The sequence below is a fragment of the Streptomyces spiralis genome, assembly GCF_014654675.1.
Classification (GTDB): domain Bacteria; phylum Actinomycetota; class Actinomycetes; order Streptomycetales; family Streptomycetaceae; genus Streptomyces; species Streptomyces spiralis.
The window spans coordinates 31,877-88,939 of the sequence record NZ_BNBC01000012.1 but is presented as its reverse complement, the minus strand read 5'-3'; the positions used below and the strand labels follow the sequence as shown (position 1 = coordinate 88,939).

General features: G+C 71.7%; 52 protein-coding genes, 5 tRNA genes and 1 pseudogene (1 of these 58 running past the window's edge). 24 read left to right on the top strand and 34 right to left on the bottom strand.

Annotation, left to right across the window (positions count from 1 at the left end):
* Positions 1–220, bottom strand: the 5' portion of a protein-coding gene (locus tag IE318_RS14975) for an acylphosphatase (protein WP_030168320.1). 62 nt of this gene lie to the left of the window's left edge; 220 of the gene's 282 nt are visible here — the first part of the coding sequence; it begins with the start codon at positions 218–220; its stop codon lies beyond the left edge, outside the window.
* Positions 221–389: 169 nt separating this feature from the next.
* On the opposite strand from IE318_RS14975, the gene IE318_RS14970 reads away from it, so the two are divergent.
* Positions 390–1,685 carry a CAP domain-containing protein gene (locus tag IE318_RS14970; protein WP_189900541.1) on the top strand — a complete coding sequence of 432 codons (1,296 nt, stop codon included), beginning with the start codon at positions 390–392 and terminating at the stop codon, positions 1,683–1,685.
* Between the two features lie 20 nt (positions 1,686–1,705).
* Here IE318_RS14970 and IE318_RS14965 read toward each other — a convergent pair.
* Positions 1,706–2,395 (bottom strand): annotated as a pseudogene (locus IE318_RS14965) (tyrosine-type recombinase/integrase); the annotation flags it as partial.
* 246 nt (positions 2,396–2,641) lie between these two features.
* Between IE318_RS14965 and IE318_RS44895 the strand changes: the two are divergent.
* Both IE318_RS44895 and IE318_RS44890 read left to right on the top strand, forming a co-directional pair.
* A complete protein-coding gene (locus IE318_RS44895) occupies positions 2,642–3,067 on the top strand; it encodes a hypothetical protein (protein ID WP_229903525.1) in 426 nt (141 codons plus the stop codon).
* Complete coding sequence (locus IE318_RS44890; RefSeq protein ID WP_229903524.1) at positions 3,016–3,705, top strand: tetratricopeptide repeat protein; 690 nt, start codon at positions 3,016–3,018, stop codon at positions 3,703–3,705. Before IE318_RS44895 ends, IE318_RS44890 begins: the two co-directional genes overlap by 52 nt.
* A 94-nt stretch (positions 3,706–3,799) precedes the next feature.
* Here the strand turns inward: IE318_RS44890 and IE318_RS14955 are convergent, their stop codons facing one another.
* Both IE318_RS14955 and IE318_RS14950 read right to left on the bottom strand, forming a co-directional pair.
* Complete coding sequence (locus tag IE318_RS14955; protein WP_041665641.1) at positions 3,800–4,201, bottom strand: hypothetical protein; 402 nt, start codon at positions 4,199–4,201, stop codon at positions 3,800–3,802.
* Between the two features lie 231 nt (positions 4,202–4,432).
* Positions 4,433–4,633: a hypothetical protein gene (locus IE318_RS14950; protein WP_189900537.1), complete on the bottom strand. Its 201-nt coding sequence runs from the start codon at positions 4,631–4,633 to the stop codon at positions 4,433–4,435.
* A 668-nt stretch (positions 4,634–5,301) separates the two neighbouring features.
* Between IE318_RS14950 and IE318_RS44885 the strand changes: the two genes are divergently transcribed.
* Complete coding sequence (locus tag IE318_RS44885; RefSeq protein ID WP_229903523.1) at positions 5,302–7,854, top strand: amino acid permease; 2,553 nt, start codon at positions 5,302–5,304, stop codon at positions 7,852–7,854.
* 73 nt (positions 7,855–7,927) lie between these two features.
* Positions 7,928–8,350: a winged helix-turn-helix transcriptional regulator gene (locus IE318_RS14940; RefSeq protein WP_030168339.1), complete on the top strand. Its 423-nt coding sequence runs from the start codon at positions 7,928–7,930 to the stop codon at positions 8,348–8,350.
* On the opposite strand, the gene mutM is transcribed toward IE318_RS14940, so the two are convergent.
* From mutM to recG, 8 genes are all read right to left on the bottom strand, one after another.
* Positions 8,323–9,183, bottom strand: a complete 861-nt coding sequence (gene mutM, locus IE318_RS14935) for a bifunctional DNA-formamidopyrimidine glycosylase/DNA-(apurinic or apyrimidinic site) lyase (RefSeq protein WP_189900535.1) — start codon at positions 9,181–9,183, stop codon at positions 8,323–8,325. The genes IE318_RS14940 and mutM overlap by 28 nt on opposite strands.
* Before the next feature lie 148 nt (positions 9,184–9,331).
* Complete coding sequence (rnc, locus tag IE318_RS14930) at positions 9,332–10,210, bottom strand: ribonuclease III (protein WP_189900533.1); 879 nt, start codon at positions 10,208–10,210, stop codon at positions 9,332–9,334.
* 7 nt (positions 10,211–10,217) lie between these two features.
* A complete protein-coding gene (rpmF, locus tag IE318_RS14925; RefSeq protein WP_003951102.1) occupies positions 10,218–10,391 on the bottom strand; it encodes a 50S ribosomal protein L32 in 174 nt (57 codons plus the stop codon).
* Between the two features lie 2 nt (positions 10,392–10,393).
* Positions 10,394–11,038 carry a YceD family protein gene (locus tag IE318_RS14920; RefSeq protein ID WP_189900531.1) on the bottom strand — a complete coding sequence of 215 codons (645 nt, stop codon included), beginning with the start codon at positions 11,036–11,038 and terminating at the stop codon, positions 10,394–10,396.
* A 270-nt stretch (positions 11,039–11,308) separates the two neighbouring features.
* Complete coding sequence (locus IE318_RS14915) at positions 11,309–12,427, bottom strand: F0F1 ATP synthase subunit B (RefSeq protein ID WP_189900529.1); 1,119 nt, start codon at positions 12,425–12,427, stop codon at positions 11,309–11,311.
* A 99-nt stretch (positions 12,428–12,526) separates the two neighbouring features.
* A complete protein-coding gene (gene coaD / locus IE318_RS14910; protein ID WP_030168366.1) occupies positions 12,527–13,006 on the bottom strand; it encodes a pantetheine-phosphate adenylyltransferase in 480 nt (159 codons plus the stop codon).
* 26 nt (positions 13,007–13,032) lie between these two features.
* On the bottom strand, positions 13,033–13,620 hold the full coding sequence (gene rsmD, locus IE318_RS14905) for a 16S rRNA (guanine(966)-N(2))-methyltransferase RsmD (protein ID WP_189900527.1): 588 nt from the start codon (positions 13,618–13,620) through the stop codon (positions 13,033–13,035).
* Between the two features lie 124 nt (positions 13,621–13,744).
* Complete coding sequence (gene recG, locus IE318_RS14900) at positions 13,745–15,964, bottom strand: ATP-dependent DNA helicase RecG (RefSeq protein ID WP_189900524.1); 2,220 nt, start codon at positions 15,962–15,964, stop codon at positions 13,745–13,747.
* Positions 15,965–16,132: 168 nt separating this feature from the next.
* Here recG and IE318_RS14895 point away from each other — a divergent pair, with 168 nt between their 5' ends.
* Together IE318_RS14895 and IE318_RS14890 are read left to right on the top strand one after the other, a co-directional pair.
* Positions 16,133–18,040, top strand: a complete 1,908-nt coding sequence (locus tag IE318_RS14895; protein ID WP_373311173.1) for an HSP90 family protein — start codon at positions 16,133–16,135, stop codon at positions 18,038–18,040.
* On the top strand, positions 18,037–21,021 hold the full coding sequence (locus tag IE318_RS14890; RefSeq protein WP_189900520.1) for a tetratricopeptide repeat protein: 2,985 nt from the start codon (positions 18,037–18,039) through the stop codon (positions 21,019–21,021). Before IE318_RS14895 ends, IE318_RS14890 begins: the two co-directional genes overlap by 4 nt.
* Before the next feature lie 42 nt (positions 21,022–21,063).
* Here the strand turns inward: IE318_RS14890 and fakA are convergent, their stop codons facing one another.
* Positions 21,064–22,839 carry a DAK2 domain-containing protein gene (gene fakA / locus IE318_RS14885; RefSeq protein ID WP_189900519.1) on the bottom strand — a complete coding sequence of 592 codons (1,776 nt, stop codon included), beginning with the start codon at positions 22,837–22,839 and terminating at the stop codon, positions 21,064–21,066.
* Between the two features lie 266 nt (positions 22,840–23,105).
* On the opposite strand from fakA, the gene rpmB reads away from it, so the two are divergent.
* The 3 genes from rpmB to IE318_RS14870 all read left to right on the top strand — a co-directional run bounded on the left by rpmB (position 23,106) and on the right by IE318_RS14870 (position 27,769).
* Positions 23,106–23,291 carry a 50S ribosomal protein L28 gene (gene rpmB, locus IE318_RS14880; protein ID WP_003993230.1) on the top strand — a complete coding sequence of 62 codons (186 nt, stop codon included), beginning with the start codon at positions 23,106–23,108 and terminating at the stop codon, positions 23,289–23,291.
* A gap of 207 nt (positions 23,292–23,498) precedes the next feature.
* Positions 23,499–26,519 carry an AfsR/SARP family transcriptional regulator gene (locus tag IE318_RS14875; protein WP_189900518.1) on the top strand — a complete coding sequence of 1,007 codons (3,021 nt, stop codon included), beginning with the start codon at positions 23,499–23,501 and terminating at the stop codon, positions 26,517–26,519.
* Between the two features lie 35 nt (positions 26,520–26,554).
* Positions 26,555–27,769: an FAD-dependent monooxygenase gene (locus IE318_RS14870; RefSeq protein ID WP_189900515.1), complete on the top strand. Its 1,215-nt coding sequence runs from the start codon at positions 26,555–26,557 to the stop codon at positions 27,767–27,769.
* Here IE318_RS14870 and thiD read toward each other — a convergent pair.
* A complete protein-coding gene (gene thiD / locus IE318_RS14865) occupies positions 27,754–28,563 on the bottom strand; it encodes a bifunctional hydroxymethylpyrimidine kinase/phosphomethylpyrimidine kinase (RefSeq protein ID WP_189900513.1) in 810 nt (269 codons plus the stop codon). The two genes, IE318_RS14870 and thiD, sit on opposite strands and share 16 nt — an antisense overlap.
* A complete protein-coding gene (locus tag IE318_RS14860; protein ID WP_030168387.1) occupies positions 28,560–29,525 on the bottom strand; it encodes a thiamine-phosphate kinase in 966 nt (321 codons plus the stop codon). The genes thiD and IE318_RS14860 overlap by 4 nt, the downstream gene beginning before the upstream one ends.
* Positions 29,526–29,731: 206 nt before the next feature.
* Here IE318_RS14860 and IE318_RS14855 point away from each other — a divergent pair, with 206 nt between their 5' ends.
* Positions 29,732–29,965: an Lrp/AsnC family transcriptional regulator gene (locus IE318_RS14855; protein WP_030168388.1), complete on the top strand. Its 234-nt coding sequence runs from the start codon at positions 29,732–29,734 to the stop codon at positions 29,963–29,965.
* A gap of 21 nt (positions 29,966–29,986) precedes the next feature.
* Positions 29,987–30,469 carry a DUF3515 domain-containing protein gene (locus tag IE318_RS14850; protein ID WP_189900511.1) on the top strand — a complete coding sequence of 161 codons (483 nt, stop codon included), beginning with the start codon at positions 29,987–29,989 and terminating at the stop codon, positions 30,467–30,469.
* Between the two features lie 24 nt (positions 30,470–30,493).
* On the opposite strand, the gene IE318_RS14845 is transcribed toward IE318_RS14850, so the two are convergent.
* From IE318_RS14845 to IE318_RS14835, 3 genes are read right to left on the bottom strand one after another with little or no spacing between them, the layout of a single operon-like run.
* The gene (locus tag IE318_RS14845; RefSeq protein WP_189900509.1) at positions 30,494–31,651 is read right to left on the bottom strand and encodes a D-alanine--D-alanine ligase family protein; all 1,158 of its coding nucleotides are present in this window, start codon (positions 31,649–31,651) and stop codon (positions 30,494–30,496) included.
* Between the two features lie 59 nt (positions 31,652–31,710).
* Complete coding sequence (locus tag IE318_RS14840) at positions 31,711–32,730, bottom strand: NAD(P)H-dependent glycerol-3-phosphate dehydrogenase (protein ID WP_030168391.1); 1,020 nt, start codon at positions 32,728–32,730, stop codon at positions 31,711–31,713.
* Complete coding sequence (locus tag IE318_RS14835; RefSeq protein ID WP_189900506.1) at positions 32,727–33,620, bottom strand: lysophospholipid acyltransferase family protein; 894 nt, start codon at positions 33,618–33,620, stop codon at positions 32,727–32,729. Before IE318_RS14835 ends, IE318_RS14840 begins: the two co-directional genes overlap by 4 nt.
* A gap of 201 nt (positions 33,621–33,821) precedes the next feature.
* Between IE318_RS14835 and cofC the strand changes: the two genes are divergently transcribed.
* Positions 33,822–34,460, top strand: a complete 639-nt coding sequence (gene cofC, locus IE318_RS14830) for a 2-phospho-L-lactate guanylyltransferase (protein ID WP_189900504.1) — start codon at positions 33,822–33,824, stop codon at positions 34,458–34,460.
* 145 nt (positions 34,461–34,605) lie between these two features.
* The gene (locus tag IE318_RS14825; RefSeq protein ID WP_189900502.1) at positions 34,606–34,809 is read left to right on the top strand and encodes a hypothetical protein; all 204 of its coding nucleotides are present in this window, start codon (positions 34,606–34,608) and stop codon (positions 34,807–34,809) included.
* A gap of 82 nt (positions 34,810–34,891) precedes the next feature.
* Here the strand turns inward: IE318_RS14825 and IE318_RS14820 are convergent, their stop codons facing one another.
* The 4 genes from IE318_RS14820 to leuC all read right to left on the bottom strand — a co-directional run bounded on the left by IE318_RS14820 (position 34,892) and on the right by leuC (position 38,169).
* Positions 34,892–35,518, bottom strand: a complete 627-nt coding sequence (locus IE318_RS14820; RefSeq protein WP_030168395.1) for an HU family DNA-binding protein — start codon at positions 35,516–35,518, stop codon at positions 34,892–34,894.
* Positions 35,519–35,656: 138 nt separating this feature from the next.
* The gene (locus IE318_RS14815) at positions 35,657–35,887 is read right to left on the bottom strand and encodes an SCO5555 family protein (protein WP_030168396.1); all 231 of its coding nucleotides are present in this window, start codon (positions 35,885–35,887) and stop codon (positions 35,657–35,659) included.
* Between the two features lie 251 nt (positions 35,888–36,138).
* The gene (leuD, locus tag IE318_RS14810) at positions 36,139–36,732 is read right to left on the bottom strand and encodes a 3-isopropylmalate dehydratase small subunit (RefSeq protein WP_189900500.1); all 594 of its coding nucleotides are present in this window, start codon (positions 36,730–36,732) and stop codon (positions 36,139–36,141) included.
* A 6-nt stretch (positions 36,733–36,738) separates the two neighbouring features.
* The gene (gene leuC, locus IE318_RS14805) at positions 36,739–38,169 is read right to left on the bottom strand and encodes a 3-isopropylmalate dehydratase large subunit (protein WP_189900498.1); all 1,431 of its coding nucleotides are present in this window, start codon (positions 38,167–38,169) and stop codon (positions 36,739–36,741) included.
* A 197-nt stretch (positions 38,170–38,366) separates the two neighbouring features.
* Between leuC and ndgR the strand changes: the two genes are divergently transcribed.
* A complete protein-coding gene (gene ndgR, locus IE318_RS14800; RefSeq protein WP_189900496.1) occupies positions 38,367–39,083 on the top strand; it encodes an IclR family transcriptional regulator NdgR in 717 nt (238 codons plus the stop codon).
* 331 nt (positions 39,084–39,414) lie between these two features.
* Here ndgR and IE318_RS14795 read toward each other — a convergent pair whose 3' ends face one another.
* Complete coding sequence (locus tag IE318_RS14795) at positions 39,415–39,873, bottom strand: DUF4188 domain-containing protein (protein WP_189900672.1); 459 nt, start codon at positions 39,871–39,873, stop codon at positions 39,415–39,417.
* Between the two features lie 164 nt (positions 39,874–40,037).
* Between IE318_RS14795 and IE318_RS14790 the strand changes: the two genes are divergently transcribed.
* The gene (locus IE318_RS14790) at positions 40,038–40,688 is read left to right on the top strand and encodes a MerR family transcriptional regulator (RefSeq protein WP_189900670.1); all 651 of its coding nucleotides are present in this window, start codon (positions 40,038–40,040) and stop codon (positions 40,686–40,688) included.
* A gap of 101 nt (positions 40,689–40,789) precedes the next feature.
* On the opposite strand, the gene IE318_RS14785 is transcribed toward IE318_RS14790, so the two are convergent.
* The 9 genes from IE318_RS14785 to IE318_RS14745 form a co-directional block, all read right to left on the bottom strand.
* A tRNA-Glu gene (locus IE318_RS14785) sits at positions 40,790–40,862 on the bottom strand.
* 25 nt (positions 40,863–40,887) lie between these two features.
* Positions 40,888–40,959, bottom strand: a tRNA-Gln gene (locus IE318_RS14780).
* Between the two features lie 34 nt (positions 40,960–40,993).
* Positions 40,994–41,066: transfer RNA gene (locus IE318_RS14775), tRNA-Glu, on the bottom strand.
* A 61-nt stretch (positions 41,067–41,127) separates the two neighbouring features.
* Positions 41,128–41,200: transfer RNA gene (locus tag IE318_RS14770), tRNA-Glu, on the bottom strand.
* Positions 41,201–41,238: 38 nt separating this feature from the next.
* Positions 41,239–41,310 (bottom strand) — tRNA-Gln (locus IE318_RS14765).
* Positions 41,311–41,403: 93 nt separating this feature from the next.
* Positions 41,404–42,147: an HAD family hydrolase gene (locus IE318_RS14760; RefSeq protein ID WP_189900494.1), complete on the bottom strand. Its 744-nt coding sequence runs from the start codon at positions 42,145–42,147 to the stop codon at positions 41,404–41,406.
* Positions 42,148–42,252: 105 nt separating this feature from the next.
* Entirely contained in the window at positions 42,253–43,737 is a 1,485-nt protein-coding gene (gene gltX / locus IE318_RS14755; RefSeq protein WP_189900491.1) for a glutamate--tRNA ligase, read from the bottom strand.
* The gene (locus IE318_RS14750; protein WP_030168414.1) at positions 43,730–44,515 is read right to left on the bottom strand and encodes a fumarylacetoacetate hydrolase family protein; all 786 of its coding nucleotides are present in this window, start codon (positions 44,513–44,515) and stop codon (positions 43,730–43,732) included. The genes gltX and IE318_RS14750 overlap by 8 nt, the downstream gene beginning before the upstream one ends.
* 206 nt (positions 44,516–44,721) lie before the next feature.
* Positions 44,722–44,910 (bottom strand): hypothetical protein, encoded by a 189-nt coding sequence (locus tag IE318_RS14745; RefSeq protein ID WP_189900489.1) that lies wholly within the window; start codon positions 44,908–44,910, stop codon positions 44,722–44,724.
* 600 nt (positions 44,911–45,510) lie between these two features.
* Here IE318_RS14745 and IE318_RS14740 point away from each other — a divergent pair.
* The 8 genes from IE318_RS14740 to IE318_RS14705 all read left to right on the top strand — a co-directional run bounded on the left by IE318_RS14740 (position 45,511) and on the right by IE318_RS14705 (position 56,294).
* Positions 45,511–49,452 (top strand): sensor histidine kinase, encoded by a 3,942-nt coding sequence (locus IE318_RS14740; protein WP_189900487.1) that lies wholly within the window; start codon positions 45,511–45,513, stop codon positions 49,450–49,452.
* A 9-nt stretch (positions 49,453–49,461) separates the two neighbouring features.
* Positions 49,462–49,875, top strand: coding sequence for a roadblock/LC7 domain-containing protein (locus tag IE318_RS14735; RefSeq protein WP_003973453.1), 414 nt, complete (start codon positions 49,462–49,464; stop codon positions 49,873–49,875).
* Positions 49,876–49,986: 111 nt separating this feature from the next.
* Positions 49,987–50,385 (top strand): DUF742 domain-containing protein, encoded by a 399-nt coding sequence (locus IE318_RS14730; protein ID WP_030168425.1) that lies wholly within the window; start codon positions 49,987–49,989, stop codon positions 50,383–50,385.
* Positions 50,366–50,941 carry a GTP-binding protein gene (locus tag IE318_RS14725; protein ID WP_067301226.1) on the top strand — a complete coding sequence of 192 codons (576 nt, stop codon included), beginning with the start codon at positions 50,366–50,368 and terminating at the stop codon, positions 50,939–50,941. Before IE318_RS14730 ends, IE318_RS14725 begins: the two co-directional genes overlap by 20 nt.
* Before the next feature lie 439 nt (positions 50,942–51,380).
* Positions 51,381–54,629: a sensor histidine kinase gene (locus IE318_RS14720; RefSeq protein ID WP_189900485.1), complete on the top strand. Its 3,249-nt coding sequence runs from the start codon at positions 51,381–51,383 to the stop codon at positions 54,627–54,629.
* A 10-nt stretch (positions 54,630–54,639) separates the two neighbouring features.
* Entirely contained in the window at positions 54,640–55,053 is a 414-nt protein-coding gene (locus IE318_RS14715; RefSeq protein ID WP_004983065.1) for a roadblock/LC7 domain-containing protein, read from the top strand.
* 97 nt (positions 55,054–55,150) lie between these two features.
* Entirely contained in the window at positions 55,151–55,723 is a 573-nt protein-coding gene (locus tag IE318_RS14710; RefSeq protein ID WP_030168440.1) for a DUF742 domain-containing protein, read from the top strand.
* Positions 55,704–56,294: a GTP-binding protein gene (locus tag IE318_RS14705; protein WP_189900483.1), complete on the top strand. Its 591-nt coding sequence runs from the start codon at positions 55,704–55,706 to the stop codon at positions 56,292–56,294. The genes IE318_RS14710 and IE318_RS14705 overlap by 20 nt, the downstream gene beginning before the upstream one ends.
* Positions 56,295–56,437: 143 nt before the next feature.
* On the opposite strand, the gene IE318_RS14700 is transcribed toward IE318_RS14705, so the two are convergent.
* Positions 56,438–56,632: an acyl-CoA carboxylase subunit epsilon gene (locus tag IE318_RS14700; protein WP_030168449.1), complete on the bottom strand. Its 195-nt coding sequence runs from the start codon at positions 56,630–56,632 to the stop codon at positions 56,438–56,440.
* Positions 56,633–56,706: 74 nt separating this feature from the next.
* Positions 56,707–57,063, bottom strand: a 357-nt coding sequence (locus tag IE318_RS44880) for a carboxyl transferase domain-containing protein (protein ID WP_308438572.1), incomplete at its 5' end; no start/stop codon positions are given.

The following is a 57,063-nucleotide window of genomic DNA, read 5'->3' as shown; positions in this document are numbered from 1 at the left end:
CCACGCGCCCGGGCGTGTCGCCACCCTGGAGCCAGTCGAGGAGCTTCTGACACGCCTCCCGGGTGCCCTCCGCGACGACCTGCACACGGCCGTCGTCCAAATTGAGAGCAAAGCCACTCAGGCCGCCGATCTCCAGGGCCCGTGCCCGGGTGAACCAGCGGAAACCAACACCCTGGACACGCCCGCGCACCCAGGCGACCAGCCGGACATCCTCGCTCATGGCTGCAACCTAACCGGGCAATGTCTCTCCAGGCACTTCCGCCCCGCCCGTCATGCGGTACCGTCCCGACCCAATGAATCTCATATGAAACTCACTCGATCGAGTGAGTCTGGTTGACCGCGACGGCTCAGGGCGCGCGTCGACCGCAGGGGACGAGGAAGGCCAGGACATGGGACGCCACCGACGTTCGGACGCCGGCCGCGCCGCCACGGACCGTGCCACGGGGGTCGCTGACACGCACGGCTCGTACGGGAGGGGTCAGGGCACCCGGCACTCGCACGCGGACGACCGCATGGGCATCGCGCCCTACCTGAACCCGGAGCGGTACGCGGACTCCTACGCACAGACCCCGCCGTACCGGTTCGAGACGGACGTCGAGCCGGACATCCGGACGGACTTCGGCCCGGAGTACCTCTCCGGCGGGGACTGCGGCTCCGGCGGGGACTACGGCTCCCGGACCGCGTACGGCTTCGGCAGGGAGTACGCCCCCGGGACGGCGTACGGCTTCGGCGGGGAGTACGACTTCGCCCGCGCCGCCGACACCGTGGCCTTCCCGCCCGAGGGCTTCACAGCACCGGTCGCCGAGCCCCGCGAGTCCGGCCACCGCCGGCGCAAGAAGGCCGCGACGCCGGTCCGCACCGGCCTGCTCGGGGTGTCCGCCGCGGTCGCCATCGGCACGGTCGCGGTCGCCACCGGGGCGGTCCCCGGACTGCAGAACTACAAGCTGGGCGGCGGGGGCGGCGGCGCCGACAAGGTGCAGGCCGCCGGCACGCCGACGAACAGTGCGTCGGAGCAGGGCGGCACCTCCGGCAGCGTGCTGCCGGGTGACAGATCGGGCGGCTCGGGCACGAGCCGCGGCGCGGACCGCTCGGCCTCACCGGCGCAGTCCGCGTCGGCCTCTGCCTCCGCCTCGCCGTCGGCGCGTCCTTCGGACTCGGCCACGAAGTCCCCTGCGACGAAGCCGACGACCGCGCCGTCCAGGACGGCCGAACCGAAGAACCCGAAGACTCCCCCGGGCCACCAGGGCGATCCGGGCCGCAAGACCACGCCCGCGCCGCCGAAGGGCCAGCCGCCCGCGGCCTCCGATCAGGCCGCCGCCGAGGCGGAGGTGCTGAGCCTGGTGAACCAGGAGCGGGCGAAAGTGGGCTGCAGCCCGGTCACCGCGAACAGTTCCCTGACCTCCCTGGCCGAGGACTTCAGCAAGGCCATGGCCGACCAGAACTTCTTCGACCACACCGATCCCAGCGGCGCCTCGCCGTGGGACCGGGCGGCCCGGCTCGGCATCACCACCCTCGGCGGCGAGAACATAGCCCGGGGCCAGTCCGACGCGGCGGCCGTCATGGACGCCTGGATGAACAGCCCCGGCCACCGGGCCAACATCCTGAACTGCGACTTCAAGACCCTGGGCGTGGGCGTGCACTTCGGTCCGGGCGGCCCGTGGTGGACGCAGGACTTCGGCTACTGAGATAACCGCAGGTCAGAGACCTACGCACTCTCCTGGGCCGTGTCCGGGCCGTCAGCCGTGGGTTCCTCCTCCCCGAAGACGCGATCCACGGCGGCCCGGGTCCGGGTCCCGCTCGACGGCATCAGGTGCGTGTACGTCCGCAGCGTGAAGCCGGGGTCATGGTGGCCCAGGTACTCGCTGAGAGCCTTGATGCTCTCCCCCGCGTCCAGCAGCACCGAGGCGTAGAAGTGCCGCAGTGCGTGCATGCCGTTGTCCCGCCCGGTGTCGACGCCCGCAGCTCGAAGTGCCGGCCGCCAGACGCGGTGGTTGAAGCGGTTGCGGTCCAGCGGCAGCCCCATGGTGCCGGTGAAAATCAGCGACGCCGTGACGGGCGGACCGTCGAGGGTCTTCCACGGAAGCGTGATTCTCGCGGCCGGACGGCGCTTGAGGTGACCGGCCGGCGCGAAGGCGACGGACTCAGGCAGAGGAACCTCACGCTCCTTGCCGCCCTTCGGTGGAGCGAACACCGGCCGGGACAGCCGCAGTAGCTTCACCTGGCGTACGACGTGCACCACTCCCCCGAGGAAGTCGACGTCTTCCACGGCCAGGCCGAAGGCCTCACCCTGACGCAGACCGCACCCAGCCGCGACGTTGACGAGAGCCTGATAGCGATCCGGCAGCGCCGAGCGCACGGCCATGATCCGTTCGGCAGGCCACGGCTTGACCTTGCGAGCCCCCTGTCACCCCCCGTGTCACCAGCTCTCTGAATGCCAGACTCGAAGGCAAACACGCGATGGGAGGGCAGCAGATGAGTGACGAACGGCCCGCATGGGCGCGACGGCTTGCCGCTGAGCGCGAAGCCAGGCAGTGGTCACAGGCGGAAGTGGTCGCCGCGCTCCGAGCGCACGCGCCGAAGCCTCTGCCGGAAGGCCCCAGCATGGTGCGGCAATGGAAGCGCTGGGGAGTCCGGCGAAGTCATGCCGAGCGACTTCTACAAGCCAATCATCGCGGCCACCTTCGGCACCGTCACTCACGCGATCTTCCCCGTCGCCGGACAGCGGGACGGAAACGCGGAGATCGCCGCCGTCAGCGGCATGGAGACGCTGGACATCATCAGCAGGTTGCAGGCATCCGACGTCGACAACGCCACGTTGGACGCGCTCCGCATCACGACTGATCGACTGTGCTCCGAGTACCCGTATCTACCAGGCGCGCAGCTCGCCGCCGAGGGCAGGCAGTGGCTCAAGCGGGTCGCGGGACTCCAGTCCCAGCGGCTCACGCTCGCACAGCACCGCGAGATCCTCACCCTTTCCGGCTGGCTTGCGCTCCTGATCGGCTGGTCGAGTACGACATGGGCGACCGGGCCGCAGCCGAGAGCACGCGGAAGGCGGCGCTGTCTTTAGCGCAGGAGTCTGGTAACGCAGAGATCGCCGGTTGGGCCCACGAGATGCGAGCTTGGTTCGCACTGACCACGGGCGACTACCGCGGAATCCTTGCTGCCTCGCAGGCCGGTACGGAGGCCGCTCCCACGCATGGCGTAGCCGTACAACTCGCCGGCCAGGAGGCCAAGGGATGGGCCCGGCTGGGTGACCGCCGACAGACTGAGGTAGCACTGGACCGAGGCCGGAAGCTTCTCGAAGGGATGCCGTACCCCGAGAACCTCGATCACCACTTCGTGGTGGACCCGGCAAAGTTCGACTTCTACGCCATGGACTGCTACCGGCTGCTCGGAGAAGACCGGTTCGCCGAGAACCTCGCCCACGAGGTGATCCGGGCGGGTACCGACTTCGACGGGTCTGAGCGATCGCCGATGCGGATGGCAGAGGCGAGGATCACGCTTGGTGTGGTCGCAGCACGGCAGGGCGACTTGGACCAGGCCGTCAATTACGGCGAGTGGGCCCTGAAGGGCGACCGGCAGTCTCTGCCGTCCCTGCTCATGGTCAGCCGCGAGCTTGCAGCCATCGTCAATCGCGACTTCGCTGCCGAGCAGACTGGCCGTGAGTACCTCGATCACCTGACCGCACTGAGCCGCACGAGCTAGTGCCGCATCAGGCAACATTTGCCCCTTAGTCGACGGCGCGGGGATGTTGTGATCCTGGGGCTGCTGGTCGCGCTGCGATGTGCGGACGCCGTGGTCAGATCCCAGGTCCGTAACCGGGGTCTGGCTGCCGGCGGGGGGTCCACCACTCGGTGAGCCCCCACACCGCGAGCGCGAGCGTGGCCAAGGCTACGAGTGCCGCGACCCAGGGGCGGTGCACCCATCTGGTGGCCAACGCCCAGGCGAAGAGCGGAACCAGTGCGCCGCCGAGCACGATGAGCGGCAGATCGATGAAGAGTACGCTCAGATCGCGGGCATGGCCCTCGAATCCTCCATCGATACTGACCGCGGCGCGCGGTGCCCAGACAAGCGGCGCGGCTGTCGCACCGAGGCCGGCGAGTAGGCATCCGGCGCCGCCCTCAGTCTTCGGGTTCATACCCGTGGCCCGTTCCGCGGTTCTCTCGCCCATGCCCGTGATAGACGCGGCGGCGTGGTGCACGGTTGCGACAGAGCGGCCGCGTGTTGTAACAGCGCACAGACAGCGATCTTGTAATGCGGTGGTCACCCACGAGCGCCCTCCCAGGCCGTCCTCGGGCCGTGGAAGGGCGCTCAACGATGACCAACGTCGACAACTGCCAACAGCTCAGCAGCAGGTCAGGACGTTGATCGGTTAGGCGGCCGCAGGTCACGGCCGCCGGTGATCAGTTGTGGCTGTACTGAGGGGTCGCCCTCACCAGGAGTGAGATCGCGCCCGATCATGATCGAGAAGTCTCCGGATCAGCAGGAACGCGCCCACTGCGATCACGGCCATCCCCATGAGGATCAAGGTCGCTCCAACCGCGATCAGGAACGTCCCAATCAGGATCAGAAGCGCACCAATGAGCACCAAGAGCATCCCGATGATGAGGAGAAAGATCGCAAGGACAGTCACGGTTACCTCCTGTCCTCCCTCCCGTTCTGACTCCTTCCCTGCCGCCGTGCAAACACTCTGCTTCTCGATCACCGCACGGTCGGACGTCACCGAGAGCTTTCCGAGCGGCCTCGGCCTTGCGGTTCGGGCATTGGTCATCGCACGGGCGTGGGCACGGCCACGGTGCTCGGACTAATCGCCAGACTCGGCTCGGCCCAACGGCACGGAGCCAACCGGCGAGCGCGGAGCAGTCGTCGCTTCGAAGGGCACATCACGATGCCCCCGCCCGGGCCGTCCCTGGGCCGTGCGGGGGTGCTCAACGACGACCCACGCTGACAACCATCGACAGCTAAGTCGCAGGTCGCAGCGTTGATCGATTAAACGGCCGCAGGTCAGAGACCCGGCCCTTCACTTCTTTTCGAAAACCTCTGCCGGGATCTCGGTCATGGAGCCGTCCCCTTGCCGCGGAAACCCGCACGAATCGGGACTCGACAGGCCGCGCCTACCCGCGATCGACGCGATCATTCCGCGACGGTCCGGCGTCCGGGCTACCGCTCGTCTGCCGCCTGTATTGCGGCGGGCCGGGCCCGGCGTTGGAATCGAATGTGAGGCTTTTCGGCAGCGCCGTGTCCTCCGGCCGCCCCGCTCCTGAGACAGGGGCCGGCCGGAAGGGACTCAAGAGCGACGCCTTGGGCCTGTTCTCCTCGGTCGTCATGGGCCTGGCCTCCACGGGTCCGGCGTACAGCCTCGCCGCCACACTGGGCATCCTCGTGGTCGGGGTCGGTCTGCAGGCCCCGATCGTCACCATGCTGGCGTTCGTCCCGATGCTGCTGATCGCGTACGCCTACCGGGAACTCAACGCGAGCAACGCCGACTGCGGGACCACCTTCACCTGGGCCACCCGGGCCTTCGGACCGCGTACCGGCTGGATGGGCGGCTGGGGCCTGATCGTCGCCAACGTCGTCGTCATGGTGAACCTGGGGGAGATCGCCGCCGCCTACGCCTTCCGGCTGGTGGGCCGGGACGACCTGGCGGAGAGCCGGCTGTGGGTCACCGTGGCGGCCATCGTCTGGATCGCCCTGCTGACCGCGATCTGCTACGTCGGCATCGAGTTCTCGGCGGCCGTCCAGCGCTGGCTGCTGTGCCTGGAAGTGCTGATGCTGTTCCTGTTCGCCGTGGCCGCGCTGGTCAAGGTCTACGTCAGCCCGCCCCCGACGGCTATCCACGTCTCCGCCTCCTGGTTCAATCCTTTCGAGGTGCCCTCGCTCACGGCCCTGACCTCGGGTGTTCTCGCGGGGGTCTTCATCTACTGGGGCTGGGACACCGCGTTCTCGGTCAACGAGGAGACCGTCGACAGCCGGCGCGTGCCCGGGCGCGCGGCGGTCATGTCCACGGTGCTGCTCCTGGTCATGTACGGGCTGGTGTCCACCTCGGCGCAGGCGTTCGCGGGGGTCGGCACCTCGGGCATCGGGCTCGGCAACCCGGGCAACTCCGACGACGTGCTCTCCGGACTGGGCGAGGCCGTGTTCGGGAGCAGTGACACGGGGCTGCTGCTGTCGAGACTGCTGATCCTGATGGTGATGATCTCCGCGCTGGCCTCGGCGGAGACCACCATCCTGCCCCTGGCCAGGACCGTGCTCTCCATGGCGGTCCACAAGGCCGTCCCCGCCCGGTTCGCCCGGATCCACCGGAGGTTCCTCACCCCCACCTGGGGCACCGTCGGCATGGGCGCCGCCTCGATCGCCCTGCTGGTGCTGATGACGTCGTTCAGCCGGAACGTCCTGGCCGACTCCATCGACTCCGTCGGTCTGGCGATCGCGTTCCAGTACGGACTGACCGGCTTCGCCTGCGTCTGGTACCACCGCAGGGTCCTCACCCGCAGCGTCAAGGACCTGGTCTTCAAGGGTGTACTGCCGGGACTCGGCGGGCTGATCATGCTGTCGCTGTTCCTCTACGCCACCTTCGTCGTCTACGCCAACCCCGGATACGGCACGACCGCCGTCGACCTTCCGCTGATCGGACCGACGGGCGGGGTCACCGTCGTCGGCCTGGGCGCCCTGCTGATCGGCGTCGTGCTGCTGCCCGTGGTCACCCGCGGGCACGCCACGGCCCTCAAGCTCCAGCGGAGCCTGCTGCCGAGGAACCTCCCGCCGCAGTCCGCGTGCGAGGTGACGAGCCGCTACCTGCCCGCCGACAACGGGTCCGGGGTGGGCGGCGACTGGTTCGACGTCATCCCGCTCTCGGGCACCCGGGTCGGTCTGGTCGTCGGGGACGTGCTCGGGCACGGCTTGCGCGCCGCGGCGACCATGGGGCGCCTGCGCACGGGCCTGCGGGTCCTGGCCCGGCTGGACCTGGCCCCGGACGAGGTCCTCACCCGCCTGGACGACCTGGCCGAACAGACCGCGCACGAGCGCGAGGCCGCCCACGGCCGGGGTCCCGTGCGACCGCGCGCCGAGCGGGCCATGGAGGTGACCTGCCTGTACGCGGTGTACGACCCCGTCTCCGGACACTGCAGCCTGGCGCGGGCCGGCGACATCCTGCCGGTCGTGGTGGATCCGGCCACGGGGGCCGCCGACTGTCCCCAGCTGCCGCCCGGCCCGCCCCTGGGAGTCGGCGGCCTGCCTTACCAGAGCGCCGATCTGCGGCTCACGCCGGGCAGTCTCATCGCCCTCTTCACCGACGGCCTCCTCCAGGCGGCCGCGAGCCACGACGCCGGGACGGCCCTGCTCGGCCGGCTCCTCGCCGATCGGCGGCGGCCCCTGAAGGAACTGTGCGACCAGGCGGTGGCCGCACTGCTGCCCGGGCCGGTCGACGAGGACGCGACGCTGCTCCTGGCCCGCACCCGGATGCTCGACCGCGCCCAGTTCGCCCAGTGGGAACTGCCCGCGGACCCCGCGGCGGTCGCCTCCGTCCGCACCGGCACCGGCAAGCAACTGGACGACTGGGGCCTGGACGACCTGGCGTTCACCACCGAACTCATCGTCAGCGAACTCGTCACCAACGCCATCCGCTATGTCGGCGGACCGATCGAGGTGCGGCTGATCCGCGACCGGACCCTGATCTGCGAGGTCTGCGACAGGGGCCACACCAGTCCCAACCTGCGCCACGCGGCCAGCGACGACGAGGGAGGCCGGGGCCTGTTCATCATCGCCCAGATGACCCACCGCTGGGGCACGCGCTACACCCCCACCGGCAAGATCATCTGGACCGAGCAGACCCTGCCGCCGTCGCACGGCCCATGACTTCCGGAGCAGGAAGCTAACCACCGGTCAGCGCAACCGCGCGGTGAGCGCTGTGGTCGCGTACGCTTCGGCCATGAGCAGCACGCAGGAGCGCACCGAGGACACGCAGGAGCGCACCGCAGAGCAGGACCTCCCGTACGACGTGTTCGCCAAGGCCTGCCCCTCGCGCGGCACGCTGGAGCATGTCACGGGGCGCTGGGGCGCGCTCACCGTCGGCGCCCTGCACCAGGGCTCCCTCCGCTTCAACGAGCTGCGCCGCCGTGTGGACGGTGTGAGCGAGAAGATGCTGTCCCAGACCCTCCAGGCACTGGAGCGGGACGGCTTGGTGCACCGCGAGGCCCAGCCGACGAACCCGCCCCGCGTGGACTACGAGCTGACGCCCCTCGGCCATGAGGTCGCCGAGCGCCTCCTGGCCCTCATCCACTGCGTGGAGGGCCGGATGGACGAGGTGCTGGCCGCACGCGAGCGCTACGACGCGACACGCGGCGCCCGCTGACACTTCGGGCAGAAGTAGCTGGAACGGTTCATCCAGGGGCGGCGGCGCATCGGGGTGGCGCAGCGGCGGCAGGGCAGGCCCTCGCGGCCGTAGGCGTCGAGGGAGCGGTCGAAGTATCCGGACTCGCCGTTGACGTTGACGTAGAGGCTGTCGAAGCTGGTGCCGCCGACGGCGAGGGCCGCGTTCATCACGTCCCTGATGTGGGTGAGGAGTTCGGCCGTGCGCGGGCGGGTGAGGCCGGCGGTGGGGCGTTCGTAGTGCAGGCGCGCCCGCCACAGCGCCTCGTCGGCGTAGATGTTGCCGACGCCGCTGATCAGCGACTGGTCGAGCAGGGCGCGCTTGACGGTGGTGCGCTTGCGGCGCAGCGCCTGGTGGAAGGCCTCGTCGTCGAACAGGGGGTCGAGGGGGTCGCGGGCGATGTGCGCGATGACGTCGGGCAGCCCGTCGGGGGTGAGGTCGTGCAGCGACAGCCCGCCGAAGGTGCGCTGGTCGACGAAGCGGAGTTCGCTGCCCAGGCCGTCGGCGAAGCGGACCCGGATGCGCAGGTGCTTCTCGTCGGGCGCCTCCTGCGGCTGGACCAGGAGCTGGCCGCTCATGCCGAGGTGGGCCAGGATCGCCCGTGGGGTGTCCTCCAGGGGCAGCCACAGGTACTTGCCGCGGCGGCTGGGGGTGCCGAGGTGGTGGCCCTTCAGGCCGTGGGCGAAGTCGTCCGCGCCGGCCACGTGGCGCCGTACGGCACGCGGGTGCAGCACCTCGACGTCGGCGACGGCGCGATGCGCGACCCACCGTTCCAGGCCGCGCCGTACGACCTCGACCTCGGGCAACTCGGGCATGACTCCCCCGTACTCCGTTGTCGCGTGCGCGGCGAGCGCCCGTCCCGGGCGGGGACGGGCGCTCGGGTCGCGCTGTGGGCGGTGCCGGCGGCCGGGTGGCCGCCGGCACGGCGGGTCGGGCAGGCGGTCGGCGGATCGGGCGGATGGATCAGGCGGGGCTCGACGCCTCGTTGCTGTTCTCCGCGCTCCGGGCGGGCTGCCCGTTCTCCGCGTTCTGTGCGCTCTCGGCGGCCCGGGCCGCCTTGGCGCGCTCGTCCGCCGCGGCCCGGATGGACCGCCACGCGGACTCGGCGGCCTGCTGCTCCGCCTCCTTCTTGCTGCGGCCGGTGCCGGTGCCGTACGAGACGCCTCCGACGCGGGCGGCAGCAGTGAAGGTCTTCTCGTGGTCGGGGCCGGTCTCCGTGACCAGGTACTCGGGGACGCCGAGCCCTTCGGTCGCGGTGAGCTCCTGGAGGGACGTCTTCCAGTCCAGGCCGGCTCCGAGGTTGGAGGACTTCTCGATCAGCGGGTCGAAGAGCCGGTGCACCAGCTCGGACGCCGCGTCGAGGCCCTGGTCGAGATAGACCGCGCCGATCACCGCTTCCAGGGTGTCGGCGAGGATGGACGCCTTGTCCCGGCCGCCCGTGCCCTCTTCACCGCGGCCGAGCCGGATGAAGGCACCCAGGTCGAGTCCGCGGCCCACTTCCGCCAGCGCACGCGAGTTGACCACCGCGGCCCGCAGCTTGGCCAGCTGGCCCTCGGGCAGGTCGGGGTGGGTGCGGTACAGCGTGTCCGTGACGACGAGACCGAGGACGGAGTCACCGAGGAACTCCAGCCGCTCGTTCGTCGGCAGGCCGCCGTTCTCGTACGCGTAGGAACGGTGGGTGAGCGCGCGCACCAGAAGGGCGGACTCGAGCTTGTACCCGAGCCGCCCTTCCAGAAGCGTGTGGGACGAGGCCGTGTTGTCCGACGGAGCACTCCCGCGTCGGCGGGCAGTGTTGGCTTCGGCGCCTTCCGCCTTCTTGGCAGTGGACACGGTGCCTCTCACCAGCCGCTCAGACCTCGAGGACCTGGCGCTTGTTGTAGGTGCCGCAAGACGGGCACGCGATGTGCTGCTGCTTGGGCTCGTGGCAGCGCTCGCACGCAACCAGGGTGGGGACCGCAGCCTTCCACTGCGACCGGCGGTGGCGCGTGTTGCTGCGCGACATCTTCCGCTTCGGAACAGCCACGGCTACTTCTCCTGCTTCTCGTCGACGCCAGGTTCGGCGCCGCTCATCTCGTCCTTCTCGCCGTCCGACATGGTGCCGGCGAGTCCCTGCAATGCCGCCCAACGGATGTCGACGGCGTCGTGGTGGTGGTCCGGGTCGTCCGCGAGCCGCGCTCCGCACTCGGAGCACAGACCCGCGCAGTCCTCCCGGCACACCGGCTGCATCGGCAGTGCGAGCACCACCGCATCGCGCAGCAGAGGTTCGAGGTCGAAGAGTCCGTCCTCGAGGAAGAGCCTGTCCTCGTCGTCCTCGGCGTCGTCGCCCGGTTCCGCGATCACGCGGCCCCGGTCGTCGGCGTCAGGGTACGAGAACATCTCCTGGAAGTCCGCTTCGAGCTCCAGCTCGACCGGCTCCAGACACCTTACGCACTCCCCCTCGGCCTGTGCACGGGCGGTGCCTGTGACGAGCACACCTTCCATGACCGACTCGAGCCGGAGTTCGAGCTCGACCGGGGCGCCTTCCGGCACGCCGATCACTCCCTTGAGACCGAGGTCCGTGGGAGCAGGGACCGTACGGGTCAGGCGCTGCAGCGCACCCGGACGCCGGCCCAGCTCATGCGTGTCGAACACGAGAGGGTTGCGGTGGTCGAGGTGGGCGTTGTGAGCCATTCCTGCTTTCGGTTTCCGAACTCGGAGGGACGCCGCCTGGAGGGTGTTCCCGGGCAGCGCTGATCGCGGACGTCTACGTGGGCAGCGCAAGCGCACGCGCGACCGAAGAGCCAGGATACTGGACCTTTCGCTCTCGGCCCAATCCGGTGCCCTGTGCCCACGCCGTCCGGCGGCCGGGCGGGCGTCCTGGGGGGTGTCTCGTCGTCGATCAGGCCGGATCGGGGAGCGGTGCCAGGCGCCGCGAGTCCGGCATGATCGGCGAGACACCCCCTAGAGGCCCCGCCCCTGCTCGTAGGCCCTCAGCTGCTCGGCGCTGATCATGCTGGTGTCGAAGAGGCTGGTCTCGTCCAGGGCGTAGCCCTGCTGGGGCTGCTGCGGCTGCTGCTGGGACTGGTGCATCTGCTGGTGCTGGGCCTGGTTCGGGTCGTAGGCGCCCGTCTGGGCGTCGTAGCCCTGGTAGGCATAGGGGTCGGCCTGCTGGTAGCCGTACGGGTCCTGCTGACCGCCGTAGCCCTGCTGGTAGCCGCCGTACGGATCGCCCTCGCCGTACGGGTCGGTCTGCGCGGGCTGCTGGTAGCCGTAGGCCGGCTGCGGCTCGTACGCCGGCTGCGGTGGCTGCTGGGGCTGGGCGGGCCGTTCGGCGGGCGCGGCGGCCGGGGTCGCCGGGGTGTCGGCGAGGGCCGCGAGGTCGGCGAGGTAGTCGGCGTCGCTGGAGTGCTGGACGGTGGTGGTGTCGTCGGCGAGGGCGCCGAGGTCGTCGGTGGCGATCCGGCCGTGCAGCTTCTGCCGGCCGCGGCCGACGGCCTCCAGCGTCTTGGCCAGGACCGCCTCGAAGGCGCCCAGCTTGGCGTCGACGTAGGCGTCGGCGTCGCGGCGCAGGGTCTCCGGGTCGTGGCTGCGCTCGGGGGCGTCCTCGTCCTCGTAGCCCTCCTCGTCGAGACCGGGGCCGGTGCCCAGCAGCTTCTCGCGGCCGCGGCCGACCGAGCCGAGGGTCTTGGTGAGGACCACCTCGAAGTTGGCGAGCTTGGAGTCGACGTAGTCGTCGGCCTCGGCGCGGACCTCCTCGGCCTCCTTGCGGGCCTCGGAGAGGATCCGGTCGGCCTCGGCCTGGGAGCGGCGGGCCACCTCGGTGTCGGAGATGAGCGAGCCGCGCTCGGCGTGCGCGGACTCGATGATCCGCTCGGCCTCGCGCCGGGCCTCGTCGACCATCTGCTCCCGGTCGCCGATCAGCTCCTGCGCCTGCGCGAGCGAGCCGGGCAGAGCCTGGCGCACCTCTTCGAGCATCGCGAGCAGTTCGGCCCGGTTGACCACGCAGGACGCCGACATGGGCATGGACCGGGCGCCGGAGACCGTGGCCACGATCTCGTCGAGCTTCTTCTGCACGTCCACGGTGTGCTCGCCACTCTCTGCCGATGTGTTGGAGACGGACGGGACGACTGTACGACCACGGGACGGCCGCCGGACACCGGGTGACGGCCAGTCAGGAGGTCAGTCCTTCCGCAGCCGCCGGGTGAGGGCGTCGAGGACCTGCGGCGGCACCAGGTGGGAGACGTCTCCGCCCCAGGCCGCGACCTCCTTGACCAGGGAGGACGACAGGAAGCTGTAGGTGGGATTGGTGGGCACGAAGAGCGTTTCCACGCCGGTGAGGCCGTTGTTCATCTGGGCCATCTGCAGCTCGTAGTCGAAGTCGCTGACCGCGCGCAGGCCCTTGACGATGGCGGGGATGTCGCGCTGCTTGCAGAAGTCGACCAGGAGGCCGTGGAAGGACTCGACCCGGACGTTGCCGTACTCGGCGGTGACCTGCCGGATGAGGTCGATGCGCTCCTCGATCTCGAACAGGCCCTTCTTGGACTGGTTGATCATCACCGCCACGTAGACCTCGTCGTACAGCCGGGAGGCCCGGGCAATGATGTCGAGGTGTCCGTTGGTGATCGGGTCGAACGACCCGGGACAGACGGCGCGGCGCACTTGAGATCCCTCGCTCTCCGGTCCGGTCATCGTGCGTCTTCGCACGTAGAGGCGGCGCGACCGTACCAAAACGTTCCCTCGCCGTAGCGGCGGGCCCGGATCGCGTCGAACCCCGGCGGCCACCGGAATTCGCCGCCTCTGGTGCTGCGCTCCACGGTGACGAGGGCTTCCGCCGCCAGCCACCCCTCCGAGCGGAGTGTGAGCAGAATCTCCCGGAGATCGTCGTCGGAGACGGCGTACGGCGGATCGAGGAAGACGATGTCGTACGGCTCGGCCGGCGGCGGCGCCTGGACGATCTGCCGTGCCTTGCCCGCCCGTACCTCCGCGCCGGGCAGGCCGAGGGACCTCACGTTCTCCCGGAGGGTGCGCACCGCGCGGGCGTCGGCATCGACGAGCAGGGTGTGCCCGGCGCCGCGGGAGAGCGCCTCCAGGCCCACGGCGCCCGAGCCGGCGTACAGGTCGAGGACGCGTTCGCCGTCGAGCGGGCCGCCGAGGAGGGACTGCCAGGTGGAGAACAGGCCCTCGCGGGCCCGGTCGGAGGTGGGGCGGGTCCCGTGGCCGGGGGGTACGGCGAGACGGCGTCCGCCGGCCCGGCCGGCGATCACGCGGGTCATGTCCTTGGGTCCTTGTCGCTCTGTACGCAGGGCACTGCACGCAGGGTGCACTGCAGGCAGGCGTCCCTACACGCGGGCGTGCCCTGCACGCGGGGTGTGACTGCTTCCAGTCTGTCAGCCCTTCTCAGCCCTTCTCCAAGTACTGCTCCCTTTCCTCGTCCAGCAGGGCCTCCAGGGCCGTGCGCAGGCCGGGCAGGTGCTCCAGCTCCGGATCGGCGGCCACGACCGCCGACGCCTCCTGTCTGGCCTCGGCGATGATCTCCTCGTCCTCGATGACCGCGAGGACCCGCAGGGAGGAGCGGGCGCCGGACTGGGCCTGGCCGAGCACGTCGCCCTCGCGGCGCTGTTCGAGGTCGATGCGGGAGAGTTCGAAGCCGTCCAGGGTGGCGGCCACCGCGTTCAGCCGCTGGCGGGCGGCGCTCGCCTCGGGCATCTCGGTGACCAGCAGGCAGAGGCCGGGCGCCGAGCCCCGGCCGACCCGGCCGCGCAGCTGGTGGAGCTGGGAGACGCCGAAGCGGTCGGCGTCCATGATCACCATCACGGTGGCGTTCGGGACGTTGACGCCGACCTCGATGACCGTGGTGGCGACCAGGACGTCGGTCTCGCCGGCGGCGAAGCGGCGCATGACCGCTTCCTTGTCGTCGGGCTGCATCCTGCCGTGCAGCACCTCGACCCGGAGCCCGTCGAGGGGTCCCTTGGCAAGTTGCTCGGCCACGTCGAGCACGGCGAGGGGCGGGCGCTTCTCCGCCTCGTCCTCCGCGGACTGCTTCCTGGCGGCCTTCTTCGGGTCGTCCTCCTCGTCCCCGATGCGCGGGCAGACGACGTACGCCTGGTGGCCCTTCGCGGCCTCCTCGCGCACCCGCTCCCAGGCCCGGGCCAGGAAGTGGGGCTTGTCGGCGGCCGGGACGACATGGCTGGCGATGGGCGAGCGCCCGGCGGGGAGCTGGTCGAGGACGGAGGTCTCCAGGTCGCCGAAGACCGTCATCGCCACCGTGCGCGGAATCGGGGTGGCGGTCATCACCAGCAGGTGCGGGGGTTGCTTGCCCTTGCCGCGCAGCGCGTCGCGCTGCTCGACGCCGAAGCGGTGCTGCTCGTCGACCACGACCAGCCCGAGGTCGTGGAACTGGACCTTGTCCTCGATCAGGGCGTGGGTGCCGATCACGATGCCGGCCTCGCCGGTGGCCAGGTCGAGCAGCGCCTGGCGGCGGGCCGCCGCGCCCATGGACCCGGTGAGCAGCACCACCTTGGTGGCGTGCTCGGTCCCGCCCAGCATCCCGCCCTCGGCCAGCTCGCCCAGCATCTCCGTCACCGAACGGTGGTGCTGCTGGGCCAGCACCTCGGTGGGCGCGAGCATCGCGGCCTGCCCGCCCGCGTCGACCACGGCGAGCATGGCACGCAGGGCCACCAGCGTCTTTCCGCTGCCCACCTCGCCCTGGAGCAGCCGGTGCATGGGGTGTTCGGTCGCCAGTTCGTCGAAGATCTCGCGGGAGACCTTCTGCTGGCCCTCGGTGAGGGTGAAGGGGAGGCGGTCGTCGAAGGCGGCGAGCAGCCCGTCGGGCCGCGGCTTCCTCGGGACGGCGGGGAGTTGGGCGTCGGCATGGCGGCGGCGGGCGAGGGCGACCTGGAGGACGAAGGCCTCGTCCCACTTCAGGCGGGCGCGGGCGTCGGCGATGTCCGCCTTGGTGTGCGGGCGGTGGATCTTGAGCAGCGCCTCGGGCAGCGTGACCAGGCCGCGGCCCTCGCGGAGCGATCCGGGCAGCGGGTCGACGGCCTCCTGGGCGCTGGGCAGGACGGTCTGGACCGCCTTGGCGATCTTCCAGGACTCCAGTTTGGCGGTGGCGGGGTAGAGCGGGATGAGGGCGCCGGCCCAGGACTCGACGGTCTCCTCGGCGTCCCCCTTCAGCAGTTCGTAGGCCGGGTGGGCCAGTTGGAGCCGCCGGTTGAAGACGGAGACCTTGCCGGCGAACATCGCGCGGGTGCCCGGCAGGAGCTCCTTGTGGGGCTTGTGCACGCCGTTGCCGAAGAAGACCAGCTGGAGTCGGCCGCTGCCGTCGGTGATCGTCACCTCCAGGCGCTGGCCCTTGCCGCGGGGCGCACGGGGGGAGGCGAAGGTGTGCAGGCGGGCGTCGGCGACCTGGGCGACCACGGTGACGTGCTCGTCCATGGGGAGGTCGGCGAGGTGGGTGAGCTGGCCCCGCTCCTCGTATCTGCGCGGGTAGTGGTGGAGGAGGTCGCCGACGGTGAGCAGGCCGAGGTGCTCGGCCATCACCTTCGCGGTGGCGGGGCCGAGCACCGACTTCAGCGGTTGTCGCAGTGGTTCTTGCAGTGCGGGCACGAGATCCATTGCACACCACGGCACTGACATTGCCGTAGACGTGCCGGAAACCCCTGGTCGGGCGGGTCGCACCGGCCCTAGGATGACGCGCTCCGGCCTCCCTACGCGGTCACCGCCCCACGCCGGGACCGCCCGACCCCGCGCCGCCCCGAAGCTCCCCCCACCGGCGCAGTGACGATGGACTCCCAGACCTCCCAGAGCTCCCAGGCATCCGCACAGGAATCACAGAAGACTCAAGGCTCACAGGAGCCACAGGAAGAAGCACAGGCTTCACAGGCATCCCGGCCCGCGCCTTCCGCGCACACCTTCCAGGTCGACCTGCGCGGTCTGGTGGACCTGCTCTCGCACCATCTGTACTCCAGTCCGAGGGTCTACCTCCGCGAGCTGCTGCAGAACGCGGTGGACGCGATCACCGCCCGGCGTGCCGAGGAGCAGGACGCCCCCGCCCGGGTGCGGCTGCACGCCGACGGCGGCACGCTCCGGGTGGAGGACACCGGCGTCGGGCTCACCGAGTCCGACGTGCACGAGCTGCTGGCGACCATCGGCCGCAGCTCCAAGCGGGCCGAGGGGCTCCAGGAGGCCCGCTCGGACTTCCTCGGCCAGTTCGGCATCGGCCTGCTGGCCTGTTTCGTCGTGGCCGAGCGGATCCGGGTGGTCAGCCGCAGCGCCCGCACGCCTGACGCGCCGCCCGTGGAGTGGACGGCGCGTGACGACGGCTCGTACACCGTGCGGACCCTGCCGGACTCCGCCCGCCCGGAGCCCGGCACGACCGTGCACCTCCAGGCGCGGGCCGGTGCCGGCGAGTGGCTGACCGAGGAGCGGGTGCTCGCGCTGGCGCGGGACTTCGGGTCGTTGCTGCCGTACGACGTCCGGGTGGGCGAGGAGGCGGTCACCGACCTGCCCGCGCCCTGGGACCGGGCGTACCCCTCCCCCGCCGCGCGCCGGGTCGCCCTGGCCCGCCACTGCCACGACCTGTTCGGCTTCTCCCCGCTGGACTCCATCGACCTGGACGTGCCGGTGGCCGGGATCCGCGGGGTGGCGTACGTGCTGCCGTCGGCCGTCAGCCCGGCGCAGCGCGCGGGTCACCGCGTGCACCTGAAGGGCATGCTGCTGACCGAGCGGGCCGAACAGCTGCTGCCCGACTGGGCGTTCTTCGTGCGCTGCGTGCTCGACACGGACAGCCTGCGGCCCACCGCCTCGCGCGAGTCGCTGTACGAGGACGAGACGCTGGCCGCGGTACGCGAGGCGCTCGGGGAACGGATCCGGTCCTGGCTGACCGGGCTGGCCGCCGGTGACCCGGAGCGGCTGGCCGCCTTCCTGTCGGTGCACCATCTGGGCGTGAAGTCGCTGGCCCGGCACGACACCGAGATGCTGCGCACGATGCTGCCGTGGCTGCCGTTCGAGACGACCGACGGGCGGCTGTCCCTGGAGGAGTTCGCGCAGCGGCACCCGGTGGTGCACTTCACGCGGTCGGTGGAGGAGTACCGGCAGGTGGCGCCGATCGCCTCCGCGCAGGGCATCGGCGTCGTCAACGGCGGCTACACCTACGACAGCGAGCTGGTCGAGGCGCTGCCGTCGGTACGGCCGGGGACGGCGGTCGCCGAGCTGGACGCGGACACCGTGACCGCGCACCTGGACGCCGTCGACCCGGCCGAGGAACTGGCCCTGGCGGGGTTCCTGGCGACCGCGCGGGCGAAACTGGACCCGCTGGGCTGTGATGTGGTGCTGCGCGCCTTCCACCCGCTGTCCGTGCCGGCGCTGCACCTGGACGACCGGGCGGCCCGGCACGAGCGGGCCCGCGCGGAGGCCGAGACGCAGGCCGACGACCTGTGGGCGGGCATCCTCGGCTCGCTGCGCGGCAGCGCCCCCCGCGCGCGTCTGGTGCTCAACCACCTCAACCCGCTGATCCGCAGGATCAGTTCCCTGGGCGAAGCGGAGCTGGTCGGCACGGCGACGGAGTCGCTGTACGGGCAGGCGCTGCTGATGGCGCAGCGCCCGCTGCGCCCGGCGGACTCGGCGCTGCTCAACCGCGCCTTCATCGGACTGCTGGAGTGGGCGACCCACGGGGAGGACGGTCACCGATGAGCTCGATCACCGATTTCGCCTCGCTGCGCCGGGCGATGAGGGAGAACGGCGAGCAGCCGGAGGGGCCGGCCCGCAACGCGCGCGCGGAGCAGCTGCTGGCGGAGGCGGAGAAGCTGGGCATCCCGCTCGCCGTCATCGAGGCGCTCGGGCACCAGCTGAAGGTCTACAACTACAGCTCCGAGAAGGACAAGATGTTCGTCCCCTTCGCGCGGCTGCTGCGCATGTGGGACGAGAGCCCCGAGGACTTCGACGAGTACGAGACCCATTCGCTGCACTGGGTCTTCAAATGGATGTCGGCCGGGATGCTGGGCCAGCCGCACATCCCGCTGGCGTCCATCGAGAAGTGGCTCGGTGAGATGGAGCACCGCTACCGGCTCGCCGGGCACTCGGAACGGGCGGTGCGCAGCGCCGAGTTCAGTGTCGCCGCGCACGTCGGGGACGTGGGGCGGGCCGAACGGGCGTACGCGGCGTGGCTGGCGGCCGACCGCGACCGGATGGCCGACTGCCACGCGTGCGAGCTGCACGAGCAGGGCTGGTGGCAGGCTGAGCGCGGCCGGGACGCGGAGGCGGTCGAGCTGTGGCGGCCGGTGCTGGAGGGCGAGTTCACCTGCGCCCACGAGCCGCACGCCGCGCTGGCCTCCTCGCTGCTGCCGCTGCTGCGGCTGGGCCGGCTGGACGAGGCGCGCGCCCACCATCTGCGGGGTTTCCGGCTGGTGCGGCCGATGGAGAGCATGCGCACCGCCTACGCCAAGCATGTGGAGTTCTGCGCGCTGACCGGCAACGAGGCGCGCGCCCTGGAGCTGCTGGCCGAGCGGCCGGCGTACTTCACCGACTCCGGGAATCCGCGCAGCAAGCTGGACTTCCTGGCCGTGGTGGCGCTGCTGACGGACCGCCTGGTGGAGCTGGGGCTGGGCGGGCAGACGGTGCCGGGACCGGCGGGGCGTTCCTGGACGGCCGCCGAACTTGCCGTCCACGCGCGCGCGGAGGCCGAGGCGCTCGCGGCCCGCTTCGACGAGCGCAACGGCACGTCCCATGTCGGCTCGTGGGCACGCGCGCGGATGGCGCGGCGTCCGCTGGTGGAGCGGCTGCCGCTGGGAGTGCGGACGCAGCGGCCGGTCTCCGCCCGGTCCGCCGCCGGGGTGCGGCCCGCGGCCGTGGCGGAGCCGCAGGACCGCGACCTGCCGGCGCTGATCGCCGAGGCGCGGCGGCTGTCGGACACCCTCCAGCCGGACGCCATGGAGGCGTGGGCGGCGGTCGCACGGGCCGCGGAGGACCTGGAGGGCGTGGAACTCGATGCCCGGGACCGCGCCGAGATCGCCGACCACGAGGCGATGGGCCGGGGTCCGGAGGGCGTCGGGCTGTTCGAACGGGCTGCCGAACTGTACGCGGAGGCGGGCGATCCCGGGGAGGCGCTGGCGGCACGCGCGCGTGCGGCGTACGTACGGGCGCTGACGGGCGACATGGAGGGGGCGCTCGCCGCGGTCGCCGAGCCGTACGAGCGTGTTCTCGCGCTGTACGCCGAAGGCGGCACCGGCGTACGGCAGACGGCCTCCGTGGTGATCGGACGGGCCCGGATCCTGATGCGGCCGGTGCACGAGGCCGACGGGCCGGTGCCTTCGGAGGCGCTGTCCGCCGCGCGGGAGGCCGCGCGGGAGGTGCTGGCGCTCGTCGAGGCACCCGCGCGGGAGGACGGTACGGCCGGGGACGGTGGGCAGGACGGGGCGGACGTACGACTCGCCTCCCGGGCGGCCGAGGCGCGGGCGATGCTCGCGGAGACCGCCGCACGCACCGGGGATCTCCGGGCGGCCGCCGAGCTGTTCGAGGAGGCCGTGGCGCGGTACGTCGGCGCCGGGCTGCCCTGGTTCGCGGTGGAGTACGAGGCCCGGCTGGCCTCCCTCGTCCACCACCTGGGCGATGCGGCCCGGGCCGAACGGGCGCTGCGCGCGGCCCTGGAGCACGGCGGGGCACACCTGGAGGCCGCGGGACGGGCGCAGCTGCACCTCCGGCTCGCCGAGGTGCTCGACGGCCTCGGCCGGGTCGCGGAGGCGGCGGAGCACGCCCTGGAGGCGGCGCACTGGGCCGACGAGGCCGGTGAGGGACCGACGCTCGGTGCCTGGGCGCGGCAGCAGCTCGGCGGCCTGCTGCTGCGGCAGGGCCGGTGGGCCGAGGCCGCCGAGGTGCTGGAGTCGGCGCTGGCGGACCTGTCCGCCGAGACGCACGGCGACGGGGCGGTGGTGCAGACCCAGTGGTGGCTGGGCGACTGCCTGAGCGAGCTCGGGGAGCACCGCGCGGCGGCCGAACGGCGGCTCCAGGCCGCCGAGATCGCCCGGCACTGGCCCGAGCAGCAGGACCACGCCACGCTCGCCCATCTCGCCGCCGAGTCGCTGAGCCACGCGGGGCTGCCCGCCGAGGCGGACCGCGCCTACGCGCGCGCGGGCGACCTGTGGCGCTCGCTGGGCAACGCGCACGGCCTCGTCCGCTCGCTGCGCGCCCGTGCGTGGCTGGCGTTGCGCACGGAGGCCGGCCTTGAGACGGCGCGCGAGCTGATGGCGCGCGCGGTCGAGGAGTGCGAGGCCGCGCTGGCCGGGGCGGACGACGGGGAGGCGCGGCTGCGGCTCACCGACGAACTCGGCGGTACCCACCGGCAGTTCGGCGACCTGCTCGCCCGTTCGGTCGCCGACGTGGAGGACGAGCCGGACGACATCACCAGGTCGGTGTGGGAGGAGGCGCTGTCCCGGACCGAACAGGCGATCTCCGTGTTCGCCGGGCTCGGAGCGGACGCCCTGCACGACCGGACCGGCGCGGAACTCGCCGCCGGTCGGCTGGAGGCCGACCTCGGCCGGCCCGCCGAGGCGGCGGCACGCGCGCGTGCCGTCCTGGCGGCCTACGAGGCCGCCGGCGACGATCCCGCCGCGGCACCACCCCGCCGCGCGGAGGCCGAACGCCTGCTGCACCTCGTGGAGAAGCGCTCGGAGGACTGAGAAGGACGGAGGAGGAGCCCCGGAGGCTCCCGCGCCCCGCCGCTACTCCACGCCGATGAGCAGCAGGGCGCGCTGTCGGCCGCCCCGGTAGACCACCGTGTCCACGGCGAGGTAGGAGTCGCGGACGTGGGTCTGAAGGTGGTCGGAGACGGTGTCCGGGGCGTCGTCGCCGAGGACGAGGGTGACCAGTTCGCCGCCAGCCGAGAGCATGCGGTCCAGGACGGTCTTGGCCGTGGCGGTGACGTCCGCGCCGATCACGGCCACGTCGCCCTCGATGAGGCCGAGGACGTCACCGGCCTGGCAGATGCCCGCCGTGGTCCACGACTGGCGTTCGGCGACGGTGACCTCGGCGTGGCGGGTGGCGCCCGCCGCCGACGTCATCGCGACCACGTCCTCGTCGAAGCGGCGCCCCGGCTCGTGCACCGCGAGGGCGGCGATGCCCTGGACCGCCGAGCGGGTCGGGATCAGGGCCACGCGGACGCCCTCCCCGCGTGCCTGTTCGGCCGCCGCCGCGGCGGGGTCGTGCAGTTCGGCGTCGTTGGGCAGCAGCACCACCTCGCGCGCGTGGGCCCGCCGTACCGCCTCCAGGAGTTCGCCGCTCGCCGGCAACTCCCCGGGGCGGGCCGGCACCGTGGTCGCCCCGGCCTCGCCGTACAGCCCGGCCAGGCCGTCGCCGGGGACGACGGCCACGACGGCGCGCTGGGCGCGCTCCCGGGGCGGCCGCTCGGCGCGGGTGGTGTGCGCGTCGCCCGCGCCGAAGTGGGTGATCCGGATGCGGTACGGGCGCCCGGCCTCCACACCCGCCTCCACGGCGGCGCCGGCGTCGTCGACGTGGACGTGCACGTTCCACAGCCCGTCGCCGCCGACGACGACCAGGGAGTCCCCGAGCCCGTCGAGCCGCTGCCGCAGCCGGTCGACGGCCGCGTCCTCGGCCTCCAGGAGGTAGATCACCTCGAAGGCGGGGCCGCCCGTGGACGGTCCGGGAGCGGACGGCGAGGCGCAGGCCCTCGGCTCGTCCGGCTCGGCGCAATGCACGCGCGCGTGCGGCACGGTCGGCTGGTCCTCGCCCGGCCGGCCGGTCCCTGTGGCGTCCGCCGTCCTGCCCGGTGGTGTGCTCTCCGTCGCCGGTGTCTCGCCGGTGAACGTCTCGACCAGGGCGGCGAGCACGGCGACCAGCCCCCGGCCGCCGGCGTCGACCACTCCGGCCCGCTCCAGGGCGGCCAGCTGGCCGGGGGTGGCGGCCAGGGCACGGCGCGCGCCCTCGTAGGCGGCGCGCGCGACCGTGCCGCAGTCGCCCTCCGCACCGGTGGCCGCGTCGGCGGCCGCGGAGGCGACCGACAGGACCGTGCCCTCGACCGGGTGCGCCACCGCCTGCCGGGCGGAGTCGGCGGCGTGCCGCAGGGCGAGCCGCAGACCACGGCCGTCGGTGTGGGCGCTCTCGTCGTCGGCGGCCAGCACCTGGGCCATGCCGCGCAGCAGCTGGGCGAGGATCGTGCCGGAGTTGCCGCGCGCGCCGATCAGCGCCCCGTGCGCCATCGCCCGCGCGGCCTCCGCCAGGGACGGGCCGCCGAGAGAAGGGCCGGGGGGCGGAAGGGCCTCGCCGCCGGGGCCGTCGGCCTCGTGGGCCGCGAACACGGCCTCGACCGTCGCCACGGCGGACTCCACGGTCAGGTACAGGTTCGTGCCGGTGTCCCCGTCGGCCACGGGAAAGACGTTGATCGCGTCGATCTCCTCGCGCGCCCGTCCCAGCGCCCGCAGGGCCAGTCCGCACCAGGTGCGCACCGCCGGCGCGTCGAACGTCTGCGGCACCTGCGCCACCTGCGCCTCCCTGAGCTGCTGGTCTGGACGGCAGCGTAGACCCAGGGGCGGTGCGCGCCGGAAGAGGGCCCGGGCGGCCCCCGGGGTGGCCATGGTAGTTTCGTGCCACGGGAGCAGACGTTGTATGCTGCTCCGGTTGCCCGATCCTGATCGGGCTCTTCCCCTGGCAACGCCACTCGGATTTCGGAGTGCTCCCTGAGCCTGCGATCTGCAACCCGGCATGCCGGGATCAACCGTAAGTGCATCTGAAGTCTTTGGAGTGACCCGTGGCTGCCAACTGCGACGTCTGCGGCAAGGGGCCGGGCTTCGGCAACAACATCTCGCACTCGCACCGCCGTACGTCCCGTCGCTGGAACCCGAACATCCAGCGTGTGCGTACCGTGGTCGGCGGGACGCCGAAGCGCGTGAACGCCTGCACCTCGTGCATCAAGGCCGGCAAGGTCTCGCGCTGACGCACAGCAACAGCTAAGCGCGCGGCCACTGCTGGTTCGCTGCACTAAGCCGGTCCATCTCGGTGGGCCGGCTTTTTGCCGTGCCTGCCGGAGGGCTGCCCTCCGTGTCCGTCTCGGAGGGCCGTTCTCCGCCGACCCGGTCGCGGCGGGGAGGCTTTCGCCGTATCCCAGGACCGGCCCCCATCCCCAGCTGCCAGAATCCCAGGAATGCGCTTCGGCATCCTGGGACCGCTGGACATCCGTACCGACGACGGCACCCCTGTCGACCCCGGCGGCCCGCGTCCCCGCGCCCTGCTCACCCTCCTGCTCCTCGACGTCGGCCGGACGGTCCCCACGGAGCGACTGATCGACGGCCTGTACGGCGCCGAGCCGCCCGCGGGGGCCCTGGGCGCGCTCCAGTCGCAGATCTCCCGCCTGCGCAGGCGCCTCGGCCCGCGGACGGCCATCGAGGCCGACCCGGTCGGCTACCGCCTGGCCGCCGCGCCCGACTCCGTCGACGCCCACCGATTCGAACTCATGACGGAGGAGGGCCGCGCCGCCCTCGCCGCCGGAGATCCCGCGCGGGCGGCCGCCCGGCTGCGCGAGGCGCTCGCGCTGTGGCGCGGCCCCGCGCTGCCCGACCTGCCCGACGCGGACGCGCACGCCGCCGTCGCCCGCCTGGAGGAGCTGCGGCTGGCCGCAGTCCAGGACCGCGTCGAGGCGGACCTCGCGCTCGGCGGCGGTCCCGGGCTGGTCCCCGAGCTGCGCGCGCTGCTCGCCGCGCACCCGCTCGACGAACGGCTGTACGGGCAGCTGATGCGGGCCCTGCACACGGCCGGGCGGCCCGCCGAGGCCCTGACCGTGTACGAGCAGGCCCGGCGCACGCTCGCGGACGAGCTGGGCACCGACCCGTCCGGCGAGCTGTCCGCCCTGCACCTCGAACTGCTCCAGGGCGGCGGCTTCGCCCCGGCACGGCCCCCGCTCCCGGCCCAGCTGACCCGTTTCGTCGGCCGGGACGCCGAACTCGCCCGCATCGCCGCGCTCCTCGCCGACCCCGGCTCGCGCCTGGTCACGCTCACCGGCCCCGGCGGCGCGGGCAAGACCCGGCTCGCGATCGAGGCCGCCCGGACCGGCGCCGACGCGTGCCTGGTCGAGCTGGCCCCCCTGGCCGACGGCACCAAGGTCCCGTACGCCATCCTCACGGCCCTCGGGATACGGGAGGGCTTCCGTCACGCCACGACCGACATCACCGGCCGGCTGCTGGCCGCCCTGGAGGACCGCGAGCTGCTGCTGGTGCTGGACAACTGCGAGCACCTGGTCGAGGACGCGGCCCGGCTCGCCGGGCTGCTGCTCGGCTCCTGCCCCGGCGTGCGGATCCTCGCGACCAGCCGCGAGGCCCTCGGCATCACCGGCGAGGTCCTGGTCCCGGTGCCGACGCTGCCACCGGAACCGGCGGAGCGGCTCTTCCTGGACCGGGCGCGGGCCGTGCGCCCCGGCTTCGAGGGCCACGCGCGCGTGGCCGACATCTGCCGGGCCCTGGACGGGCTGCCGCTGGCGATCGAGCTGGCGGCGGCACGGCTGCGGACCCTGGAGCCGGAGGAGCTCGCCGACCGCCTGGACGACCGGTTCCGCCTGCTCTCCCGCGGTGACCGCACCAAGGCGCCCCGCCACCGCACCCTGCGGGCCGTCGTGGAGTGGAGCTGGGACCTGCTGGACGCCGAGGAGCAGGAGCTGGCCGGGCGGCTGACCGTGTTCCCCGGGGGTGCCACGGCGGACGCCGTCCAGGCCGTGTGCGGGGTGCCGTATCCGGAGGACCTGCTGGCGTCGCTGGTGGAGAAGTCCTTCCTGGAGGTGTCCGGGGGGCGCTACCGGATGCTGGAGACCGTCCGCGTGTTCGCCGCCGAACACGCCGTGGACCCGGGCGGGCTGCGGGACGCGCACGCCGCGTACTTCCTGCGGCTGGCCGAGCATGCCGAGCCGCACCTGCGCGGGGACGGGCAGTTGCCCTGGCTGGCCCGGCTGGCCGCCGAACACGCCAACCTGGACGCGGCGCTGCGTCACCTCGCAGGCACCGACCACGCGGGCGCCCTGCGCCTGATGGCCCTGCTGTCCTGGTTCTGGCGGCTGCGCGGACTGCACGGTGAGCAGGTGCCGCTCGCCCGCTCCCTGCTGGCCGCCGTGGGCGAGGCGCCTCCGCCCGGTCTGGTGGAGGAGTACGTCCTGTGCGCCATCGACTCGCTGTCCGGGGACGACGGGGACTCCCTCGCCGGGGAGGAGCTCCGCGCGCGCGTGGACGCCGCTCTGGAGTCGTACCAGGGCCCGCTGCGGCTGCCGTACATCCTGGTGCTGTGGTCCCTGGCGGCGGGCCCCAGCCCCGCCACCAACGAGCGGGCCCTCGCCCATGCCGGCGACGACCCGTGGGCGCGGGCCCTGCTGGACATGGGGCGGGGCTTCCAGGCGCAGTTCGCCGGCCGGCCCCGGGAGTCCGAGGATTGCTTCGCCCGCGGGCTGAAGGGGTTCCGCGCCGCCGGGGACCGCTGGGGCATGGCCAACTGCCTGGAACCGCTGGCCCTTCACGCCCTCGCGCGCGGGGAGCACGGGCGGGCACTGGAACTGCTGGACGAGGGTCTCGCGTACGTGCGGGAGCTGGCGGCCCCGGAGGAGACGGCCGACCTGCTGCGCAGCCGGGCCACGGTGCTGCTGCGCCGGGGCGACGGGGACCGGGCGGCGGCGCACTTCGAGCAGTCGCTGACGCTGGCCCGCACGGCCGGGGCAGCCGACAAGGCGGCGGGCGCGCTGCGTGGCCTCGGCGACACGGCCCGGCTGTCCGGCGACACGGCACGCGCGCGTGCCTACTACGAGGAGGCCCTGAGGGAGTGCGCCGCGAACTGGTTCAGCGTGGGCGAGACCGTCCGGATCCTCATCGGCCTGGGCCGCACGGCCGTCGCCGAAGGACGCCCGGAGGACGCGTGCGACTGCTTCCGGCAGGCCGCCGCCGTGGCCGAGGAGAGCCCGGGCGTCCTGGAACTCGCGGAGGCCGCCGAGGCGCTGGCGTCCGTCGCCGAACCGCCGGAGCGGGCCGCCGCCCTGCTCGGCGCCGGCACGGGTCTGCGGGGCGCCCCGCCGCACGGGGACCCCGATGTGGCACGGACCGAGGAGGAGGTGCGCGCGCGGCTGACGCCGCGGGCCTACGCGGACGCCTTCGACCAGGGCAGACGGCGACGGTCAGCGGCGGTCAGCGAACGGTAGGAGGACGGTGGGCGCCCGGCGGGAGGCTGCCGCACATGACGAACCGGAAGAACACCCACAGCCTCGCGCACCTCCACGTCCTGGTCTCCGGCGCGAGCGTCGCCGGCCCCGCCCTCGCCCTGAACCTCGCCCGCTACGGCGCCCGCGTCACCGTCGTGGAGAAGGCGCCCGCCCTGCGCGGCGGCGGCTTCGCCGTCGACTTCCGCGGCCACGTCCACCGCAAGGTGCTGAAGGACATGGGCATCTGGGACGAGATCCACGCCCGTCAGACGCACATGGGCCGGCAGACCGTCGTCGACGCCGACGGCACCGCGCGCGTGGACCTGCCCGCCGAGATGATGAGCGGCGACGTGGAGATCTTCCGCGGGGAGCTCGCGCGGATCATGTACGAGCGCACCGCGGACCGCGTCGAGTACGTCTTCGGGGACTCCGTCGCCACGCTCACCGACACCGACGACGGTGTCGAGGTCACCTTCGAGCGGGGCGCGCCACGCCGCTTCGACCTCGTCGTCGGCGCGGACGGACTGCACTCCAACACCCGCCGTCTGGTCTTCGGCGACGAGTCACGCCACCTGCGCTTCTTCGACCACTACGTGGCCGGTTTCGCGGTCCCCAACCATCTGGGCCTCGACCGCACCGGGCGCCTCTACAGCGAGCCGGGCCGGGCCGTCGTCATCGGCAACTACGACGGCGACCCGGACCGTGCGGGCGCCCTGCTGGTCTTCCGCTCCGAGGAGCTGACGTACGACCGCCGGGACGTCGCCGCGCAGAAGCGGATCCTGGCCGGGCGGTTCGCGGGCATGGGCTGGGAGACACCGCGTGTCCTCGAGGCCCTGGAGAAGACCGACGACCTGTACTTCGACGCGATCGCACAGATCCACGTCGACCGGCTCACCAAGGGGCGGGTGGCGCTGCTCGGGGACGCCGGGTACGGCGCCACGATGGGCGGCATGGGCACGGGCGTGGCGATCGTCGGCGCGTACGTCCTGGCCGGTGAACTCGCCCTCGCGGGCGGCGACCACCGCACCGCGTTCGCCGCGTACGAGAGCCGGGTCCGGGACTTCGCCAAGGGCTGCCAGAAGATCTCCGGCAACGCGGGCCCCTTCTTCGCCCCGCCGACCGAGCGGCGCATCCGCAGCCGCGACCGGATGTACCGGCTGCTCGGCTCGCGGATGCTGTCCGGCTTCTTCAAGCGACTCACGGAGAAGGCGGCCACCGCGATCGAACTGCGCGACTACCCGGCCGCGTGAGACTCCCGGAAGGTCCAGCCGTGGTCCACGGGGCCGATGCCCGCGCCGAGGGCGAAGCCGGCGGCGATCGCCCCGGTGACGTACTCCTTGGCGGCCCTGACCGCCTCGGGCACGGGCTGTCCCTTCGCCAGTTGCGCGGCGATCGCGGAGGCGAGGGTGCAGCCCGTGCCGTGCGTGTGCCGGTTGTCGTACCTCGGGGCGCGCAGCCAGTGCTCCTCGGTGCCGTCCGTGAGCAGGTCCAGGGCGTCCCCGGCCAGGTGCCCGCCCTTGATCAGCACCCAGGCCGGCCCGTACTCCAGTACGGCGGTCGCGGCCTCGCGCAGCCCCTCCTCGGACGTGACCCGCACGCCGGTCAGTTGGGCGACCTCGTCGAGGTTGGGCGTGGCGACGGTCGCCACCGGCAGCAGCTTCGTCCGTACGGACTCCAGGGCGGAGGCGGCCAGCAGGGGGTCGCCGTGCTTGGAGACGCCGACCGGGTCGACGACCGTGGGCACGCCGGTCCCGGCGAGCAATTCGGCGACCGTCTCGACCAGTTCCGCCGAGGCCAGCATCCCGGTCTTGACGGCCTGGACGCCGATGTCGTCGACGACGCTGCGGTACTGGGCCCGGACCGCCTCCGCGGGCAGTTCCCAGGCGCCCTGGACGCCGAGGGAGTTCTGCGCGGTCACCGCGGCGATCACGCTCATGCCGTGCGTGCCGAGGGCGAGCATCGTCTTCAGGTCGGCCTGGATGCCGGCGCCACCGCCGGAGTCGGAGCCGGCGACGGTGAGGACACGAGGGGGCGCGGCGCTCATGACTCGATGTCCCCGAAGTGGTCCCAGCCGCCCTTCCGGGTCCATGGCGCGCCGTCGACCGTGACCTGGGGCAGGGCCGAGGGGTTGAGCACTTCGCCGATCACCTTCCAGCGGGCCGGCAGCTTCACGTCCGGCGGGAACGTCGCCACGATCGCGTGGTCCTCACCGCCGGTGAGCACCCACTGAAGCGGGTCGACACCGACGGCCTGCCCGATGTCGTTCATCTGAGAGGGGATGTCGATGGCGCCGGAGCGGATGTCGATGCGCACCTTGCTGGCCTCCGCGATGTGCCCGAGGTCGGCGATCAGTCCGTCGCTGACGTCGCACATCGCGGTGGCGCCGAGCCCGGCGGCGGCCGGGCCCGCGTGGTAAGGCGGTTCGGGGCGGCGGTGCGCCTCGACGAAGGCGCGCGGGGAGCGGAAGCCGCGGGAGAGCACCGCGTACCCGGCCGCCGACCAGCCCAGCCAGCCGGTGACGGCGACGAGGTCGCCGGGCTGGGCGCCCGCACGGGTCACCGGTTCGTGGTTGCGCAGATCGCCGAGGGCGGTGATCGACACCATGATCGTGTCGCCGCGGACCACGTCGCCGCCGACCACGGAGGCGCCCGCGACCTGGCACTCGTCGCGCAGCCCGTCCATGAGCTCGGTCGGCCAGGTGACCGGGAGTTCGGCGGGGACGACCAGGCCGAGCAGCAGCGCGGTCGGTACGGCGCCCATGGCGGCGATGTCCGCGAGGTTCTGGGCGGCCGCCTTGCGGCCCACGTCGTACGCCGTGGACCAGTCCCGGCGGAAGTGCCGCCCCTCCACGAGTATGTCGGTGCTCGCCACGACCCGGCGGTCCGGGGCGGCGACCACCGCGGCGTCGTCGCCGGGGCCGACCCGGACCGCCGGGGTGGTGGTGAGACGGGAGGTGAGCTCCCTGATGAGCCCGAACTCCCCGAGCTCACCAACAGTGCCCTTCATAGCCCTTTCGCCCCTTCTGTCCCTGTCCGTTCCCGGTCGCGCGTTCACGCGGTCCTCGTTACGGTCGAGATGACCGTCAACTTCTGTCCTACCTGCACCCCGGCGCGCGGGCCACGTGCTCCGTGGGTCTCCCCGTGGCGCACGGCGACGCGATACCGTGGCGTTCCTTTTCCCCACATGATCCTCGTGGCCGCCCTGGAGGTTCCGTGGTACAGGCGTACATCCTGATCCAGACGGAGGTCGGCAAGGCGTCGACCGTCGCCGAGACGATCAGCAAACTGCCTGGTGTGATCCAGGCCGAGGACGTGACCGGACCGTACGACGTCATCGTGCGCGCCCAGGCCGACACCGTGGACGACCTCGGTCGGATGGTGGTCGCCAAGGTCCAGCAGGTGGAGGGCATCACGCGCACACTGACCTGCCCGGTCGTCCATCTGTAGCCCCCGTCTACCCTTGGGCCGGTGAGCTCTTTCCGTCACCGGCTTCTCGGCCTGCCCGTCCTCGCCGTGCTGATCACCGCCGCGGGCTGCTCCTCAGCAGACGACGCCGCCACCGCGGCGGTTCCCAGCCCGGACACACCGGTCACCGAGCTGTGCCGGAACCTGGACAAGGCCCTGCCGCGGAAGGTGGACGGACTGAGCCGCGAGGACCCGCGGCCCGCCTCCGCGCTGACCGCGGGCTGGGGAAGCCCGGCGATCATACTGCGCTGCGGTGTCCCGCGGCCGCCCGAGATGATCGACCCGGAGGCCGACGGCGCCGAGGTGAACGGCGTCGGCTGGCTGCTGGAGAAGCAGGGCGACGGATCGTTCCGTTTCACGACCACGCTGCGCAGGGCGTACGTGGAGGTCACCATTCCGCACAGCCGCACCGGAAACGGAGTCGCGCCGTTGGTCGACCTGGCGCCCGCAGTCAAGAAGGCGATCCCCGAAGGGATCGCCGACTGACGCGTACGAGAGGACGTACGGCGCTCAACGAAGCCCGGTCGGGCGGCGCAGCGCCGCCTGGACCAGGCGGTCCACCAGCTCCGGGTAGGAGACACCGGTGGCCTGCCACATCTGCGGGTACATCGAGATGGGCGTGAAGCCGGGCATGGTGTTGATCTCGTTGATCACGAACTCGCCGTCCTCGGTGAGGAAGAAGTCCGCGCGGACCAGGCCCTCGCAGGAGGCCGCCTCGAACGCCTCCACCGCCAGCCGCCGCACCTCGGCGGTCTCCTCCTCGGTCAGCGGGGCGGGCACGATGCCGGGCGTGGAGTCGATGTACTTCGCCTCGAAGTCGTAGTACGCGTGTGCCTCGGGCGGCGGGATCTCGGCCGGTACGGAGGCGCGCGGGCCGTCCTCGAACTCCAACACCCCGCACTCGATCTCCCGGCCGCGCACGGCGGCCTCCACGAGCACCTTCGGGTCGTGCCGCTGGGCCTCCTCGATCGCCTCGTCCAGGCCCGCGAGGTCCTCGACCTTGGTGATGCCGATGGAGGAGCCCGCGCGCGCGGGCTTCACGAACAGCGGCCAGCCGTGCTCGCCGGCGAAGTCGACGATCTTCTTGCGGGCGGCGGAGGCGTCCCGCTCCCACTCGCGCGGCCGGATCACCACGTACGGGCCGACCTTGAGCCCGAAGGAGGTGAACACCCGCTTCATGTACTCCTTGTCCTGGCCGACGGCCGAGGCGAGCACGCCCGAGCCCACGTAGGGCACCCCGGACAGCTCCAGCAGGCCCTGGAGGGTGCCGTCCTCGCCATAGGGGCCGTGCAGCACCGGGAAGATCACGTCGACCTCGCCGAGCGCCTTGGGCACCGAACCGGGCTCGCTGTAGACGACTTCGCGGTTGGCCGGGTCGACGGGGAGCACCACGCCGCCCTCGTCGGACTCGGCGAGCTCGTCGACGCTGGGCGTACGGCGGTCGGTGATCGCCATGCGTTCCGGCTCGTCGGCGGTCAGGGCCCAGCGGCCGTCCGTCGTGATACCGATCGGCAGGACCTCGTACTTGGAGCGGTCGATGGCGCTCAGCACCGCGCCGGCGGTGACCACGGAGATCCCGTGTTCGGAGCTGCGCCCGCCGAACACGACGGCCACGCGCGGCTTGCGGGACGGCTGCTCAGGGCTCTGGGGGAGGTTCTCGGTGCTCATATCGCGATGAGAGTACCCGTTGGTAGGGCCCCAGGGCAGCGTTGGCGGCCCGGGGTCGCTCAGCGTCGCTCGGGCTTCGCACTGCGCGACATCAGCTCCTTGAGGGCCACCACCGGGGGCTTGCCCTCGTGCACGATGCCGACGACCGTCTCGGTGATGGGCATGTCGACGCCGTGCCGACGGGCCAGATCCAGCACGGACTCGCACGACTTGACGCCCTCGGCGGTCTGCTTGGTGACCGCGATGGTCTCCTGCAGGGTCATGCCCTTGCCCAGGTTGGTGCCGAAGGTGTGGTTGCGCGACAGCGGCGAGGAGCAGGTGGCCACCAGGTCGCCGAGGCCGGCGAGTCCGGAGAAGGTCAGCGGGTCGGCGCCCAGGGCCATCCCCAGCCGGGTGGTCTCGGCCAGCCCGCGGGTGATGAGCGAGCCCTTGGCGTTGTCGCCGAGACCCATGCCGTCCGCGATGCCGACGGCCAGCCCGATCACGTTCTTGACGGCCCCGCCCAGTTCGCAGCCGACGACGTCGGTGTTGGTGTACGGGCGGAAGTACGGGGTGTGGCAGGCGGCCTGGAGCCGCTGGGCGACGGCCTCGTCGGTGCAGGCCACCACGGCGGCGGCCGGCATGCGGGCGGCGATCTCGCGGGCCAGGTTGGGTCCGGTGACCACCGCGATGCGGTCGGCGTGGACCTTGGCGACGTCCTCGATCACCTCGCTCATGCGCATCGCCGAACCGAGTTCGACGCCCTTCATCAGCGAGACCAGGACCGTGTCCGGCGCGAGCAGCGGCCGCCACTGGGCCAGGTTGTCGCGCAGGGTCTGCGAGGGGACGGCCAGCACGGTGAAGTCGGCGTCGCGGGCGGCCTCGGCGGCGTCCGCGGTGGCCCGCAGGTTCTCCGGGAGTTCCATGCCGGGCAGGTAGTCCGGGTTGGTCCGGGTGGAGTTGACGGCCTCGGCGAGTTCGGCGCGGCGGGCCCACAGGGTGACGTCGCAGCCGGCGTCGGCCAGGACCATCCCGAAGGCGGTGCCCCACGATCCGGTGCCGAAGACGGCCGCCTTGACCGGCTTGACCGGCTCGCTCACGTGCCCTGCCCCTCTTCCTGGACGGCTTCCCGCGCCGCCTCCGGTGCCGTCTCCCGCGCCGCCTCCGGTGCCGCTTCCCCATCCGCGGGCCCGGGCCGGCCGGACGTCGCGGGCCTGCCCTGCGTCCTTGTCCGGGCCTGGGCCTGGGTCTGGTTCTGCTCCTGGGTCCTGCGGCGCTGCTCGATCCGCTCCCGGCGCGGGTCGTAGGCCACGGAGGGGGCCTTCTCGCCGCGGATGTGCTCCAGCTGGCGCGTGATGGCCGCCATGATGACCTCGGTGGCCTCCTTCAGCAGCTCCGGGGTCATCTCCTTGTCGTAGAAGCGCGACAGGTCCACGGGCGGGCCGGCGAGCACGTGGTGGGTCTTGCGCGGCAGGAGGTTCGGCTTCTTGGCGTAGGGCGGCAGGAGTTCGTTGGCGCCCCACTGGGCGACAGGAATCACCGGGCACTTGGTCTGCAGGGCGACCCGCGCGGCCCCCGTCTTGCCGGTCATCGGCCAGCCGTTCGGGTCGCGGGTCAGCGTGCCCTCGGGGTAGAAGGCGACGCACTCGCCGCGCTCCACGGCGTCGATGGCGGCGCGGAAGGCGCTCAGCGCGTCCGTGCTCTCGCGGTAGACGGGGATCTGGCCGGTGCCGCGCATCGCGGCGCCCACGAGTCCCTTCTTGAAAAGCCCGCTCTTCGCCAGGAATCGCGGCACCCGCCCGGTGTTGTACTGGAAGTGGGCGTAGGCGAAGGGGTCGATGTGGGAATTGTGGTTCACCACGGTGATGAATCCGCCGTCGGCCGGAATGTTCTCGATTCCGCGCCAGTCCCGCTTGATCAGAACCAGCAGCGGTGGTTTGCAGATCACCGCTGCGAAGCGGTACCAGAAGCCGATTCTGCGGCGGGGCACGCGGACACCTTCCTCTAGGACTGCCCCCGGGGCCGGGGGCCGCACAAGTGTCGCCCCATGCCGCCGGTCTGTCGAGAACACCGTACGCCCGACCGTCACCCGCACCCGCTCTTGCAGGGGGTTCGGCGCCCCCGGGCCGAGTCCGGGAGCGCCGGACGGGCCGGGGAGAATGTCTTGGACGAGAGAGGGGGGCGAACGCCCGTGCAGTGGACCTTGGTCATCCCCCTGAAGCCCCTGACGCGGGCCAAGAGCAGGCTCTCGGACACCGCTCACGACGGGGTCCGGCCGGGCCTCGCCCTCGCCTTCGCGCAGGACACCGTGGCGGCGGCCCTGGGCTGCCCGGCGGTCGCGGATGTGGCGGTCGTCACGAACGACGCCCTGGCGGGGCGGGAGCTGGCGGCACTGGGCGCGCGGATCGTCCCGGACGCGCCGGGCGCCGGCCTGAACGCCGCCCTCGCGCACGGGGCGGCGGCCGTACGGGCATCGCGTCCCGAAAGTCCCGTGGCGGCCCTGAACGCCGATCTTCCCGCACTCCGGCCCCTGGAATTGGCACGGGTTCTGAACGCGGCCGCGGAATTCCCGCGCGCATTTCTCGCGGACGCCGCGAGGGTCGGAACGACACTTCTCGGTGCGGGCCCGGAGCATGAATTGCTTCCGCGTTTCGGGAGGGATTCCCGTGCCCGTCACCGGGCCTCCGGCGCGGTGGAACTGAGGCTCGACGGGGTCGGTTCCGTACGCCAGGACGTGGACACCGGCGCGGACCTGCGGGCGGCCCTGGCCCTCGGGGTGGGCCCGCACACGGCGGCGGTGTCGGCGGGGTTGCTGATTCCCGGGTCCTAGGGGGTGCGGAAGGGGCGGGGGGTGAGTGGGTGAGCGGTGGGGCGCGGGGAACTGCGCGACCGGCCACGACGCGCCCGCAACCCGCCGGCGTCCGACGGCACCACGGCGACAACGGACGGCCGCCGGGGGCACTACGCTGGCCGTCATGCAGGCGACCGCATACACGTACGACCCCGACAGCCGCAGCGGGCAGGTACTTCTGGACGACGGCACCCCGGTGCCCTTCGACGCGGCGGCGTTCGACGCGGGCGGCCTGCGGCTGTTGCGCCCAGGGCAGCGGGTGCGGATCGAGACGGAGGGCGACGGGACCGCCCTGCGGATCACGCTGGTGACGCTGCAGACCTTCTGAGACCGGAACCTTCCGAGACCTAAAACGCCGCGGGCCGGGCTCCCTCGGGAGTCCGGCCCGGCGCGTGGGTACCTGCTTGCGCCTACTTGCTGCGGGCGGTGGTCTTCTTGGCGGTGGTCTTGCGAGCGGTCGACTTCTTGGCCGGGGCCTTCTTCGCCGTCGCCTTCTTCGCCGGGGCCTTCTTGGCCGTGGTCTTCTTCGCCGCGGCCGCGGCCGTGGTCTTCTTGGCCGCCGTGGTCTTCTTGGCCGCCGCGGTCGTCTTCTTCGCCGGGGCCTTCTTGGCCGCCGCCTTCTTCGCGGCGGCCTTCTTGACCGCACCCGTCGTCTTCTTCGCGGCGGCCTTCTTGCCGGCCGCCTTGGCGATGGTGGCGGTCGGCCCGGTCAGGCTGCCCTTGGGCGCCTTCTTCACCGCGATGTCGTGCTTCGGGAGCTTCTTCGAGCCGCTCACCAGGTCCTTGAAGCCCTGGCCGGCCCGGAAGCGGGGAACGGAGGTCTTCTTGACCCGCACCCGCTCCCCCGTCTGCGGGTTGCGGGCGTAGCGCGCCGGACGGTCCACCTTCTCGAAGGACCCGAAGCCGGTGACCGAGACCCGGTCTCCCCCGACGACCGCGCGGACGATGGCGTCCAGTACCGCGTCGACGGCGTCGGCGGCCTGCTGCCGGCCGCCCATCTTGTCGGCAATCGCTTCTACGAGCTGCGCCTTGTTCACGTCTTCCCCTTCGGAGACCTTGCCAGAACGAAAGTGTTCAAGCTTTTTCGCACGTTAGGCAGATATATACCGCAAATCAAACACGAAACGGGCTAATCACCCTTGTGCCGCAGCGGACTCGGTCGGCCTCGAAGTTGATCAGGCTTCCTCTTCGGGGATTCGACCCTCGTCGAGGTCCGCCGTGAACCGCTCCAGTCGCCTTGTCGCAGCGGCGAGATCGTGCTTGGCCGCGGCCGTAATGACCAGCAGCTTCCGGGTCAGCGCCATCCGTACGCCCTCCGGGACTTGCAGTGCGCGCACTCTTGCGTGCGCTTCCTTGAGTTGGGCCGCGACCGCCGTATAGAGCTCGAGTTGGCCGTCGTTGTCCATGCACAGATTGTGCCATCTGGGGCGAGTTGTCGCCTGCGCAGGGGACAACTGCCGCCCCGGACGGCCTTCCGGGCGCTTCCTCCGGCCGGGGCCTCGGCTCTCGCGTACCCCGGCAAAAACCGTCCTAACGTGGGAAGTTGGCCTGCCGCACGGCGGCGCGCCGGGGGCGCGGGCCCGAAAAACGGCTGTACCCCCGATCGTGGCGATCGGGGGTACAGGGGCGTTTCGTGGTGGCCGAAACCCGCCGTTGATCAGACCGGCAGCGTGCGCGGCTTGAAGGACGGGCGCTTCGCCTCGTAGGCGGCGATGTCGTCCTCGTTCTGCAGGGTGATCGAGATGTCGTCCAGGCCGTTCAGCAGCCGCCAGCGGGAGTTCTCGTCCAGCTCGAAGGGGGCGGTGACGCCCTCGGCGCGCACCTCGCGCGCGACGAGGTCGACGGTGATCTCGGCCTGCGGGTCCCGCTCCGTGAGCTCCCACAGCGCGTCCACGATCTTCTGCTCCAGGACCACCGTGAGCAGGCCGTTCTTCAGCGAGTTGCCGCGGAAGATGTCGGCGAAGCGGGAGGAGATCACGGTCTTGAAGCCGTAGTTCTGCAGCGCCCAGACGGCGTGCTCACGGGAGGAGCCGGTGCCGAAGTCGGGGCCGGCGACCAGGACCGTGGCGCCCTGCCGCTCCGGGCGGTTGAGCACGAACTCGGGGTCCTTGCGCCAGGCCTCGAACAGCCCGTCCTCGAACCCGTCGCGGGTGACCTTCTTGAGCCAGTGGGCGGGGATGATCTGGTCGGTGTCGACGTTGGAGCGGCGCAGCGGGACGGCCCGGCCGGTGTGGGTGGTGAAGGCTTCCATGATTGATCAGACTCCAGCGGGCGTACGGGTTGCGGCGTCGGACAGGTCGGCCGGGGAGGCCAGGTGGCCCAGGACGGCGGTGGCGGCCGCGACCTGCGGCGACACCAGGTGCGTACGGCCGCCCTTGCCCTGCCGGCCCTCGAAGTTGCGGTTGGAGGTGGAGGCGGAGCGCTCGCCCGGGGCCAGCTGGTCGGGGTTCATGCCCAGGCACATCGAGCAGCCCGCGTGCCGCCATTCGGCGCCGGCCTCCTTGAAGACCACGTCCAGGCCCTCGGAGACGGCCTGCAGGCCCACGCGCGCGGAGCCCGGGACGACCAGCATCCGTACGCCGTCGGCGACTTTGCGGTCCTTCAGGATCCCGGCGGCGGCGCGCAGGTCCTCGATGCGCCCGTTGGTGCAGGAGCCTACGAAGACGGTGTCCACCTTGACGGAGCGCAGCGGCTGTCCGGCCTCCAACCCCATGTACTCCAGGGCCTTTTCGGCGGCCAGGCGCTCCGAAGCGTCTTCGTACGAAGCCGGGTCGGGGACGGACGCCGAAAGCGGCGCGCCCTGGCCGGGGTTGGTGCCCCAGGTGACGAACGGGGACAGTTCGGCGGCGTCGATGACGACCTCGGCGTCGAACTCGGCGTCGTCGTCGGTCTTCAGCGTCTTCCAGTACGCGACCGCGGCGTCCCAGTCGGCGCCCTCGGGGGCGTGCGGGCGGCCCTTGAGGTACTCGAACGTGGTCTCGTCGGGGGCGATCATGCCCGCGCGGGCGCCGGCCTCGATCGACATGTTGCAGATGGTCATGCGGGCCTCCATCGAGAGCTTCTCGATGGCGGAGCCGCGGTACTCCAGGACGTAGCCCTGGCCGCCGCCCGTGCCGATCCTGGCGATGATCGCCAGGATCAGGTCCTTGGCCGTGACGCCCTCGGGCAGTTCGCCGTCGACGGTGATCGCCATGGTCTTCGGGCGGGCCATCGGCAGCGTCTGGGTGGCCAGCACGTGCTCGACCTGGGAGGTGCCGATGCCGAACGCCAGCGCGCCGAAGGCGCCGTGCGTGGAGGTGTGCGAGTCGCCGCAGACCACGGTCGTGCCGGGCTGGGTGAGACCGAGCTGCGGTCCCACCACGTGGACGACGCCCTGCTCGACGTCGCCCAGCGGGTGCAGCCGGACGCCGAAGTCGGCGCAGTTCTTGCGCAGCGTCTCCAGCTGGGCGCGGGAGACCGGGTCCGCGATCGGCTTGTCGATGTCCAGGGTGGGGGTGTTGTGGTCCTCGGTGGCGATGGTCAGGTCGAGGCGGCGCACGCCGCGCCCGCTCTTGCGGAGGCCGTCGAAGGCCTGGGGGCTGGTCACCTCGTGCAGCAGGTGCAGATCGATGAAGAGGAGGTCGGGCTCGCCCTCGGCGCGCCGGACGACGTGGTCGTCCCAGACCTTCTCCGCGAGTGTCCTACCCATCGCTGTTCCCTCCGGCCGGCAGGTGTCCGCCGACCCAACTAGAGATCTTGAGGAGGCGTCGCCCGCGCCCCTGCGTCCGGGCGACCGCCACCAGGCCCGTTGATCCGCGGGCCGCTGTGCCTTCGTGACATCCAGGGTGGCGTGTTCCACGGAAAATTGAACTTGCGTTTCACAGAGTGAGACGCAAGTATCGTTGCATGGACAACAGTAGCGGCGTCGGCGTTCTGGACAAGGCAGCCCTTGTCCTGAGCGCCCTGGAGTCCGGTCCGGCCACCCTCGCGGGTCTGGTCGCGGCGACCGGACTGGCACGACCCACGGCCCACCGGCTGGCCGTGGCCCTGGAACACCACCGCATGGTGGCGCGCGACATGCAGGGTCGATTCATTCTCGGCCCCCGCCTGGCGGAACTGGCCGCGGCCGCGGGTGAGGATCGTCTCCTCGCCACCGCGGGCCCGGTGCTCACCCACCTCCGGGACGTCACGGGCGAGAGCGCGCAGCTCTACCGCCGCCAGGGCGACATGCGCATCTGCGTCGCCGCGGCGGAGCGCCTGTCCGGCCTTCGGGACACGGTCCCGGTCGGTTCGACGCTGACGATGAAGGCGGGCTCCTCGGCACAGGTCCTGATGGCATGGGAGGAGCCGGAGCGGCTGCACCGGGGCCTCCAGGGCGCCCGCTTCACGGCGACGGCCCTGTCGGGCGTACGGCGCCGGGGCTGGGCCCAGTCCATCGGCGAGCGCGAGCCGGGCGTCGCGTCCGTCTCCGCGCCGGTGCGCGGCCCCTCGAACCGGGTGGTGGCCGCGGTGTCCGTCTCCGGCCCCATCGAGCGCCTCACGCGCCACCCGGGCCGCATGCACGCCCAGGCGGTCATCGACGCCGCCGGCCGCCTCTCCGAGGCCCTCCGCCGCTCCGGCTGACCGCACCGACCACCCCCGCCAGGACAGGGCCGGCCTCAACGCCGCGGCGGGCCCTGCCGGGCGGTACGCGGACGACCGCGGGCCTGACGCTCCATGGCCCATGCGAACGGAAGGGAGCGGTGCCCCGTCACGGGCGCCGGGCCCGGGAAGCCGACACTCCTGCCCCGCGTGACGACAGGCACCGCCACCCGGGCTCGGGCAGGCCTCCCCTACGGCCCGCTTCAGGGCGACGGCCCACGACCGGATCCGGCACCGCGCGACCGGCGTCCGTCCGCCTCCACGGGCGATCCCCCGGCCGTATCCGTTCAGTCCCAGTCCGGCCGCATGTCGTTCAAGAGGCTCGGAGGCGGTCCGCCGCCCGGTTTCCGCGGTGACCCACCGGGACGACTCCGGTGGCCCTGCCCAGGCCGTACTCGGGCATGTTCATGTAGATCGACTCATGGGAGCCCGCCGGGACGACGTACGTCTCGTGCCAGAAGCCGACCTTGCCCTTGCCCTCCCGCAGCCGCCGGTTGAAGGCGGCCCAGGCCGGGTGATGACGGTGGTCCGGGGCGACGGCGTAGGCGAGGAGCTTCTCCTTCGACTCCCAGTACTGGACCAGGTACGCCTCGCGCGGCCCGCCGAGCAGGGCCTTGTAGCCCAGCAGCCCGCTGTCCTTGTCGCGGGCCAGCTCCGCGATCATCGGTCCCATCGCCCTGGCCACCGGCCACCAACTCCGCACCGCGACAAAGCTGTTGATCCGCATTCCGATCAGGAAGACCACCACCTCGCCCTCACCCGCGGCGGTCATGCGCCCTTCGATCAGCTTCGCACCCACGACGTCCCCCATCCCTCACGCCGATTCCGTCGGCAGCTTCGGCCCCTTATTGGATAGCTTCACTATCCATGCTTGGATAGTGACACTACCCAAGCATGGACGCAAGAGGGCACGAGAGGAAAGGACACGGCACCGGGATGCGACTGGCGGAGCTGAGCACACGCAGCGGGGTCTCCACGGCGACGATCAAGTACTACCTGCGCGAGGGACTGCTGCACCCCGGCCGCCGGATCACGGCCACCCAGGCCGACTACGACGAGGGGCATCTGCGGCGGCTGCGGCTGGTGCGGGCGATGATCCAGGTGGGGCGGATCCCGGTGAACTCGGCGCGCGAGGTGCTCGCCGCCCTGCAGGACGAGGAGCTGGACCGGAACAGACGACTGGGCACGGCGGTATGGGCCCTGCCGCACGGCCCGGCGCCCGACGAGAGCGACCCGGCGACCGACTCCGCCCGGCGTACGGCCACCGAACTCATGGACCGGCTCGGCTGGTGCTACGGCGGACCGTCCGGCGAGACGCCGACCGCACCGGCGTACGGAATGCTGGTCACCGCGATCGCCGCGCTCGCCCGGCTCGGCTATCCATGCGCCACCGCCGACTTGGAGCCCTACGCCCGCGCGATGGAGCGGATCGCGGCGACGGACCTGGACCTGGTCGAGCGGTACGGGACGCCGGACGAGCAGGTGGAGGCCGCGGTGGCGCTGACCGTGCTGTACGAGCCGGTGCTGCTCAGCTTGCGCCGGCTGGCCGAGGCCGAGGAGTCGCGGCGGCGGTTCGGCGGAAAGTGAGCCGGAGGGCTTCCGCTGGAAGGGTGGCGCCGGCGGCCGCACCTGGACAGGGTGCCCCGGACACGCCGAAGGGCCCCCGAGGGAGGGCCCTTCCGATTGCGTACCCCCGACCGGATTCGAACCGGCGCTACCGCCTTGAGAGGGCGGCGTGCTAGGCCGCTACACAACGGGGGCGCGATCTTGCGTTTCCGCAGATCAGCTGGTCTACCTGGACTCGAACCAAGACTAACTGAACCAGAATCAGTCGTGCTGCCAATTACACCATAGACCAAGGTGGTTTAGACCATTGAGGCCGTCACCTTCAGTACCCCCGACCGGATTCGAACCGGCGCTACCGCCTTGAGAGGGCGGCGTGCTAGGCCGCTACACAACGGGGGCCCTGGCGATCCTGCATCGGGGACAACGGGAGCGACCCGGCTGTCCTCGCGGGAAGGATCTGTACCCCCGACCGGATTCGAACCGGCGCTACTGCCTTGAGAGGGCAGCGTGCTAGGCCGCTACACAACGGGGGCTTGCGGATGAGATCCGCGGTGCAGATGAGCTCTGCGAGCTGGCCTACCTGGACTCGAACCAAGACTAACTGAACCAGAATCAGTCGTGCTGCCAATTACACCATAGGCCACTGGAACGCAAGCCCCGGAGGGGTTCTTGTTCTAGTTCTGCGCCGGTGGGGCTTCCGGCCTTTCGGCCCGCTCCCCGCGGCGCAGGAAGAACATTACCTGAAGGTGGACGGGGCTCCAAAACGGGTATCGACGCGGAGCGCCGCCGGGAGTTCGGCGAGGGAGGCGATCCGGCGCACGGCGGCACCCCCCGTGTCCCCGGGACCACCGGTGTGCACGCCCCCTCGGTCGATCCAGACCGACAGCAGACCGGCCTCGGCCGCGCCCCGCGCGTCGATCTCCGGATGGTCGCCGACGTACGCGACCTGGTGCGGGGCGAGTGCGAGGGCCTCGCAGGCCGCGTGGAACGCCCCGGCCTCCGGCTTGGACACCCCCAGCTCCGCGGCGCACAGCACGGCCTCGAAGCGGTCGCGCACGCCGAGGACGCGCAGCTTGCGCTCCTGGACGTGCAGGCTGGAGTTGGACAGCACGGCGTGCCGGTAGCCGGCGGCGAGGACGTCCAGGGCGGGCAGCACGTCCGGGAAGAGTGCCCAGGCGGTCTCGTAGTGCCCCAGATAGCGCTCGAACCACGCGTCGGCCTCGGCGTCGGTCAGCTCCGGCCGGCCCAGGAAGACCCGCACCCGGTCCCGCCGCTGGTCCTCGAAGGACACCTCACCGGCGGAGAACCGCGCCCACTGGGCATCGGTGATCCGCCGCCAGTGCGCCAGGGCCTCCTCCACGGAGCCGTACCCGTCCAGCAGCCGCTCGGCCACCAGATGCGCCCGCATGCCGCTCCGATCGGCCGTGGTGTAGTCGAAGAGGGTGTCGTCGACGTCCCACAGGACAGCTCTGATCGCCATGCCACCGACCGTACCGCCGACCGGGTGACGGCGTCCCGCACTCGCCCGGGCAGCAAGAAGGGGCGGCGCCCGGAGACCGGGTGCCGCCCCTCGCGCATGGCTCGGTCACGCCGTCAGCTTCGCCAGGGCCGCGTCGATGCGGGCCAGGGTCCTGTCCTTGCCCAGGACCTCCAGGGACTCGAAGAGGGGCAGGCCCACCGTGCGGCCGGTGACGGCGACGCGGACCGGGGCCTGGGCCTTGCCGAGCTTGAGGCCGTGGGCCTCGCCGGCGGCCAGGACGGCCTCCTTCAGGGACTCGGGGGAGGTCCAGTCCGCCGACTCCAGCTTCTCGCGGGCCGTCCGCAGAAGAGCGTCGCTGCCCTCCTTCATCGCCTTCGTCCAGCTCGCCTCGTCCTCGACCGGCTCGGGCAGGAACAGGAAGTCGACGTTGTCCGTGATCTCCGACAGCACCTTCAGACGGGTCTGCGCGTGCGAGGCGACGGCCTGCCACTTGGCCTCGTCGAAGTCCTCCGGGGCCCACGGGGCGAACGGGCCCTGCAGCCAGGGACGGCAGCGCTCCGTGAAGTCCTTCACATCGAGCATGCGGATGTGGTCGGCGTTGATCGCCTCGCACTTCTTCAGGTCGAAGCGCGCCGGGTTGGGGTTCACGTCCGAGATCTCGAAGGCCGCGACCATCTCCTCGACGGAGAAGATGTCCTGGTCGGCCGAGAGCGACCAGCCGAGCAGGGAGAGGTAGTTGAGCAGGCCCTCGGGCAGGAAGCCGCGCTCGCGGTAGAGGTTCAGCGAGGACTGCGGGTCGCGCTTGGAGAGCTTCTTGTTGCCCTCGCCCATCACGTACGGCAGGTGGCCGAACTCGGGGATGCGCTTCGCGATGCCCAGCTCGATCAGCGCCTTGTACAGGCCGATCTGGCGCGGGGTGGAGGAGAGCAGGTCCTCGCCGCGCAGGACGTGGGTGATCTCCATCAGCGCGTCGTCGACCGGGTTGACCAGCGTGTACAGCGGGGCGCCGTTGGCGCGGACGATGCCGTAGTCCGGCACGTTCTCCGGGGTGAACGTCAGCTCGCCGCGGACCAGGTCGGTGAAGGTGATGGTCTCGTCGGGCATCCGGAAGCGGACGATGGGCGTACGGCCCTGCGCCCGGTACTCCTCGACCTGCTCGGCACTCAGGTCGCGGCAGTGGCCGTCGTAGCCGGACGGCTTGCCGGCGGCGCGGGCGGCCTCGCGGCGGCTGTCCAGCTCCTCCTGCGAGCAGTAGCAGTGGTAGGCGTGGCCGGCGTCGAGCAGCTTCTGGGCGACGTCCTTGTAGATGTCCATGCGCTGCGACTGGCGGTACGGCGCGTGCGGGCCGCCGACCTCGGGGCCCTCGTCCCAGTCGAAGCCCAGCCAGCGCATCGCGTCGAGCAGCTGGTTGTACGACTCCTCGGAGTCGCGGGCCGCGTCGGTGTCCTCGATGCGGAAGACCAGGGTGCCCTGGTGGTGCCGGGCGAACGCCCAGTTGAACAGGGCGGTGCGGACCAGGCCCACGTGGGGGTTACCGGTGGGCGAGGGGCAGAAACGGACGCGTACGGGAGTGCCGGGTGCGCTAGCCACGCTTGACAACCTTGTTGGTGAGAGTGCCGATGCCTTCGATGGTGACGGCGACCTCGTCGCCGACGTTCAGGGGGCCGACCCCTGCCGGGGTGCCCGTGAGGATCACGTCGCCGGGGAGCAGCGTCATGGCCTCGGAGATGTTGACGATCAGATCCTCGATGGGGTGGATCATCTCGCTGGTGCGGCCCAGCTGCCGCTGCTCGCCGTTGACGGTGAGCTGGATGGTCAGGTCGGACGCGGCGGCCAGGCCGATGTCCGTCTCCACCCAGGGGCCCAGCGGGCAGGAGGTGTCGAAGCCCTTGGCCCTCGCCCACTGTTTCTCGCGCCGCTGGACGTCGCGGGCGGTGACGTCGTTGGCGCAGGTGTAACCGAAGATCACGTCCTGGACCCGGTCGCGCGGGACCTCGCGGCACATGCGCCCGATCACCACGGCCAGCTCGGCCTCGTGGTGCAGTTCCTCGGAGAAGGAGGGGTACTGGATCGGGTCGCCGGGGCCGATCACCGAGGTGGACGGCTTGAAGAAGGCGAACGGCGCGTCCGGCACCTCGTTGCCGAGTTCGCGGGCGTGCTCGGCGTAGTTGCGGCCGAAGGCCACGACCTTGTTGGGGAGCACCGGCGGCAGCAGCCGTACCTTGCTCAGCGGCACCTTGGTCCCGGAGAGCTCGAAGTCCGCGAACGGGATGCCCTTGATGATGTCGAGGACGAGCTCGTCCGGCTGGTCGCCCTCGACCGCGCCGAAGGCGACGTTCCCGTCGATGGAGAACCTGGCGATGCGCACGGGTTGCTTGGCCCCTTGACTGAGCTGGGAGGAGTCTGACGCTCCAGGCTAACGCGGGAGGGCTCCCCCACACCTCGCGCATTGCCGTGGGCGCGGGCCCGGACACGAAGGAGGGGCGCCCCGCTTCGTGGGGCGCCCCTGATCTCCGTACAACTCTCCGTACGGCCTGGCCGGCCGCGGTGAGCAACCCGCGCGGGGTGCGCGTACTACTCCGTGACGGAGGCCGCGACCGGGGCCTCCATGAGGACGGTGCGCCGGGGGTTGGCGGTCTGGGTGGGGAGGGAGACGGAATGCTCCGGCACGTCCGGCGTGTGCAGGACCTCGGCGTCCTCGAGGTGCGCCAGGGTCGTGCGCCGGGGGTTGGCTATGTTGCGGAACATCATCGTCGTCTTCACGGTTGTAAGAGACCTTGTCGTCTGCGGGCGCCTGGAGGGCCGTGCGAGCCCCCCGCCAGGGCGCGTTGTCGGTTTTGCCATCTCTGTAAAGCGTCAGGCTAAACATGCAATTCCCACCGCAGACGTGAAGAGCCCGTGATCCCCATGTGAGTTTGCTCACTGCCGCATTGACAATCCGGACAATTTCCAGCCGCACCGTAACCCAGCGAAACGGACATTGGCCCCCTGAAGCCACCATTCCGCTCCCGATCATGGCGACTGGGACACCTGAGGCAGCTCGTCGGCTCGTAGAGATATGTCCGGAATACAGGAGATCAATTTCCACTTCCCGTAACGCAGCCCTCACGCGGTGTCACGGAGGTCACAGCCTGACCCACATGCCTTGTTGGAGATCCTGCACTGTGCTGGAATGCCACGGACCGCCGCAGGATCGAGCCGGCGCGCAGGGGGCGCAACGCAGCGCCGAGTGGCGGCGAGAAGGGGGAACCAGCGCCGGTCACTCACGACCACCCGGGGAACGTTTTCAGGGCGTTCCCCACGACGCCGACACCGTCCTTCCGCTCGCGCGGAGGGGCGCCTGGTCCAGAGGTTGCGACGCTAGTGCAGGGACGTTTCAAGAGGGATGGCAGCGCTTCGGCGGAGCCGGAGTCGCACGACGGGACTGGCCCCATGAAGGGCAGCTCCTCGCCCCAGCACGCCCAGAACCCGGGCCCGGCCCCGTCCGGTGACAGCGGCGAGCGCCCCGGGCGTGCCGCCGCGGCCGGCCCGGCGGCGTCGGCGAGCCCCGCGCCGACGGTGAAGCCGGCCAAGAGCCCGGGCCCCGTCAGCACCGGCTCGCGGATCGCGATGCGCAACTGGCGCATCTCCACCCGCCTGGTCTCGCTGCTGGCGCTGCCCGTGGTCGCGGCGACCTCGCTGGGTGCGCTGCGCATCAGCCAGAACATGGACGACATCCAGCAGCTGGACAACATGAAGCTGCTGACGGACATGACCAAGCAGGCCACCGAGCTGGCGATGGCGCTCCAGGACGAGCGCGACCAGTCGGCCGGCCCGCTGTCCCACCCGTCCAGCGCGACCGCCATCGCCGTCAAGGGCTTCCGGGACAAGACCGACCGGGCCAAGGCCAACTTCCTCGACTCCTCCGAGGAGATCGACACCGCCAGCAAGGACGGCAACCTCCAGGGTGTCCGCGACACCATCGTCGGTCTCGCCAGCGAGCTCAACGGCCTCGGCAAGATCCGCAAGACCGCCTACGAGAACGAGGGCAACTCGGCCCGGACGGTCGAGGCGTACCACCGGCTCATCACCGAGCTGCTCGGCCTGTCGCAGGACATGGCCGAGGCGACCAGCAACCCGGAGATGATCCAGCGCACCCGCGCGCTGTCCGCCTTCTCGTCCGCCAAGGAGTACGCCTCCGTCCAGCGCGCCGTCATCGCGGCCGCGCTGCCCGCCAACAACACCAGCGAGGGCCACCTCTCCGAGAACGACCGTCTGTACGCGCAGTCGGCACTGGAGGGCCAGACCTCGGAGCTCAACAGCTTCCGCAACATCTACGGCAGCGGTGTCGAGGACCTCCTGCGGCCCATCGAAGAGGGCAACCCGACGATCAAGGCCGCGGACGTCTACGCCAAGCGAGCCCTGGACAGCGACAACGGCCTGGAGCAGCAGGACAAGCGCTCCTACCGCGACTGGGTCGACGACAGCTCGACCAAGATCCAGCAGATGAAGAACATCGAGCACACGCTGCTCGAGAACATGGAGCAGAAGGCCCGCGAGCTGCGCAGCTCCACCGAGCAGGACGCCATCATCTCCGGTGCGCTGATCCTCCTGGTCCTCGGTGTGTCGCTGGTCGGCGCCTTCGTCGTGGCCCGCTCCATGATCCGTTCGCTGCGCCGCCTGCAGGAGACCGCCACCAAGGTCGCCCAGGACCGCCTGCCCGAGCTGGTCAAGCAGCTGTCGGAGTCCGACCCGCAGGACGTGGACACGTCCGTGGAGTCGGTCGGTGTGCACTCCCGGGACGAGATCGGCCAGGTGGCCGCGGCCTTCGACGAGGTGCACCGCGAGGCGGTCCGCCTCGCCGCCGAGCAGGCCCTGCTGCGGGGCAACGTCAACGCGATGTTCACCAACCTCTCGCGCCGCTCCCAGGGTCTGATCCAGCGCCAGCTGTCGCTGATCTCCGAACTGGAGTCCCGCGAGGCCGACCCGGACCAGCTGTCCTCGCTGTTCAAGCTGGACCACCTCGCCACGCGTATGCGCCGTAACGGTGAGAACCTCCTCGTCCTCGCGGGTGAGGAGCCCGGCCGGCGCTGGACCCGCCCGGTCCCGCTGGTCGACGTGCTCCGCGCCGCCGCGTCCGAGGTGGAGCAGTACGAGCGCATCGAGCTGGCGTCCGTGCCGACCACCGAGGTCGCCGGCCGCGTCGTCAACGACCTCGTGCACCTGCTGGCCGAGCTGCTGGAGAACGCGACCTCGTTCTCCTCGCCGCAGACGAAGGTCAAGGTCACCGGTCACGCGCTGCCCGACGGCCGGGTGCTCATCGAGATCCACGACACCGGTATCGGTCTCTCCCCCGAGGACCTGGCGGCGATCAACGAGCGGCTCGCCTCGCCGCCCACCGTGGACGTCTCCGTCTCCCGCCGCATGGGTCTGTTCGTGGTCGGTCGTCTGTCGCAGCGGCACGGCATCCGCATCCAGCTGCGTCCGTCGGACTCCGGCGGTACGACGGCCCTCGTCATGCTGCCGGTGGACGTCGCCCAGGGCGGCAAGAAGCCCGGTCCCGGCAAGCCCGGTGGTCCGGCTGCGGGTGGCCCGGCGGCCGCCGCTGCCGCCGCCGGCGCGGCCGCGGCGCGACGCCAGAACGGCCAGGCGGGCGGCGGTGCGCTGGGCGCCGGAGGTGCCGGAGGTGCCGGCCGGCTCGGTGCCGGGTCCGCTCCGCGGGGCCAGGTCGGTGCCGGTCAGGGACCCCGGGCCGCGCTGCCCGGCACGGGCGGCCGGCAGGGCGGACCCGGTGCACCGGGTGGCCCGGGCGCGCCACGCGGACCGCAGGGTCCGGCGCAGCCGCAGCAGGGCCGTCCCGCTCCGGCGGGCGCGGGCGGCGGCTTCGGCGGCCGTGCGCCGGGTGCGCCGCAGGGCCTGCAGGCCGCGGGCGCCCCGCAGGGCTTCGGCGACGGCCGGCCCGCGGACGGCCGTCCGGGCTACGCCGACGGAGGCCGCCAGGACACCTTCGGCGGGGGCGCCCGGCAGGACACCTTCGGTGGTGGCCGGCAGGACGTCTTCGGCGGGAACGCGCCCGGTGGCGCGGCCCCGCAGCGTGCGGCCGGCGGCGAGCAGGGCGGGCAGCCGCAGCTTCCCGCCCGCGGTGGTCCGCGCGCGGAGCTGCCCGGTGGCAACCCGCAGCCGCGGACGCCGAGTTGGGGCAACGACAACGCGACGGGGCCGACCGCCCTGGACGCACCGCGCGGCCACGACGAGGCGGAGCAGGCGCAGACGTCCCGCATGCCGCGCATCGAGGACCACCAGGGTCCGGGCTCGACGGCCGAGATACCCGTGGTTCCCGCGTTCGACAACCGGCAGGGGGCGGCCGGTCCGGCGGACACCTCGTCGTTCCCCCGCCCCGACTTCGACGCCCCGCGGGCGGGTGCGAACGGCGGCCAGAACACCGGCCAGTTCCCCGCTCCCGGCGTGGGCGCCGGGCAGAACACGGGCCAGTTCGTGCGCTCGGACATCTTCGGTCCGTCCGCGCCGAACACCCCGCAGAACAACCCCTCGGACACGGGCCAGTTCACGGCGCCGCAGGCGTACGACAACGGCTCCACCGGCCAGTACGCGGCCCCGCAGGCGTACGACAACGGCTCCACCGGCCAGTACGCCGCGCCGCAGGCCTACGACAACGGCTCCACCGGCCAGTACCCGCAGCCCGGCTACGACGGCGGCAACACCGGTCAGTACGCCCTGCCCGGCCGTCAGGACCCCTCGTCCACCGGCCAGTTCGAGCGGCCGCAGGGCGGGCCGGCCGACTTCGGCGTCCCGCGCCGGCCGGCCCCGCAGCAGCAGGCCCCGCAGCAACAGCGTCCGGTCCGTCACGAGCCGGAGGCCCTGCCGCCGGCCACGGGCCCGGGCGACGGCCGTACCCCGCTGTACGACACCCTGGAGACCAACTGGTTCCGCGGTGAACGGCGGCCTGCGGACCGGCCGGCTCCGGCCGCCCCGCAGCAGCAGGCCCCCACGGGCCCCCAGCGTCCCGCCGCCTCTGCCTGGCGCACCTCGCCCAACGACGAACTCGTCCGTCAGGCGGAGCGCGTACGGCAGCCGGCCGCGGGCGGCGTCACCACCTCCGGCCTGCCGCGCCGGGTGCCCCGGGCGAACCTCGTCCCGGGCACGGCTCAGCAGCAACAGCACCAGAGCGGTCCGCAGGTCTCGCGTGCACCCGACGAGGTACGCGGCCGGCTGACCAATCTCCGTCGGGGCATCGCGCAGGGACGTCAGGCCGGTACCGGTCAGACGGGCAGCTTCCCGAGCCCCACTCACCAGCAGGAGCGTTAGTTGAGCCAGATGAGCCAGGCGGCACAGAACCTCAACTGGTTGATCACCAACTTCGTGGACAACACCCCGGGGGTGTCCCACACCGTCGTGGTGTCCGCGGACGGACTCCTTCTGGCGATGTCCGAAGGCTTCCCGCGTGACCGCGCGGACCAGCTCGCGGCGGTCGCGTCCGGCCTGACCTCGCTGACCGCCGGGGCCTCCCGGATCTTCGAGGGCGGCAACGTGGCGCAGACGGTCGTGGAGATGGAGCGCGGCTTTCTGTTCCTCATGTCCGTCTCGGACGGGTCGTCCCTGGCGGTGCTGGCCCACCCGGAGTGCGACATCGGCCTCGTCGGCTACGAGATGGCGCTCCTGGTCGACCGTGCGGGCGCGGTGCTCACACCCGACCTGCGCGCCGAACTACAGGGCAGTCTGCTCCACTGACCGGCCCCGGTACCACCCGTCTCACCAAATCACCGTCCGGCCGCCACAATCCCCCCACCGGCCCCGTCAGACGGCTTGCCCGACCGACTTGCTGTCCCGCCCGGAGGATTCATGACCCCGCCCACCGCCCATCATGATCCGTACGCCGAGCCGTACGGGGACGAGGGCGACCAGCCGCTGGTCCGTCCGTACGCGATGACCGGCGGCCGGACCCGGCCGCGCTACCAGCTCGCCATCGAGGCGCTGATCAGCACCACGGCCGACCCGGCAGCGCTGATGGGACTGCTCCCGGAGCACCAGCGGATCTGCCACCTGTGCCGCGAGGTGAAGTCGGTCGCCGAGGTGTCGGCGCTGCTCACCATGCCGCTGGGTGTGGCGCGGATCCTGGTCGCGGACCTGGCCGAGGCCGGTCTGGTGGCGATCCACCAGCCGGGCGGTGACGAGAACAACGGTGGCGCTCCGGATGTGACGCTGCTCGAAAGGGTGCTCAGTGGACTTCGCAAGCTCTGACGCGGGCCGGGCGACCACCTCGGCGAAGATCGTGGTGGCGGGCGGCTTCGGCGTGGGCAAGACCACGTTCGTCGGCGCCGTCTCGGAGATCAACCCGCTGCGCACGGAGGCCGTCATGACGTCCGCTTCGGCGGGCATCGACGACCTGACCCACACCGGGGACAAGACCACCACCACGGTGGCCATGGACTTCGGCCGTATCACCCTGGACCAGGACCTGATCCTGTACCTGTTCGGCACGCCCGGCCAGGACCGCTTCTGGTTCATGTGGGACGACCTGGTCCGCGGCGCCATCGGCGCGGTGGTCCTCGTGGACACCCGGCGTCTGGCCGACTGCTTCCCGGCGGTGGACTACTTCGAGAACAGCGGTCTGCCCTTCGTCATCGCCCTCAACGGGTTCGACGGCCAGCAGCCGTACACCCCGGACGAGGTCCGCGAGGCCCTCCAGATCGGGCCCGACGCGCCGATCATCACCACCGACGCCCGGCACCGCGCGGACGCCAAGTCCGCCCTGATCACGCTGGTGGAACACGCGCTGATGGCCCGCCTGCGGTAGCTCCGCTCCTCGTTCCGCACGGCACTCGAAGCCGAGCGCCTGCGCAAGTGCGCAGGTGCGTACGGCAGTTGCCGTAGCGACCGGCGTAGATGCACCGGGGCCGGCTGTGTCCTTTGACACGGTCGGCCCCGGTGTTCATAACGTTTCGGCAGAGGAATCGGGTGGTACGGCCACGCGTCGCGCACATCCGGTCTCACTGCGCGCACAATCACCCCGCCTTTTGGCGCGGCTCGCTCTTTATGACCGTTTTATCTGGGGCTTACATCACGCGGGACCTGCGGTTCCAACTGTTTGGAAGAGCGCATGTCGGCGTGCTGGAATGCCTGAACTGCCCCATAGTCAAGGACGTACTCACCAGTAGAGAGTCGTCCGCGGCGGACAGGGCTCTGAGAAAGTGCGGCACGACGTAGGTGCCGACCGCCGAGAGGTTGTTGGTCGAGTGAGGCGAAGCAAGAACGGCTCCGAGCCGTCGGCCCGGGGCAACTTCACCCCGCCGCCGCGCGGTGCGGCGCCCGCACACGTGCCCGGTTCGGAGTCGGCGGCCGCTCCCTCCCCCAGCGGGGGCCGTCTCTCCCCCCGCAACTGGCGGGTGCCCACCCGGCTGAACGCGATCCTGCTCATACCCGTGCTGGTCGGCCTCGTCATGGGCGGCTTCCAGGTCAAGAGCTCGATCAACACCTGGCAGGACGCCCAGGACGCCGAGAAGACCGCGCGCCTGGTGCGCGCCTCCCTGACCTACGCCGACGCCCTGTACAACGAGCGTGACATCTCCACCGCTCCCCTGCTCCAGGGCAAGGGCCCGAGCGACTCGACGGTCGCCCAGGCCCGGCAGCTGACCGACCAGGCCGCCCAGGGCTTCGACCAGGCCGCCAAGGACATGCCGCACAAGGCCGGTCTGGAGCGCCGGCTGAAGCTGTTCCGCGAGACCGAACCCGAACTCCAGACGCTGCGCGCCGCCGCGTACAGCTCCAAGCTGACCGGCGTGCAGACCGAGGAGGGCTACGTCAAGATCGCCCACCCGCTGATGGAGTTCGCCAACGAGCTCGGCCTGGGCACCGGCAACATCACCTCCTACGGCCGTACCGTCTACGCCATCTCCCTCACCAAGGCGGCCCTGTCCCTGGAGCGCTCGATCGGCATGCACATGCTGGTCAAGCCGGGTCCGGGCACGGGCAGCCTGGCCAGCCAGCGGGTGGCCCTGTCCTCCTACGCCTATCTGGAGGGCATCGCCTCCGAGGAGTACCTCGGCGGCGGCACGCAGGGCGACGCGGACAAGCTCCAGGCGCAGCAGCAGGAGATCCAGTCCAAGGCCGCCGAGATGGTCCGGCAGGCCAAGGCCAAGGACCCGAACTACGTCGCTCCGCCGTCCAACCCGACCGACATGGTCGCGACCCTCGCCTCGCTGAAGTCCACCGATCCCGCCGAGCGCGCCGGGCTCGCCGCGAAGGGCGTCACCGCGCAGAACTGGTGGGCGGTCAACACCCTCAAGTTCGACGCCTACCGCAAGATCGAGTCGGACATGGCCGACGTCGCGGTGAACGAGGCGGCCGGCATCGCAGACGACGCCAAGCAGTCGACGTTCATCACCGGCGCGGTCGTCCTGATCGCCCTGCTCGCCGCGTTCATCCTGGCCGGTCTGGTGGCCCGCCAGATGAGCCGCTCCATGCGCCAGCTGCGCAACGCCGCGTTCGGCATCGCCGAGCAGCGCCTGCCGATGCTGGTCGACCAGCTCTCGCGCACCGACCCCGGCCGGGTCGACACCCGGGTCACGCCGATCCCGATCACCTCCACCGACGAGATCGGCGAGGTCGCCCGCGCCTTCGACCAGGTCCACCGCGAGGCCGTCCGGCTCGCCGCCGAACAGGCCCTGCTGCGGGGCAACATCAACGCGATCTTCACCAACCTCTCGCGCCGCAACCAGTCGCTGATCGAGGGCCAGCTGACCCTGATCACCGACCTGGAGAACAACGAGGCCGACCCGGACCAGCTGGAGAACCTCTTCCGCCTGGACCACCTGGCGACCCGTATGCGCCGCAACGGCGAGAACCTCCTGGTCCTCGCCGGCGAGGAGCCCGGCCGCCGCTGGGACCAGCCGGTCCCGCTGGTCGACGTGCTGCGCGCCGCCTCCTCCGAGGTGGAGCAGTACGAGCGCATCGAGCTGTCCGGCGTCCCGGAGGCCGAGATCCACGGCCGCGCGGTCACCGACCTCGTGCACCTGCTGGCCGAGCTGCTGGAGAACGCCACCACGTTCTCCTCCCCGCAGACCAAGGTCCGCGTCACCGCGACCCGACTGCCCGACGGCCGGGTCATGATCGAGATCCACGACAAGGGCATCGGCCTGACCGCCGAGGACTTCGCGGACATCAACCACAAGCTGGCCAACCCACCCACCGTGGACGTGGCGATCTCCCAGCGCATGGGCCTGTTCGTGGTCGGCCGCCTCGCCGACCGGCACGGCATCCGCGTCCAGCTGCGCCCCTCCGGAGAGCAGGCCGGCACCACCTCCCTGGTCATGCTGCCGGACGCGATCACCCACGGCGGTGGCGGCGAGCAGACGCTGGAGCGCGACGAGTTCACCGTCTCGCAGATCATCCCGGAGCAGCAGTTCCAGGGCGAGGACTTCGCCCCGCTGCCGCCCATGCGCACGGCCGCCGAGCTCGGCTTCGACGACAGCCGCTACGCCGACGTCCCCGACGACATCCGCGAGCTGGACCCCGTCGGCCGCTCCCTCAAGCGCGAGGAGCGCCGGGCCGCCCTGGAGGCGCAGTCGCACGGCGAGGCGGTGGCGCCGCAGGCGCCCGAGAGGCCCGCGTACACCGAAGAGCCCTCCGGTCGGCAGCCCGCCTACGACACCGGCCAGGTGGCGTACCCCGAACAGAGCGGCGGCTACGACCAGCAGGCGTACGACGAGCGGCAGCAGACGGGGTACGACCAGCAGGGACAGCAGTCGTACGAGCAGGCGTACTACGCGCCGGACGCGGGCCTGCCGCAGAACGGCGCCTACGCGGCGAACGGTGGTTACCCGGACACCGCCTCCTACCCCGAGCCGGTGCAGGGCGAGCACGCCTCCACCCAGGCCGGCCCGGCGGAGCCGTACGCCGGCTACCAGGAGCAGCCCTACCAGGACGACTGGCAGCAGGCGGACGGCTTCCTCGGCGGCTACGCGGACCAGTACGCTCCGGAAACGGAATCGGTGCAGGCCGCTGACGGGAACGACGGTGACCGCGTAGGCTTCGACCGACCGGGACCGGCCTCCTCCGCCGCCCACGAGCTGACCGACGCCGGGTTGCCCCGCCGTGGTTCGACCACGAGCGGTTCGAACGGTGCGCGGCCCGTGCAGCAGCAGGCGCCGGCCCCCGCTGCGGAGAGCAACGGCGACAGCGGCTGGCGTTCGGCCAACGACGAGCGGTGGTCGCAGGCCGCGCAACTCCGGAAGCCCAAGGCGGGCGGAGTGACCTCCTCCGGCCTGCCGCGGCGAGTACCCAAGGCCAACCTGGTCGAGGGCACGGCGGAATCGACCCCGCAGGGCGGCCCACAGGTCTCCCGCGCCCCCGAGGACGTCAGGGGCAGGTTGAGCAACCTGCGCCGGGGCGTCCAGCGGGGACGCAGCGCAGGAAGTGAAAAGAACGGCCAGGCCACGAGGATTGAACACAGTGGTCCTGACAGCACCTACAACCAGGAGCGTTAGTGTGAGCCCGATGAGCCAGGCGGCGCAGAACCTGAACTGGTTGATCACCAACTTCGTGGACAACACCCCCGGGGTGTCCCACACCGTGGTGGTCTCCGCCGACGGACTCCTTCTGGCGATGTCCGAAGGCTTCCCCCGCGACCGCGCCGACCAGCTCGCGGCCGTCGCCTCCGGTCTGACCTCACTGACCGCCGGTGCCTCGCGCATCTTCGAGGGCGGCAGTGTGAACCAGACGGTTGTGGAGATGGAGCGGGGATTCCTCTTCATCATGTCCATCTCCGACGGGTCCTCGCTCGCGGTTCTCGCACACCCTGAGGCGGACATCGGTCTCATTGGGTACGAGATGGCCCTTCTGGTGGACCGCGCGGGCACGGTTCTGACCCCGGACCTCCGTGCGGAACTCCAGGGGAGCCTTCTCAACTAACAGACAGACCGTGCGTTTTGGTGTCCCGGGGCCGTAAGGTTTCGGGACGCGGCTTCCACACCGTTGGGTGCCCGGCGCAGTCGGAGGAGGAGTAAGAGTGGCAACACCCCCAGGCGGTTCGTCTTCGGGCAACTGGTCGTACGGCCCTGCGCAGGGCCACGGCGACGGCTCGTCGAACCCTTACGCCTTCCCCTCCGTCCCCCACCACCGGCAGCCGTACGCGCCACAGGGCCCCGGCCCGTCGCCGTACGACCAGCCGCCGGCGCCGCGCATCCAGCCGGTGCAGCCGCAGCGACGCACCCCTGAGCCCGCGCCCGCGGGCGCGACGAACAACCCCCTGGTCCGCCCGTACGCCATGACGGGCGGCCGCACCAGGCCGCGGTACCAGCTCGCCATCGAGGCGCTGGTGCACACCACGGCGCAGCCGCACCAGATGCAGGGCCAGCTGCCCGAACATCAGCGGATCTGCCATCTGTGCCGCGAGATCAAGTCGGTGGCCGAGATCTCGGCCCTGCTGACGATTCCTCTCGGCGTGGCCAGGATCCTCGTCGCCGACTTGGCGGAGGCGGGCCTGGTCGCCATCCATCAGCCCGGCGGCGACGAGAACGCCGGCGGCCAGCCAGACGTGACACTGCTCGAAAGGGTGCTCAGTGGACTTCGCAAGCTCTAGCGGAGGGCCGGTTTCTCCCAGTCGTTCCACCACCTCCGCGAAGATCGTGGTGGCGGGCGGCTTCGGCGTGGGCAAGACCACGTTCGTCGGCGCCGTTTCGGAGATCAACCCGCTGCGCACAGAGGCCGTCATGACATCCGCGTCCGCGGGCATCGACGACCTCACCCACACGGGCGACAAGACCACCACCACGGTGGCCATGGACTTCGGCCGTATCACCCTGGACCAGGACCTGATCCTGTACCTGTTCGGCACGCCCGGCCAGGACCGCTTCTGGTTCATGTGGGACGACCTGGTCCGCGGCGCCATCGGCGCCGTGGTCCTCGTCGACACGCGGAGGCTCGCCGACTGCTTCCCCGCCGTCGACTACTTCGAGAACAGCGGCCTGCCGTTCGTGATCGCCCTCAACGGCTTCGACGGCCAGCAGCCGTACAACCCGGACGAGGTCCGCGAGGCGCTCCAGATCGGGCCGGACACCCCGATCATCACCACCGACGCCCGGCACCGCGCGGACGCCAAGTCCACGCTGATCACTCTCGTGGAGCACGCGCTGATGGCGCGACTGCGGTAGCGCTCCGCGCACGGCCCGCGCAAGGGGCCCTCTCCCGACCCGGGAGAGGGCCCCTTGCCGTTCCCTTGCCGTTTTTCGTTCCCCCGGGCGCATGCGAAAGGGGCTCACCCGTGACGGGTGAGCCCCTTTCGGAGTCGTACGGCTCAGTGCCAGCTGTGCGGGGCGCGGAAGCCCTTCTCGCGCTCCAGACGGCGCCAGCCGGCCTTGGCGCGGCCGCGGTGGGACGGGGTCGTGTCGGCGGGGCGGGCCGCGGCACGGGCGAGGAGGACGGCCGTGATGGCGGCCACCTCCTCGGGCTCGGCGTGGCCCTTCTCGACGCGGATGTCAGGCGTGTCCATGGGATCAGTCTCCGTGGCTGAGGGTTCCGCGGGGTTGCCGCGGCGCGTCCACTGGGTTACGGGGGTCGCTGCGCTCACTGCGGGGGGTTGCCGTGCTTGCGGGAGGGCAGGTCGGCGTGCTTGGTGTGGAGCATGGCCAGGGACCGGATGAGGGTCTGGCGGGTGTCGGCGGGGTCGATGACGTCGTCCACGAGGCCGCGTTCGGCCGCGTAGTACGGGTGCATCAGCTCGGCCTTGTACTCCTTGACCATCTTCTGCCGCATGGCCTCGGGGTCCTCGGCCTGGGCGATCTGGCGGCGGAAGATGACGTTGGCCGCGCCCTCGGCGCCCATCACGGCGATCTCGTTGGTCGGCCAGGCGTAGGTGAGGTCGGCGCCGATCGACTGGGAGTCCATCACGATGTAGGCACCTCCGTACGCCTTGCGCAGGAT

Bases quoted from the DNA above. Each gene is read 5' to 3' on its own strand.
- IE318_RS14970 (WP_189900541.1), top strand. From the start codon at position 390: ATGGGACGCCACCGACGTTCGGACGCCGGCCGCGCCGCCACGGACCGT.
- IE318_RS44895 (WP_229903525.1), top strand. From the start codon at position 2,642: ATGCCGAGCGACTTCTACAAGCCAATCATCGCGGCCACCTTCGGCACC.
- IE318_RS44890 (WP_229903524.1), top strand. From the start codon at position 3,016: ATGGGCGACCGGGCCGCAGCCGAGAGCACGCGGAAGGCGGCGCTGTCT.
- IE318_RS14940 (WP_030168339.1), top strand. From the start codon at position 7,928: ATGAGCAGCACGCAGGAGCGCACCGAGGACACGCAGGAGCGCACCGCA.
- mutM (WP_189900535.1), bottom strand. From the start codon at position 9,183: ATGCCCGAGTTGCCCGAGGTCGAGGTCGTACGGCGCGGCCTGGAACGG.
- IE318_RS14920 (WP_189900531.1), bottom strand. From the start codon at position 11,038: ATGGCTCACAACGCCCACCTCGACCACCGCAACCCTCTCGTGTTCGAC.
- rsmD (WP_189900527.1), bottom strand. From the start codon at position 13,620: ATGACCCGCGTGATCGCCGGCCGGGCCGGCGGACGCCGTCTCGCCGTA.
- recG (WP_189900524.1), bottom strand. From the start codon at position 15,964: ATGGATCTCGTGCCCGCACTGCAAGAACCACTGCGACAACCGCTGAAG.
- IE318_RS14895 (WP_373311173.1), top strand. From the start codon at position 16,133: ATGGACTCCCAGACCTCCCAGAGCTCCCAGGCATCCGCACAGGAATCA.
- IE318_RS14890 (WP_189900520.1), top strand. From the start codon at position 18,037: ATGAGCTCGATCACCGATTTCGCCTCGCTGCGCCGGGCGATGAGGGAG.
- IE318_RS14875 (WP_189900518.1), top strand. From the start codon at position 23,499: ATGCGCTTCGGCATCCTGGGACCGCTGGACATCCGTACCGACGACGGC.
- IE318_RS14870 (WP_189900515.1), top strand. From the start codon at position 26,555: ATGACGAACCGGAAGAACACCCACAGCCTCGCGCACCTCCACGTCCTG.
- thiD (WP_189900513.1), bottom strand. From the start codon at position 28,563: ATGAGCGCCGCGCCCCCTCGTGTCCTCACCGTCGCCGGCTCCGACTCC.
- IE318_RS14860 (WP_030168387.1), bottom strand. From the start codon at position 29,525: ATGAAGGGCACTGTTGGTGAGCTCGGGGAGTTCGGGCTCATCAGGGAG.
- IE318_RS14845 (WP_189900509.1), bottom strand. From the start codon at position 31,651: ATGAGCACCGAGAACCTCCCCCAGAGCCCTGAGCAGCCGTCCCGCAAG.
- IE318_RS14825 (WP_189900502.1), top strand. From the start codon at position 34,606: ATGCAGGCGACCGCATACACGTACGACCCCGACAGCCGCAGCGGGCAG.
- IE318_RS14815 (WP_030168396.1), bottom strand. From the start codon at position 35,887: ATGGACAACGACGGCCAACTCGAGCTCTATACGGCGGTCGCGGCCCAA.
- leuD (WP_189900500.1), bottom strand. From the start codon at position 36,732: ATGGAAGCCTTCACCACCCACACCGGCCGGGCCGTCCCGCTGCGCCGC.
- leuC (WP_189900498.1), bottom strand. From the start codon at position 38,169: ATGGGTAGGACACTCGCGGAGAAGGTCTGGGACGACCACGTCGTCCGG.
- ndgR (WP_189900496.1), top strand. From the start codon at position 38,367: ATGGACAACAGTAGCGGCGTCGGCGTTCTGGACAAGGCAGCCCTTGTC.
- IE318_RS14795 (WP_189900672.1), bottom strand. From the start codon at position 39,873: ATGACCGCCGCGGGTGAGGGCGAGGTGGTGGTCTTCCTGATCGGAATG.
- IE318_RS14790 (WP_189900670.1), top strand. From the start codon at position 40,038: ATGCGACTGGCGGAGCTGAGCACACGCAGCGGGGTCTCCACGGCGACG.
- IE318_RS14760 (WP_189900494.1), bottom strand. From the start codon at position 42,147: ATGGCGATCAGAGCTGTCCTGTGGGACGTCGACGACACCCTCTTCGAC.
- IE318_RS14735 (WP_003973453.1), top strand. From the start codon at position 49,462: ATGAGCCAGGCGGCACAGAACCTCAACTGGTTGATCACCAACTTCGTG.
- IE318_RS14730 (WP_030168425.1), top strand. From the start codon at position 49,987: ATGACCCCGCCCACCGCCCATCATGATCCGTACGCCGAGCCGTACGGG.
- IE318_RS14715 (WP_004983065.1), top strand. From the start codon at position 54,640: ATGAGCCAGGCGGCGCAGAACCTGAACTGGTTGATCACCAACTTCGTG.
- IE318_RS14700 (WP_030168449.1), bottom strand. From the start codon at position 56,632: ATGGACACGCCTGACATCCGCGTCGAGAAGGGCCACGCCGAGCCCGAG.